Source organism: Roseofilum sp. Guam, from assembly GCF_017746735.1.
In the GTDB taxonomy this organism is placed as follows: domain Bacteria; phylum Cyanobacteriota; class Cyanobacteriia; order Cyanobacteriales; family Desertifilaceae; genus Roseofilum; species Roseofilum reptotaenium.
Window position 1 is genome coordinate 1 of sequence record NZ_JAGHZN010000069.1, and the last position, 48,848, is coordinate 48,848.

Annotated in this window: 36 protein-coding genes, 1 tRNA gene and 1 pseudogene; 20 read left to right on the plus strand and 18 right to left on the minus strand. The window is 45.2% G+C overall.

The features are described 5' to 3' along the window. The first annotated feature begins 481 nt into the window (after positions 1-481). The 8 genes from J7529_RS21900 (at position 482) to xdhA (ending at position 9,387) form a co-directional block, all read left to right on the plus strand. Positions 482-892 (plus strand): hypothetical protein, encoded by a 411-nt coding sequence (locus tag J7529_RS21900; RefSeq protein WP_318730736.1) that lies wholly within the window; start codon positions 482-484, stop codon positions 890-892. A gap of 111 nt (positions 893-1,003) precedes the next feature. After that, positions 1,004-1,456, plus strand: coding sequence for an SRPBCC family protein (locus J7529_RS21905; RefSeq protein WP_318730737.1), 453 nt, complete (start codon positions 1,004-1,006; stop codon positions 1,454-1,456). A gap of 94 nt (positions 1,457-1,550) precedes the next feature. After that, positions 1,551-2,441 carry an alpha/beta fold hydrolase gene (locus J7529_RS21910; RefSeq protein WP_413038961.1) on the plus strand — a complete coding sequence of 297 codons (891 nt, stop codon included), beginning with the start codon at positions 1,551-1,553 and terminating at the stop codon, positions 2,439-2,441. 158 nt (positions 2,442-2,599) lie between these two features. Further along, positions 2,600-5,518 carry a FlgD immunoglobulin-like domain containing protein gene (locus J7529_RS21915; RefSeq protein WP_318730739.1) on the plus strand — a complete coding sequence of 973 codons (2,919 nt, stop codon included), beginning with the start codon at positions 2,600-2,602 and terminating at the stop codon, positions 5,516-5,518. A gap of 59 nt (positions 5,519-5,577) precedes the next feature. Continuing rightward, positions 5,578-6,153, plus strand: a complete 576-nt coding sequence (locus tag J7529_RS21920) for a Uma2 family endonuclease (protein WP_318730740.1) — start codon at positions 5,578-5,580, stop codon at positions 6,151-6,153. 15 nt (positions 6,154-6,168) lie between these two features. Further along, on the plus strand, positions 6,169-6,966 hold the full coding sequence (locus J7529_RS21925; RefSeq protein ID WP_318730741.1) for an SAM-dependent methyltransferase: 798 nt from the start codon (positions 6,169-6,171) through the stop codon (positions 6,964-6,966). Between the two features lie 4 nt (positions 6,967-6,970). Continuing rightward, positions 6,971-7,618: a class I SAM-dependent methyltransferase gene (locus J7529_RS21930; RefSeq protein WP_318730742.1), complete on the plus strand. Its 648-nt coding sequence runs from the start codon at positions 6,971-6,973 to the stop codon at positions 7,616-7,618. A 371-nt stretch (positions 7,619-7,989) separates the two neighbouring features. After that, positions 7,990-9,387, plus strand: a complete 1,398-nt coding sequence (gene xdhA / locus J7529_RS21935; protein WP_318730743.1) for a xanthine dehydrogenase small subunit — start codon at positions 7,990-7,992, stop codon at positions 9,385-9,387. Between the two features lie 84 nt (positions 9,388-9,471). Here the strand turns inward: xdhA and J7529_RS21940 are convergent, their stop codons facing one another. Next, positions 9,472-10,101 carry a hypothetical protein gene (locus J7529_RS21940; RefSeq protein ID WP_318730744.1) on the minus strand — a complete coding sequence of 210 codons (630 nt, stop codon included), beginning with the start codon at positions 10,099-10,101 and terminating at the stop codon, positions 9,472-9,474. 60 nt (positions 10,102-10,161) lie between these two features. Continuing rightward, positions 10,162-10,785 carry a class I SAM-dependent methyltransferase gene (locus tag J7529_RS21945; protein WP_318730769.1) on the minus strand — a complete coding sequence of 208 codons (624 nt, stop codon included), beginning with the start codon at positions 10,783-10,785 and terminating at the stop codon, positions 10,162-10,164. Positions 10,786-10,944: 159 nt separating this feature from the next. On the opposite strand from J7529_RS21945, the gene xdhB reads away from it, so the two are divergent. Next, positions 10,945-13,245, plus strand: a complete 2,301-nt coding sequence (gene xdhB, locus J7529_RS21950; RefSeq protein ID WP_318730745.1) for a xanthine dehydrogenase molybdopterin binding subunit — start codon at positions 10,945-10,947, stop codon at positions 13,243-13,245. Between the two features lie 92 nt (positions 13,246-13,337). Here the strand turns inward: xdhB and J7529_RS21955 are convergent, their stop codons facing one another. From J7529_RS21955 to J7529_RS21980, 6 genes are all read right to left on the minus strand, one after another. Next, positions 13,338-13,757 carry a peptidylprolyl isomerase gene (locus tag J7529_RS21955; protein ID WP_271936022.1) on the minus strand — a complete coding sequence of 140 codons (420 nt, stop codon included), beginning with the start codon at positions 13,755-13,757 and terminating at the stop codon, positions 13,338-13,340. A 118-nt stretch (positions 13,758-13,875) separates the two neighbouring features. Further along, positions 13,876-13,952 (minus strand) — tRNA-Met (locus J7529_RS21960). A 58-nt stretch (positions 13,953-14,010) separates the two neighbouring features. After that, positions 14,011-14,958 (minus strand): asparaginase, encoded by a 948-nt coding sequence (locus tag J7529_RS21965; RefSeq protein ID WP_318730746.1) that lies wholly within the window; start codon positions 14,956-14,958, stop codon positions 14,011-14,013. 37 nt (positions 14,959-14,995) lie between these two features. After that, on the minus strand, positions 14,996-15,496 hold the full coding sequence (locus J7529_RS21970; RefSeq protein ID WP_271936020.1) for a CGLD27 family protein: 501 nt from the start codon (positions 15,494-15,496) through the stop codon (positions 14,996-14,998). Positions 15,497-15,511: 15 nt separating this feature from the next. Next, on the minus strand, positions 15,512-15,943 hold the full coding sequence (gene rsfS, locus J7529_RS21975; RefSeq protein WP_413038962.1) for a ribosome silencing factor: 432 nt from the start codon (positions 15,941-15,943) through the stop codon (positions 15,512-15,514). Between the two features lie 177 nt (positions 15,944-16,120). Further along, positions 16,121-17,362 carry a glycosyltransferase family 4 protein gene (locus tag J7529_RS21980; protein ID WP_318730748.1) on the minus strand — a complete coding sequence of 414 codons (1,242 nt, stop codon included), beginning with the start codon at positions 17,360-17,362 and terminating at the stop codon, positions 16,121-16,123. A 531-nt stretch (positions 17,363-17,893) separates the two neighbouring features. Here J7529_RS21980 and J7529_RS21985 point away from each other — a divergent pair. After that, on the plus strand, positions 17,894-19,975 hold the full coding sequence (locus J7529_RS21985; RefSeq protein ID WP_318730749.1) for a DUF4347 domain-containing protein: 2,082 nt from the start codon (positions 17,894-17,896) through the stop codon (positions 19,973-19,975). Next, entirely contained in the window at positions 19,975-23,973 is a 3,999-nt protein-coding gene (locus J7529_RS21990) for an Ig-like domain-containing protein (RefSeq protein ID WP_318730750.1), read from the plus strand. Before J7529_RS21985 ends, J7529_RS21990 begins: the two co-directional genes overlap by 1 nt. A gap of 37 nt (positions 23,974-24,010) precedes the next feature. On the opposite strand, the gene J7529_RS21995 is transcribed toward J7529_RS21990, so the two are convergent. From J7529_RS21995 to ltaE, 7 genes and pseudogenes are all read right to left on the minus strand, one after another. Then, the gene (locus J7529_RS21995; protein WP_318730751.1) at positions 24,011-24,727 is read right to left on the minus strand and encodes a rhomboid family intramembrane serine protease; all 717 of its coding nucleotides are present in this window, start codon (positions 24,725-24,727) and stop codon (positions 24,011-24,013) included. A gap of 75 nt (positions 24,728-24,802) precedes the next feature. Further along, on the minus strand, positions 24,803-26,107 hold the full coding sequence (locus tag J7529_RS22000) for a hypothetical protein (RefSeq protein WP_318730752.1): 1,305 nt from the start codon (positions 26,105-26,107) through the stop codon (positions 24,803-24,805). 59 nt (positions 26,108-26,166) lie between these two features. Then, positions 26,167-26,859: a hypothetical protein gene (locus tag J7529_RS22005; RefSeq protein WP_318730753.1), complete on the minus strand. Its 693-nt coding sequence runs from the start codon at positions 26,857-26,859 to the stop codon at positions 26,167-26,169. 98 nt (positions 26,860-26,957) lie between these two features. Continuing rightward, a pseudogene (locus J7529_RS22010) lies at positions 26,958-27,354 on the minus strand (type II toxin-antitoxin system VapC family toxin). Positions 27,355-27,416: 62 nt separating this feature from the next. Continuing rightward, positions 27,417-28,235, minus strand: coding sequence for a tetratricopeptide repeat protein (locus J7529_RS22015; protein WP_318730755.1), 819 nt, complete (start codon positions 28,233-28,235; stop codon positions 27,417-27,419). Positions 28,236-28,383: 148 nt separating this feature from the next. Beyond that, the gene (locus J7529_RS22020; RefSeq protein ID WP_271936848.1) at positions 28,384-28,749 is read right to left on the minus strand and encodes a cupin domain-containing protein; all 366 of its coding nucleotides are present in this window, start codon (positions 28,747-28,749) and stop codon (positions 28,384-28,386) included. A gap of 66 nt (positions 28,750-28,815) precedes the next feature. Beyond that, on the minus strand, positions 28,816-29,844 hold the full coding sequence (ltaE, locus tag J7529_RS22025; protein ID WP_318730756.1) for a low-specificity L-threonine aldolase: 1,029 nt from the start codon (positions 29,842-29,844) through the stop codon (positions 28,816-28,818). 400 nt (positions 29,845-30,244) lie between these two features. Here ltaE and J7529_RS22030 point away from each other — a divergent pair, with 400 nt between their 5' ends. Beyond that, complete coding sequence (locus J7529_RS22030; RefSeq protein WP_318730757.1) at positions 30,245-33,286, plus strand: SMC family ATPase; 3,042 nt, start codon at positions 30,245-30,247, stop codon at positions 33,284-33,286. 451 nt (positions 33,287-33,737) lie between these two features. Here J7529_RS22030 and gltX read toward each other — a convergent pair whose 3' ends face one another. Then, entirely contained in the window at positions 33,738-35,201 is a 1,464-nt protein-coding gene (gene gltX, locus J7529_RS22035) for a glutamate--tRNA ligase (protein WP_318730758.1), read from the minus strand. Positions 35,202-35,278: 77 nt separating this feature from the next. Beyond that, positions 35,279-35,431: a hypothetical protein gene (locus tag J7529_RS22040; protein ID WP_318730759.1), complete on the minus strand. Its 153-nt coding sequence runs from the start codon at positions 35,429-35,431 to the stop codon at positions 35,279-35,281. A gap of 391 nt (positions 35,432-35,822) precedes the next feature. On the opposite strand from J7529_RS22040, the gene pds reads away from it, so the two are divergent. Beyond that, on the plus strand, positions 35,823-37,247 hold the full coding sequence (gene pds, locus J7529_RS22045) for a 15-cis-phytoene desaturase (RefSeq protein ID WP_318730760.1): 1,425 nt from the start codon (positions 35,823-35,825) through the stop codon (positions 37,245-37,247). Positions 37,248-37,277: 30 nt separating this feature from the next. Beyond that, a complete protein-coding gene (gene crtB / locus J7529_RS22050; protein ID WP_318730761.1) occupies positions 37,278-38,201 on the plus strand; it encodes a 15-cis-phytoene synthase CrtB in 924 nt (307 codons plus the stop codon). Between the two features lie 240 nt (positions 38,202-38,441). On the opposite strand, the gene J7529_RS22055 is transcribed toward crtB, so the two are convergent. After that, positions 38,442-39,104 (minus strand): PEP-CTERM sorting domain-containing protein, encoded by a 663-nt coding sequence (locus J7529_RS22055; protein WP_318730762.1) that lies wholly within the window; start codon positions 39,102-39,104, stop codon positions 38,442-38,444. Positions 39,105-39,642: 538 nt separating this feature from the next. On the opposite strand from J7529_RS22055, the gene J7529_RS22060 reads away from it, so the two are divergent. The 6 genes from J7529_RS22060 to J7529_RS22085 all read left to right on the plus strand — a co-directional run. Then, positions 39,643-41,121 (plus strand): CoA-acylating methylmalonate-semialdehyde dehydrogenase, encoded by a 1,479-nt coding sequence (locus J7529_RS22060; RefSeq protein ID WP_318730763.1) that lies wholly within the window; start codon positions 39,643-39,645, stop codon positions 41,119-41,121. 69 nt (positions 41,122-41,190) lie between these two features. After that, on the plus strand, positions 41,191-42,453 hold the full coding sequence (locus tag J7529_RS22065) for a sensor histidine kinase (RefSeq protein ID WP_318730764.1): 1,263 nt from the start codon (positions 41,191-41,193) through the stop codon (positions 42,451-42,453). Between the two features lie 69 nt (positions 42,454-42,522). Next, complete coding sequence (locus J7529_RS22070) at positions 42,523-43,641, plus strand: TRAP transporter substrate-binding protein DctP (RefSeq protein ID WP_318730765.1); 1,119 nt, start codon at positions 42,523-42,525, stop codon at positions 43,639-43,641. Between the two features lie 20 nt (positions 43,642-43,661). Beyond that, complete coding sequence (locus J7529_RS22075; RefSeq protein WP_318730766.1) at positions 43,662-46,385, plus strand: ATP-binding protein; 2,724 nt, start codon at positions 43,662-43,664, stop codon at positions 46,383-46,385. Positions 46,386-46,864: 479 nt separating this feature from the next. Further along, positions 46,865-48,034, plus strand: coding sequence for a sigma-70 family RNA polymerase sigma factor (locus J7529_RS22080; RefSeq protein WP_318730767.1), 1,170 nt, complete (start codon positions 46,865-46,867; stop codon positions 48,032-48,034). Positions 48,035-48,120: 86 nt separating this feature from the next. Further along, on the plus strand, positions 48,121-48,848 hold a 728-nt coding region (locus J7529_RS22085; protein WP_318730768.1), incomplete at its 3' end, for a C1 family peptidase.

The following is a 48,848-nucleotide window of genomic DNA, read 5'->3' on the forward strand; positions in this document are numbered from 1 at the left end:
CATTGACTTGGTACTCCAATTGATCGTCACTTAAATTGAACAATTTTTGTAGGATAACTCACTTGAACATTAAGATAACATCTAGGGGTTTACGACCGGCATTACTTGAAAGTTCACGGTCATGAATTTGTTTGAGGATTGGACGAAACTCCTCCCAAGGTACTAATTCATTCAGTTGAGAGAGTAGCGTTTTTTTATTCTTTAGCTTTTTCTGACGGTTCTCTAGGTCCCAAAAACTTATTTGACCCATATTTTTTTCTTTCTTAATTATCTCATAGATTCACGGTATAGTCAATTAATAGAAGTGCCCTATAGATTTCCCACTCTAAGGTGAGCTAGCAACTTTCAGCCGATGATACCAGAGTTAGACTCAAACATCATTAGATGAGCTTAACCTGGAATCGGTAGCAGAATGGCATTAGGGGAATAGACTTGCTATGATAAGGTCATTTGAATTAATAAGGAAACTGTTCTACACAATATGAAAAATCTAGTCTTAGTCCGTAAAAGTCTCACTCTCAGTGTCTCTATTCTCCTCGGTTTACTGGTAAGTGTGATGCCATTGCGTCAAGTGCGGGGCCAAACTCGTATTGCTGAATTACAGGATTATTGTTATCAAAGCGAAAGCACTTATTTTTTAGCAGAAACTAGGAATTTTTGGGTGAGTATTTGTGGCGGTGACGCACCTTACACTTATGTTGGCGTAGATAAAGAAACGGGGGATGATATTCGACTGGACTTGAGCGATTATGATTCTAGCGGTGAGTATTTTGAAGCGGTCAATGGTGACTATACTTATTACGTGATTTTAAACACTGCCAGGGGATCGTTTTTAGTCGTTGAACAAGATGGGAAGGAAATTTTGAGAGAACCTCTTCAGGATTGGGAGTAGGACTGAAATATATCTATCGCCATTCATCCTAGCAGACAAGTGAATATAATCCCCTTGCGTTTTTATCTGTAAACAGTCGATTCACTACCTGTTATCAGTAGTATCCAAACTATGCTAAATTTTGAAAAATCCATCTTAATTGATGCACCAGTCGAAAGGGTCTGGGAATTCCATGAGCGGGCTGATATTTTAAGTGTGTTAACTCCTCCTGGGCAACCGGTGAAAGTGTTGCGCAGAGAGGGAGGTTTAGGAGCGGGAGCTATTACAGAGTTTGAAATTCAATTGGGATTAATCCCGATTAAATGGTTAGCCCATCATACGGATTGTGTGCCCTATGAATATTTTGTCGATCGCCAAATCGAAGGCCCTTGTCAGAGTTGGGTGCATCGCCATGAGTTCACCCGCGAAGGGAATCAAACCCGGTTAACGGATACGATTCGCTTAGAATTATTTGGGGGAGAGATCGCAGAATTTCTGTTCGGTGGCTTTGTGATTGACCGACTGGAGGATATGTTTACCTATCGTCACCAAGTGACTCAACGGTATTGCCGGGATAATTACTAATTACTAATTAACAATTTAATGATGATTTAGGGTAGGTTAATTCTAAAATTGATTACAATGGGAGCGGAATCGTTGAGAACAGAGCAAGGCCTACATGATTATCCCTCCTGGTTTTGAACAAAACTCCGTGGTAACTAGCTTAGGCCGCATGGTCTACTACCACCCCAGCGAGTCCTTCTGGGATTCTCAGGTCAAATTACAGCCCAAATTAGTATTTTTACATGGGTTTGGAGGAGGGTCATCGGCCTATGAGTGGTCTCAGGTTTATCCCGCATTTGCTGCCGAGTATTATACCCTCGCTCCCGATTTAATTGGCTGGGGTTGTTCCGATCATCCAGAGCGCAACTATCAAATTGAGGATTATCTGACCACCATTCGGGAATTTTTAGAACTCACCTGTGAGGAACCCTGCACGGTGATTGCCTCTTCGTTAACCGCAGCGTTAGTGATTCGGGTGGCAATTGACTATCCCCAGTTATTTCAGTCTTTAATTTTAACCACTCCGGCTGGATTATCAGATTTTGGTCAAGATTATAGCGCCAGTTTATTTGCCCAGTTGATTAAATTTCCTGTTTTGGATAAATTCGTTTATAGCACGGCGATCGCCACGGAAGCTGGAATTGCCTCTTTTCTGCAAAATCGCCAATTTGCCCAAAGCGAGCGCATCTACTCAGAAATTATCGAAGCCTATCTAGAATCCGCTACACAACCCAATGCTGAATATGCTGCACTCTCCTTTGTTCGGGGCGATTTATGTTTTGATTTAGCAAAATACATGCCCCGTTTAACAACTCCAACCGCTATTTTGTGGGGTAAAAAATCCCAATTTACTGGCCCAGAAATTGGTCAACGCCTAGCGGGTTTAAATCCAGAATATGTGAAACGGTTTATAACTCTAGAAAATGTGGGACTTACCCCCCAGTTAGAAATGCCGGGATTAACCATTGGTCTAATTCGTCAACTCTGGAAACAATTGCGGACTTAAGATTAAGTACTTTGCGCAGTAATGGGGAATAGGCAATAGGCAATAGGATAAATCCAGTTTTATGCTTTCCTTGAATATTCCATAAATGGTGTTCTCTAATTCTCCTTACTCAGCGCTGGAGTTGGTAAGTCTGGAAAAGCGCTACTTTAAAAACAAGAATGATTTACTTATTACTTATTACTTTACAGCGCTTTGCGCTGTATCTCCCCTTACTCATTCTAGGATTAACCACAGGAACAGTCCTTTCTGGGTGTCAAACCTCACAAACGGCTGAACCGTTAATCACGCAAGCAGTTGTTCCCTCTGGACGCACTCTAGAATTTACGCTCACGGAAAAAAGCCGGGTCTCTTTAGGTATTTTTAATGATCAAGGGGTTTTGGTCAGGGAAGTGTTAAGGGGTGAACCCTATGAAATGGGGACTCATCAGGTGAGGTGGGATGGTTTAGATGGGGAAGGGAATCCTGCTCCTGCGGGTGAGTATACTTGGAAACGGGTAAGTCATCCGGGATTTACCTCCCGCTATATTACCCATATCGGGGTCAATCCGCCTTCAGAGCCGTATCATTTATGGCCAGGAGATCATACCGGGGTGGGAACGGTGGCGGTAGATGATTCTGGGGTTTATTTTGGTGCAAGGGTGACGGAAGTTCCGCCTATGGTGGTGAAGCATTCCCCTGATGGTCAAGAGCAAATCTGGACTAAAGAACAGTATTATCAGGGCGGCCGTCTCAAACGGTTAGCAGCCGCAGGGGGTAAGGTATATTTGCTCAAGGATGAGGGAGCAGGAGACACGGAAACCCATTGGATTAGGAAAGTAACAACAGACACTGGAAAACCGGCGGGAGACTGGCAAATTACGGAGGGCGGAATTCAGGTTAGCGATATCGATCTTGAGGGTAATAATTTAGTTGTCGTTTTGCCAGAATTAGGGGAAATCCGTTGGCTTGATGTTGAGAATCCGACGAGAGTGTTGGCGACGGTGAAGGGGTTAGAAGGGGTAAATGCAGTTACGGCAGTAAGCGGCGATCGCCAGGGTTCTGTCCTGGTTCATACCCAAGGTCAGGTCATCTTTGTCGATCCAGTGCAAAGTATCCAGGAGACTAAAATCACCGGGTTACAGGGTGTGGTTGCCCTAGATCTCGACCATACCACTGGGGATTTGTATCTGAATGAAACTAGCCAAGGGTCTCAGATTTGGCGCTATGACCGCGAGTTGCGCAAGGTACAGGAGTATGGCGGAGCGCGGCGACCTTTTGGGGTTTATCAACAGGAATTGTTCGGGGATCTGGCGGATGTGACAGCGGATCAAAAGGGTGGATTTTATACGACAGAGCCGGGAGCTTATCCTCGGCAAACCTCCCATATTCGCAGTGCGGATGGCTCGGTTTTAAATACTTGGTTTGGGGGATTAAGTTATTATTTAGTGCCGACAGTTGACCCTAAAGATCCCAGCATTATTTGGTTAACCGGTCATGCTCCAGAGGTAGTCAAATTACGGTTGAATGTAGACCAAGGAACCTGGGAGGTGTTAGAGGTCTATTCCTTTGCCGAACCGGGGGATAAATTATTTGTCGAAAATCGGGCGATCGGCTCCCGTTGGCAACCGGTTTATTGGCAAGATGAACTTTATTTATTCGCCACCAAAAGACCGGCTATTTTAAGAGTTGATCGCCAGCAAGGGAAATTATGGCCCGTTTCCTTAACCACAACGGTAGTTCACGACCCCAATAGTGACCTGTGGAGGGGATCTGGAGAAGATGGTTTTCCTGCGCCTTGGGTGGAAGCGGTGAGGGGACAAGGGTTTCAGGACTATCGTCAAGCACCGAGAAGCTTTTCTTGGGGCGATCGCAATCAAAATGGCATCATGGAACCCGACGAATTCCTATTCTATCCCCAAGATTTTCGCTGGAATTTTGCCGGTGAAGGCGTTTGGGATGACCAATTTAACTATTATTTACCCACCCAAAACTTTGGCAGCTCCGATCCCACCTTCGCTTGGTATACAGTACCGGTAGCCGAATGGCTTGGAAATGATCCCCAAATCCCCTTTTATAATCTGCAAAACATCGAACCGGGCCCCCCCATTCCTGAATCAGTCAACAATGCCTATTGGGGCCGAGAATTAGAGCGAGATGCCAATGGAAATATCTATCTTGTTAGTCAATCCCATCTCACGGTTCATGAAAGCTTAGGGGGACGCTGGCCCAGTAGCCAAAACCGCGTCAATCGTCTGATTAAATGGAATGACAATCAAGAACTCTTAGGTCTGATTTCCCGTAAAGTCTTCGATCATCGGGAAAAAAATAGCGGCAAACTTTATTATCCCATGCATGTGCGCTCTGGCCCTGATAATACGGTAATTGTCGTCGATCAAGACTATACTCCAGCCGCCGTTTATACTGAAGATGGATTATATATTGGCCCTCTCTTAGACCAACGAACCTTAGATGATTATCCTGATTCCGTTTATCAAGCTTCTAATCATCAGGATTTTCAAGGATTTGCCTTAATGGAATTGGCTGATAGTCGTCGTTTTTGGATTGGCCCCCAACCGGGAGGTCTACCCGTTTATGAAACTCTGGGATGGGATAAAATTAAACAATCAACGGGTAAGTTGAAGTTAGATGAACCCGTGAAAATGCTGGAATTATCTGGAACTGGATTAACGGGAACGCTCTATCAAGATATCCAGGAAAACTCAGCTATTGGCGAGTTTAACTTTCCCAAAATTGACATCGAACCCTACTATAGCAATTCCCCAATTTCTGGGGTTGCCCCCGATAATTTTAAGATGGTGTGGGAAGGTGAGGTGCAAGCCAGATTTAGCGAAGATCATCAATTTTATCTGTACTTGAAAAAACCTCAAGATTCTGGTAAAATATGGATTGATAATCAATTAGTATTTGATTCCTCTGATTTGCAGAATCCTGTTCCTAAAATTGCTTTGCAAAGAGGAGAAAAATACCCAATAAAAGTTGAATGGATTAATCAAGGGGGAAATCCAACCATTCGAGCGATCTGGACAAGTACCACTCTCGATCCGGAAGTGATTCCCCAAGAAATTTTATATCCTTAGATAGTTAAAATCCCTAGTCCTTCCACCCCCTATTTCCTAGCGCGAAGCGCTGTAAATCCATGCTAACGACTCACCCCCGATTTGAAACCTTTGAAGACTACCTCAGCTACGATGAAAACTCCGATAAACTCTATGAACTCTTCAACGGAGAACTGATAGAAATGCCTCCAGAATCTGGTTTTGACTTTGAAATCGCCACATTTCTACTGATTAAATTTTCATCATTAGTTGGATATCGTAGAGTCCGAGGACATGGACTAGAACTAGAAGTCAGAGGAGAACCCAAAAACCGCTATCCCGATTTAACGATTATTAGAGAAGAACATATTCAACAACTCTCCCAACGCAATACTCTCCGTCTTTCGATGTCTCCCCCTCTATTAGTGGTTGAAGTGGTCAGTCCTGGTGACATCCAAAGAGAAAGAGACTACAGTGCCAAAAGAAGTCAATATCAAGATTGTGGCATTCCTGAATACTGGATTGTTGACCCCCAAACTCAAACGATCTTAATTTTAGAACTGACTAACAAAACCTATAGAGAGCTAGGTACATTTAAAAATAATGACGTACTCCCTTCTCCGAACTTTCCAGAACTCAACTTAACCGTTAACTCAATCCTAAATCCAGTACCGTAGTGGAGCGATCGATTAATGACTTCTGAATCCAATAAAGGAACTCCTTTTGTTCCTTTTACTGCACGAGTAATGGCTGCTATTCGAGCGGCAGAAAGCGATCGCCCAGATCGCCTCTTTGATGATCCCTATGCCCAACAATTTGTCACCCCAGAGGCGATCGCATTCAAAGACGAACAACTGCAACTGAGCGATCGTCAATATGTCGCCGTCCGCGCTCGGTTTCTCGACGATCTGATCGCCTCTTATGTCCCTCCCCTAACTCAAATTGTGATCCTCGGTGCAGGAATGGATGCGCGTGCCTTTCGTCTTCCTTTACCAGATAAGACAACCCTCTATGAACTCGATCAAGCTGAAGTCATTGAGGCCAAACAGAGCTATTTTCAGCATATCGAACCTCAGATTAACCGTCAGGCGATCGCCGCTGACCTCACCCAACCCTGGAAAGCCCTATTATTAGAGCAAGGATATCAACCCGAAAACCCCACGGTTTGGATTATGGAAGGATTGCTGATGTATCTGACAGAAACAGAAGTTCATCAACTCCTCCAGACCTTATCTGACTTAAGCGCTCCTGAAAGTATCTTGGGTTGCGATATGCTCGGAAAAGCTGGAATTGACTATGCACCCTATCGAGGATACTTTAAATCTGGCTTTGATAACCCCATGGCACTATTTTCATCCTATGGTTGGCAAGCGAGTATAACCGAATCGTCCAATTGTAGCGTGTCCCTAGGTCGCCCTCCCTTTGAACCAACTCCTGGTGTTCCCGTTGAAGGTAGAGCCAGGTTTTTTAGTGCTACTAAACTCCCTTAAACTTATGGAAGATCGTCAGCGACTTGAAGAAATGGTAGATCGTGCCATCGATAATAATACCCCCTATGCCTGGTTTGAAACCCTGTATGAATCTGCTAACCAGGAGGAAGGCAAAATTCCCTGGGCTAAATTACAACCCCATCCCCTGCTGGCAAGTTGGTTACAAAAATATCCCAGAGAAGAAACTGGAAAAACGGCTCTTGTGGTGGGTTGTGGTTTAGGCGACGATGCCGAAGCCTTAGCTGCTCAGGGATTTACGGTAACCGCGTTTGATGTTTCAGAAACAGCGATCGCCTGGTGCAAGCAGCGATTTCCCCAATCCAAGGTAACCTATCAAGTGGCCGATCTCTTCGCACCCCCTGAAAATTGGCATCAGGGTTTTGATCGGGTGATTGAGACGTATACGATTCAAGCCTTACCTTTAGCCCTGAGAGAGCAAACCATGGAGGCGATCGCCAATTTAGTCGCTCCAGACGGTACACTTTTGATCATCACCCAAATTCGAGCCACAGAAGCCGAACCGGATGGCCCCCCTTGGCCCCTTTCTCTGTCAGAATTAGTACACTTTCAGAACATCGGGCTGCAGGAAATTCAGCGAGAATCGTTAGGTGAGGAAAATAGTGCTCTTGTAGCGATCGAATATCGTGCCTGACTATGATTTCAACCCTATTCCTATGAGAATCGTTTCCCTAAAAATTACAAATTATATTGGGGAGCCAGTTCACCAATAACCTTGGTGAGAAATGGGGGATATTAGATGAACCTATCCCTACTTATATAGCAGTAGAGACATTGTGGGGGAGGGCGGGTTTACTTGCAATAGTGGTCAGTCTACAAGATTTGGGTATAACCCGCCCCTACAGATCTCTGTAGCGTAAATAAATAGATTTGATATAACTGTTCTAACCAATTCTTTCTCTGCTATACGGCACTTTGTGCTGTTATGGAGTACACTGTTGAATCCCCGAAGCCATGTACCACAATCCTATTCCCTAGCGCAAAGCGCTATATTACTCCTTACCCATGACTCAACCCTACCTGATTGTTAACAACAAAACCCTCTTTCTCAAAGATACTTCTCCCCATTCCACCCTGTTGGAATATCTGCGCCAAAGTGGATTTGTGGGAACGAAAGAAGGGTGTGGTGATGGGGACTGTGGTGCTTGCACCGTCGCCATTATTGCCCAAAATCAGGAGGGAAAACCCTACTATCAAGCTATCAATAGTTGCATCGTTCCCCTGGGTGCAGTTATTGGGCGAGAAATTATTACGGTAGAAGGTATTGCTGGGGATACTCTGCATCCCGTGCAACAAGCTATGGTAGAGACGGGGGGTTCTCAATGTGGCTATTGCACTCCAGGATTTATCATGAGCATGTTTTGTGCTTATTACCAGGGAACGGTGAATGATATTTGCATTGAGGGAAATCTTTGTCGCTGTACCGGCTATCTGCCCATCCGTCGCGCTGCTCAACAAGTGAGTGGAGCAAGGGATATTCAAGACCCATTTACCGAAAAACTAGAACAAGCCTCTACCATAATGACAGAGTGCGAGTATGGGGGAGAGGGCGATCGCTTCCATCGTCCCATCAACCTCAACCAACTCTTCCATCTCCTCCAGCAACATCCCAACGCCACCCTCATCGCTGGAGCAACCGACATCGGACTCCACCTCAGTCACCATACTCAACACTTTCCTCTGCTCATTTCCCTCGAAGCCATTCCCGAACTGCAAACCCTCCACATCGCCCCCGAAAGCGTCGAAATAGGTGCAGCCCTTCCCCTTTCCCACATTCAAACCCATCTTCCAGGCATCTTTCCCAGTCTCGACACCATGCTCACCTGGTTCGCCGCCCGCCAAACCCGCAATCGCGCTACCCTTGGTGGTAACTTAGGCACAGCTTCACCTATTGGCGATCTTTCCCCCGTCCTCCTCTCTCTCGACGCAACCCTGAGCCTCGCCAGTCTACAAGGTGAAAGAACTCTCCCCTTATGCAACTTTTTTCAAAACTATCGCCAAACTGCCCTACAAGCGGCAGAAATTATCCGCTCCATCTCCATTCCCAGAACCCTAACACCTAAAGCCATTCGCCGTCTCAGTCAATCCTATAAAGTCGGCAAACGAGGAACCGATGACATTAGCATTGTTGCGGCTGCATTCACCATCGACTTAGACGAAAACTACCATATTATTCACGCCAGACTCGCCTATGGAGGAGTTGCTCCCATCCCCATCCGCGCTACCCAAGTCGAGGACATGCTCATCGGCAAACTGTGGCACTTAGAGACTATCCGAGACATCAAACCGATTTTACAACAAACGTTTAGCCCCCTAACCGACCTCCGTGCCAGCGCCGAATATCGTCAACTCCTAGTTGCCAACCTCTTCGAGAAATTTTTCCATGAGATCGAGTGTGATTAAACTGTTATGATTACCAATTATTGTAGGGTGGGCAGGGAAAAAGCGATAGAAATTGAGTTTTTCCTGTCCACCTTACCCGCTTAATTATTGTAATGCAACTGAGAACATTTTTTCAGGAGTATCAGATTGTATAAATTCCGAATCTTCCTGACGAAAGTTATCCAAGCAACCTGCATTCTTAAATAATCGCGTTAGTCGTTTGACTCGACGCTGATCGCATGAGAAGCAGAATCTAGAGAAGTTATTCACAATTGCCTTTTTTCTGATTGCACTAAGAAGAAGAGTCATCACAGTAAGTGAATCAGCACCTTGGTTTGAACAAGCTGCAAGTTGCCAAATAAACAACCTCTCATAGTCGGCAGAGCAAAGCGCTAGCACATATCCAAGGGTGTCAAATGTAGATTTCCTGATAGCGACACGACAAAAATCTGCTTGAGTCTCAGTAAGCATCCAAATTAAGTAATCAGAAGGGATCGTAAATCCACGAGTATTTTGGGATATTACTTGGATTACTTTCCTATCTCTAATGTCTAATTTTCGATGTGCGAAGTCTTGATACAGTAAGGCTGAATATTCAGATTCTTCCTCAAATAAATTGATTTCAGTGTGTCCTTGAACTGGGTTAATACAAAAATTCTTCATTATCAATCTATTTCTTTTGATAAACTGCAAAATATCCAGCGCTAGGAGAAACTTGCAACTCAAATCCTGCATCCCTTAGTAGCTTATGGGAAAGTTCCGGATTGAAACAAGTCACTAGAATCTCTTCAGTGGTCAATATTTTATCTTCTTTCTTGAAAAAATAAGTTTTTTAAAGCTATGATACTCTGGAGTTTCTTCCTGGGTTTTAATGACTTGTGAATAGACAATTTCTCCCGGCAGTTGTTGTTCAAAATTTTGGTGTGGTTTTTGCAAATGTAATAATAGCAATCCTCCAGTTCGCAAATGGCGAGCAACATTATCTAATCTTTGACGGTTTGCTTCAATACCTGGAACATGGCCTCCAAATTCCCAGCGATCGCCTAAATCGAGAATTCCCCACACTCCTCCATTGGAAATTGCGGCATCAAATGTTTCATCTAAATCCATAGTTACCACATCTGCTTCAACCAATTTAGCGCGATCGCCCAATCGTTTTTTCCCAATCTCCAGCATTGAAGCAGTAAAATCAACCCCCGTAAACTGACAAGTGGGATCAACCTTAAGATATTCTTCTACCAGCAGTCCTGTTCCTACACCCAACTCGATAATATCGCGACCCTTACCTACAATTGAGTAAGCTTCTTCTGCCAGACTTTTGAAGTTATAATACCCAAAAGTGATCCACAGATCGTAATATTCAGTAATCTTTGTATAGCGTTTCTCTCTTCTATGAGGTACAGCTTGAAGCCTTAGAATCTAAGCCATACAAGCTATTGCAAAGCAAGACTATTGCCTATTACCTAGCGCGAAGCGCTATATACTGGTTATCCATTTTTTCATCAATATCATACTGTCATCAGTCCCGGTCAGACTAGCATAATTTCTTTATTAATGTCCAATTAAAAATTATCAATCATGAAATTCAACAAACACAAAACCCATGAAAGCGCACCCCATCACGTTACTGGAACCGCCACGTACACTGATGACCTGCGCCCCCCCATAGATCTTCTACATTTATATCCAGTTCTCTCCTCTCATGCTAGGGCAAAAATTAATCAGATTGACTATTCCCGTGCCCAACAAGTCCCTGGAGTTGTCACTGTAATCACCCCTGAAGATATTACCGGTATCAACAATACTGGCATGGTTAGTTTAGATGAAATCCTCCTACCTACTGATGAAATTTATTACCACAGTCAACCCATCATTTGGATAGTCGCAGAAACGGAGGCTGCCGCACGAGAAGGAGCAAAAGAAGTTACTATTGACTATACTCCCCTAGAACCAATTTTAACGATACAACAGGCTATTGAAGCCAATAGTTTCCAAGGAGAACCCCAAGTTATTCAACGCGGCAATGCTCATTTAGCCTTAGACAAAGCCGAATATACCCTAGAAGGAGAACTGGAAATTGGCGGACAAGATCACTTTTATTTGGAAACCCATGTCAGTTGGGTAACCCCCGATACTGAAGGTAATTATCAAGTTTATTCCTCTACTCAACATCCCACAGAAACCCAAATTATGGTGGCACGAGTTTTAGGGATTTCCCGCTCTCAAGTGGTGGTCACTTGTTTACGCATGGGAGGTGCATTTGGAGGTAAAGAAAGTCAATCTAATCCTATCGCTGCCATTGCTGCACTTGCTGCTCAGAAAACAGGTCAATCGGTACGTGTTCGCCTCAAACGGAACCATGATATGATCGTGACTGGCAAACGTCATGGTTTCTTAGGCAAATATCGCGTAGGCTTTGATTTAGAGGGAAAAATTTCCGCCCTAGATGTTGATTTATATTCCCATGGGGGATGGAGTTTAGATTTATCGCTTCCAATTATGGGACGCGCTCTTTTTCATATCGATAATTGCTATTATATTCCCAATTTAGCAGTGCGAGGAAATGTTGCTAAAACCCATACCGTTTCTAATACGGCTTTTCGGGGATTTGGCGGACCGCAAGCTATGGTGATTATTGAAGAGGTTATCGATCGCATCAGTCGTTTTCTCAAATCCACTCCTCTAGAAATCCGTGAAAAAAATTTCTACCATGGAACGGGAGAAACCAATACGACTCACTATGGACAAGAATTATTTGACAATCGCCTACACCAGATTTGGAGTCAATTAAAACAAGAAGCCCAGCTTGAGCAAAGAATGGCTCAAGTGAGGGAGTTTAACCAAAGTCATGCGTATGAAAAATGGGGATTAGCCATTACGCCAGTTAAGTTCGGAATTTCCTTTACTAAAAGTGAATATAATCAAGCGGGTGCATTGATTTTAATTTATCTCGATGGCAGTATTCAACTCAACCATGGCGGGACGGAAATGGGCCAAGGATTACACAGTAAAATGTTGCAAGTGGCAGCCAAGTCTCTGGGCGTAAACCTTGACCGTTTTCGAGTCATGCCGACTAGCACGGATAAAGTGCCCAATACTTCGGCAACGGCTGCTTCTAGTGGTTCTGACTTAAATGGACAAGCGATTAAAAATGCCTGCGAAACGCTCAAGGAAAGATTAGCCCCTGTAGCAGCTAAGTTGCTCAATCTTTATGCTCCTGAAGATTTAGTTTTTGGCCAAGATTGGATTTATTCTGCCACGAATCCTAACCTGAAAGTGAGCTTTGATGAAGTGATTGGTCAAGCGTATTTAGAGCGGATTAGTTTATCGGCAACTGGCTATTATCGTACGCCCAATATTTCTTGGAATCCGCAAACTGGCAAAGGTCGCCCTTTCCATTATTATGCCTATGGCGCAGCCGTTAGTGAAGTGCAAGTGGATCGCTTTACGGGTACGTTTAAGCTACGAAAAGTGGATATTGTTCATGATGTGGGAAATTCACTCCATCTATTGGTCGATCGCGGACAAATTGAAGGGGGGTTTGTCCAGGGAATGGGATGGTTGACAATAGAAGAGTTGGTATGGGATAATGAAGGTAGACTCTGTACTCACTCTCCAAGTACCTATAAAATTCCCACGATCGCCGATATTCCAGAAAATTTCCACATCAGCTTACTGGAAAAAGCCGAACAACCCGGCGTAATTTACGGCTCAAAAGCAGTGGGAGAGCCACCGTTTATGTTAGCTATTTCAGTGCGCGAAGCCATCCGGGAAGCAATAGCCGCTTTTGGGGATACCCAGCAGGTTAAGTTAGCCTCTCCAGCTACCCCAGAAGCGATTTTAAGAGCGATCGAAAGTCTAGACTGCTTACAGAAGTGAGGACATAGAAAATAGGGAGTGAGCCATAGAAAAAGCCAGTTTTGCCATTTCCTTATTGTCCTATCCCCGTACAAAGCGAAGAAAACCCTCGATTACTCTTCAATTTTCACCGAAATAATCTTATCGCCTTTACGAATGGCATTCACTACATCCATATTTTCGGTTTGACCAAAAGTGGTATGGACACCATCTAAATGGGGTTGGGGGGAATGGCAAATAAAAAACTGACTGCCTCCTGTATTCGGTCCTGCATGGGCCATGGATAAGGTTCCAGCTAAATGCTTATTGTCATTAATTTCGCACTTAATTTTGTAGCCTGGGCCGCCCGTTCCAGTTCCCAAGGGACAGCCTCCTTGAACCATAAAGTTATCAATCACCCGATGGAAGGTCAGTCCATCATAAAATCCCTTCTTGGATAATTCAACAAAATTTTTGACTGTATTGGGGGCATCTTGGTCGAATAATTCCAAGTTGATTGTCCCTTTTTCTGTTTCCATAATGGCGCGGGTCATGGCTTCTCCTTAAGGGGGATTTGACAACTCTTTTACCGTACCATAAGTTAGGGGGTTATACTCAAATAAGAAACCCTATTGAATAGTCAATAGGGTTCTTAAAGTATTGTTTGGAATTTGGTGGCGGGGAGCGGATTTGAACCACTGACCTTCGGGTTATGAGCCCGACGAGCTACCAGACTGCTCTACCCCGCGTCACTTTATCTAGTATAGATCAGCGATTTAAATTATGCAACCTTTTTTCCAAATTTTTCTAAATTAGGGACAATTCGCCGCTCACCTCTAGTCGTTTATAGTCTCCAAGGGTCGTGAACTGCTCTCCGAGGGTATCGGCAGCCATGGGGCTGATCCAGCCTAATTCTTTAAGGACGTGAATGGCAGCGGCATATTTGGCCCGTTTACTGCCGTCGATAACTTTAATGGCTAAACCGACCCTTTCGCCAATGCGACTAATACATTGGATGCCTTCGGCTCCAGACTTACTGACCAGTTCCCCTTGAGTGACTCGCATTAATTCGGTGTCAAACTTCTCTTCCCCTGCAACAAATTCAGGATAGTGGGTCATGGCTCGTACGACTCGCTCTAAGTCTAGATGATCGCCAGAGGCTAACTGAGCATATAAGGTGGCCATTTGTCCCAGTTGCATGTAGTAGGTGGGTGCGCCACAGTCATCATGGACACCGATGAGTTCATCGGGAGGAAGTCTGAGCAGTTCGGCGACTCTGGATAAAATGAGTTGTTGAATGGGATGATTGCGGCGTAAATAGTTTTCTTTCATCCAATGGCGTTGCTGACAAACGGCTAACATACCGGCATGTTTGCCCGAACAATTGTGTTGAAGGGCGCTTTGAGCGCCAGGGGGAATGGGACATTGGAGGGCTGTGGGTTCAATTTCGCAACGCCAGAGAATGTTAAAGACTTGCCTGGCTTGAGCTGTTGTACCTTGATGGGAACTGCAAATGATGGCTAAATCGCGATCGCTCAGATCGTAGCGTTCTAGGGTTCCACTGCTGGTTACGGCTGAGGCTTGAAAGGGTTTGAGGGCAGACCGAATGAAGGTGGCAGTTTCTGGATCTCCAGCAGCAGAAAGGACTCGCCCTTTGTCGTCGCAAACAACAGCTTGGGTGCAGTGGGTGGATTCAGTAATGCCTTCCCGGAGAAGACTGACTTGTAAGGTGGCGGTACGTTTTCCCCTGGTCATGAGTTTATGAATAAGATGAATAGAACATCACGAATGATTAGAAATAAATCCAACTAATGGCTTCTGTTCCCAGTAGTGTCCCTAGTCCTGCAAATGTCCAATGAAGGCGTTTGAGGATGGGTTTGACTTGGTAGGTAACAATCAGTTGGTCTTTGGTTAGGATCTCTGGGGATTTTTCCCAGATTTGACCATCATACCAGCCGGATTCTTCGTAGGAGACGGTGGGGCTGTTGAGGCGATCGCCAATATATTTCCACCCTAAGTATAAGCGCACCAGGAGTAATATCAGAATTAGACTTGCTCCAGCACTAGCACAGAGGGTAAAGTGAAAGGGGTCTTTGCTGACTGGGAAACTTGCCGCAGCGACTGGCCCGGTAATGACCCAGCTTAATCCCCAAATCCAGATCGCCTTCAACCAATACTGGTGAGGGTCTAGGGTTCCCCAACGAAAAAATCCTGATTCTTTTAGTGCTCGAAATTCGTTGAGAGGTTGTTGCTCATCCGGGACAGGACAGGCCCAGGTATTGTTTTCTGTCATAGGGCTTTGTGTTCTCTATGAGTCCTTGGGTTTAAATTCGATCACTTCTGCATGACTCCAGAAGGCATCGAGGTTATAAAATTGTCTCTCTTCGGGGAGAAAAATATGGACAATGACTTCTCCAAAGTCTTGCAAAATCCAGCTTCCTTCAGCTTTTCCCTCGGTTCTGAGGGGAAAGTGCTGGAAGTTCTCTTCTACACTATCTTCGATCGCCCTGGCGATCGCCCGCACTTGCACGGTGGAAAATCCGGTGACCAATATAAAGAAATCGGCTAAGTAGGAGACTTCATCGACTTTGAGGATCAGGATATCTCCCCCCTTACGGTCATCGGCCGCTTCAGCTATAGTTCGGGCCATATGCTGGCTACTCTCTATCGATAGAGGACTAGAGGGAGCTGAAGAGGGAATTGAGGTAGGAGAAAGAGGGGTTTGGCCAAAGTTGGACATGCAAACAAGATTAAAAATTTAGGACAAGTTCTAGCGATCTCAAGAATCTTCATCTTAACTGAAGATCTGAGCAGTGGGCAGTCAGGAATGGGGACGGGGGGACCTTTCAAGGGAATGATTTTAAGATTCGAGTCAGGAAGACACGGAGAAACCGGGACACGGGGATGCGGAGATTACCTATTCCCTATTACCCATTACCTCCTCAAATAGGGTCTCATAACGATTGAGGGCTTGTTCAAGGGAAAAATTTTGCAGGGCATAGTCTCGCCCTTGTTTTCCTAGCCGTTCAACTTCTATGGGATTATGGTAAAGCTTGGCAATTTGATCAGCTAAAGCTGTACTGTCTTCTGGGGGAACCACGACTCCGCCTCCACTCTCACGAACGGCTTTAGCTGCGGTTCCATCATCGGGAACAGAGGCGACAATGGCTCGACCACTGGATAAAATTAAGGGAATTTTGGAGGGCAGGTTAAAGGTGGTGACGCGCTGTTTTTGGACAACTAATCCGATATTGGCAGCCGCATACATTTGGGGCAGGGTTTCACGCGGTTGGAAGGGAAGAAGTTTAACATTGGTGGCTTTTAGGCGATCGCATTCCGTTTGCAGAGCGCCCAATGCTTTTTCTTCTCCCACAATTACAAATTGAATCACTTCCAAGTGTTGGAGTTCGGCAGCCGCTTGAATGACGGTACTTAGACCTTGGGTAAGGGCTATATTACCGGCATAGAGAATGATAAACTTACCCTTAAGTTGATGTTCGCTGCGAAACGGATTGGGTTCCTGAGGTAAGGGACGAATAAAGTTTACATCTACCCAGTTGGGAATACAGGTGATTTTGCGATCGCTAATTCCTTGCGACAATAATTTGTCTCGAAATCCTTCAGCAATAACGCTAATCTGTTTCGAGGTAGAATAGGCAAGAGTCTCCAAACTTTCTGCCATTTTAAATAATACAGACTCACGCTTGAGTAAGCCCACTCGCACCGCCGCTTCTGAGACAATATCTTGTAAATTAAGCACTACTGGAGAGCGTCGAGAAGCCGAAAAAATACCCACAGGAACCGCGATCGGTAAAGGGGGAATAGTGGCAAAAACAATATCTGGTTTCCATCCTCGATAGGCTTGAATGACACTGCTAAAAATAAAACTGCCATCAAGTAAGAGACGATCCAATAATCCCGGTTTTGGGCCCTTTATGTAAACATAACTGCGCTGAATCGTAACATTGTTTTTTACTTCTGTTAAATAAATTTTACCGCGATACCCCTCATAAACTTGCCGTTCCGGATAGTTCGGCATTCCTGTCACCACGCGCACCTGATGCCCTCGCTTCGCTAGACCTTCGGCTAACTCAGTCATCAATGGAGCAATCCCAATAGGCTCTGGAGCATAGTTATAAGAATAAATTAGAATTCGCATTGCATAAGACCTTAAGCAGATAGGATGTTCAAAGGTAATAGCATCAAGCTTACAAAAAAAGTTTACATTATCGTAACCTAGTTTGAGGGAGATCAGAGTATACTGGTGTTTTTTGTTTGGAGTAGCGATCTATTTGTCCGCAAAAGCACCAATTATTAATATTCTAATATTTCGCCCCCCATCAATTGCCATTTTTTTTTGCTTAGATGTATAATATACTTATTCAGGGTGTAAAGAATCTCTTTAAATTTAAAAGAGTGATAAATATTTGATTTTATCTAACTTAGAGTCAAATATCAAAATTAAATAAACCAGTTCTTGATTTGAGTAATGAGCTAGGCTTAAATATTAAATGATAGAGGCTCTCACCACTAAGGTTTGCTAAAAAACAAGCTTTTTATGATAGAGAAACGCATCTACAGAATCCGTAGATCAGACTCTAAAACAGATAGTTAACATTAATTCATTAACTCAGATTAGATCATTCCATAAATTCTGTTCTAGGTTACTCAGCTTACATCTACCACGACCATGTCTAACTTATTCAATATTCCTGCGTTTACAAAACAGATTGCGTTTATTGATCCCCAGGTTGAAGATTATGCCAGTTTAGTTAAAGGGATCAAGTCAGATGTAGCTGTTGTGATCTTGGAAAAAGATCAAGATGGAATTGAGCAAATTAACAACTATCTGGTTGCCCATCAGGGAAACGCCATTGAATCACTGCACTTAATTTCTCACGGAAACTGGGGACAGTTACAGCTTGGTTCAACCCAACTCAGTCTAGAAACACTAGCCTGTTATAGCAAAACTCTACAAAACTGGTCACATCTGCTGAGTAAAACGGCAGAAATATTACTCTATGGTTGTCGAGTTGCGGGAAATGCGATCGGTGAGTTCTTTGTGGAGCAACTCAGTCAGTTAACCCAAAGGGCGATCGCCGCTTCCACCACCTTAACCGGCAGTGCAGCTCTCGGTGGAACCTGGGATTTAGCCTATCATACAGGAGAGATACACTCAGAATTAGCACTAGAGAAGGGAGCGATCGCCACCTACCCCCACACCCTAGGAATCATCGTCGCCAACCCCTTCTACTCCGTAGGCCGAGATCTCCCCATTAATGCCAGCGATCCATTCACACAACTCTACATTGTTGACATTGAAGATGGAACCTCTACCAAAGTAGGAACCATCGCCTTTGATAGCTTTGCGATCGCTCGGCAGAGCGACACTGGACGAATTTACTATGTAGAACGAACAACAGGACCAACTGCCCGAGTCGGATTTTGGGACCCATTAACAGGAATGAATACTGAAGTTGGGACAGTAGGTTCGGCCGTTCCTAGTGGTATTCAGTTTTTTAAATTAGCTCAAGCTGATAACGGAACCATATATGGTTTAAGTAATGGATCGAACCAATTATTTTCCATCGATCCCAATACAGGTACAGCAACCGACTTAGGCGCAATTTCAGGATTACCTGCAAATGGGGGCGATATAGCATTCGATCCCAACAATCCTAACACCCTTTTTATTACTACTACAGGCAATACTGGCCAGCCATTTGAACTCTATACAGTAGATGTTACAGATGTTTCACCAGTAACAGGTACTCTAACGGCAACACGAATTGGAGAAGCGAGTCTAAGTCTAGATAGAACTGGTTCTTTAGGATTTGGAAATGATGGCAACCTGTATGCCAGTAGTGGCGATCAATTAGTCATCCTCGATTATCCCAATGTCAGTGGAGGAATCATACCTACCATAGATAGGGGCGCTTTAAGCTTTGCTGCCGCAGATTTTGGAACTCTACCCACTCCAGCCTCTCAAGCTGATTTAACCATCCAAAAAACAGACAATCTCAATAACGTTGCTGCTGGTAGCACCATTACCTATACCATCTCAGTTACCAATAATGAGCCATTAGACCGCATTATTGGCATGATCATTCAAGATACTATTCCCAGCGAGTTTGTTACCAGCAGCATCAGTTGGACAGCAACCCTCACTGATAATAATATACCAAGTGATAGTAATATCGTCAGTGGCGCAACTGGAAGTAACACCAACGACTTAGTGGTTCAACTCGCTCTAGGCCCGCAAGATACAATCACGATACTGGCTACTGGAACCCTCGATCCAAGCTTCACTAGTGGAAACATTACCAACGAAGTTGAAGTTCCCGGTATCGAAGACACCTCAGACACCAATGATAGCCCTCAAGATACTACCACTGTAGTCACGGCTCCGAGTGCAGACCTGAGCATCACCAAAGACGATGGTCTCACCAGTGTCACTCAAGGAGGACAACTGACCATCGTCGCCTCCAATAATGGTCCCAATGATGTCACCGATGGAGTAGTAACCGATACGCTCCCTAGCGAACTCGAGAGCGTCACCTGGAGTGCAAGTGGCAGTACGGGAGCTAGTGGGTTTGATACAACAGGTAGCGGCAATATCAACGACAGTGGCATTACTCTGCCCTCAGGAGGGTCGATCACCTACACCGTCCAAGGCACAGTAAACGCCTCAACAGCGAGCGGTACGACCTTAAAGGTGTTACCGACCCGACTCCAGGAAACAACAGTGCCACAGACAACAATACAGTGGTAGTGGTCAGTAACAATAACCCACCAGATACGCAAGATAAGCTGTCTGAAACCATTCCTAATGATGAACCTGCTCCAGTTCCTACTCTGACAGCAACTGATCCGGATGGAGATGAGATCGCCTCTTTTACAATCACGACTCTACCTCCACCAGAGCAAGGAACTCTCTTACTTGATGGAAATCCCGTTTCTCAAAATCAAGTTCTGACTCCTGAACAAGCCAGTCGGTTAGTGTTTAACCCCAACCCGACGTTCACCGGGAATGCCACATTTAACTACACTGCGACAGATAGTCAGGGTAATACGGACACAACGCCAGCCATGGTAACGTTACCGGTAGAAGCTCCAGTAAGCACTTCTCCACCAGAGGCACAAAATAAAACTGGAGAAACCCGTCCCAATGATGAACCGAGTCCAGTGCCAACGTTGACAGCAACTGATCCGGATAATGACGTGTCTTTCTACACAGTAACGACGCTGCCGCCTTCGTCTCAAGGAACACTCTTATACAATGGTGTCCCTGTACAAGCGGGACAAAAGTTTACTCCAGAACAGGCGGGTCAGTTGGTGTTTGACCCCAATCCTAGCTTTACGGGGAATGCTACATTTGAATATACAGCTACCGATGAAGCAGGTAATACCGATCAAACTCCAGCGATAGTAACTCTACCTTTAGTCGCACCAACAACAACTAACCCACCAGAGGCACAAAATAAAACGGCAGACCCCCGTCCCAATGACGAACCCAGTCCGGTTCCCACGCTGACGGCAACTGATCCAGATAACGATGTCTCATTCTTCACAGTAACTACCCTACCCCCAGCCAATCAGGGGACTCTATTCTATAATGGGGAACCCGTAGAAGAAGGCCAAACCTTTACCCCAGAACAAGCAGCGCAACTCGTATTTGAGCCTAATCCTAACTTTACGGGAGATGCCACATTTGAATACACAGCTACAGATGAGGCGGGTAATACTGACCAAACTCCAGCAACAGTGACCCTGCCTTTGGTCTCACCAACAACGACTAACCCACCAGAAGCAATAGATAGGAGCGGCCCTATACGTCCCAATGATGAGCCGAGTCCGGTTCCAACTTTGATCGGGACTGACCCAGATGGTGATGTATCTTTCTTTACGGTCACTACTTTACCGAGTCCAGAAGAAGGGACTTTGTTCTATAATGGCGAGCCGGTACAACCCGGGCAAAGGTTTACCCCAGAGCAAGCTGGACAGTTGATTTTTGACCCGACTTCTGGGTTTACAGGAGATGCGACGTTTGAGTATACGGTGACGGATACTCAGGGCAATACAGACCTGACTCCAGCGACAGTTACTTTACCAATTCAAGCAGCAACCGATGGACTTCCACCGATCGCCACGTCTAATCCGAATAATCCTGTTCCTAATAATACTCCGAGTCCAGTCACCAGCCTCCTCGGCAATGACCCAGATGGAGAGTTGTCCTTCCTCAGAGTCAACACTACTATTCCACCAGAGCAAGGAACTCTATTGTACAGAGGAGAACCGGTTCAACCGGGTGATACCTTTACCCCAGAACAAGCGGCGCAACTGGTATTTGATCCCAATCCTAACTACACTGGAGATGCTGAATTTACATTCACTGCGATTGATGATGATGGTAACGAGAGTTCACCCGCTACCGTCACCATCCCCATTATCGGGGCAACCCCTACAGCTCCTCCTGTAGCTAATCCAGCGACTAGCGAACCCATCACTCAAGGCAGTAGCGAACCCGGATCTGTACCAACTCTGACGGGTTCAGATCCGGATGGGATTGTTTCGTTCTTTACGATTCAAGATCCACCAACTCCAGAACAGGGAACGTTATTCCTCAATGGAGAACCTGTAGTAGCGGGACAACTGCTGACTCCAGGGCAGGCGAGTCAATTAACATTTGTTCCGAATCCTAATTTTACAGGGAATGCAACATTTACATTTATTGCAACCGATGAAACGGGGAATGTGAGTGGGGTTCCTGGAGTCGTCACCTTACCAGTGGTGGGACAAACACCGGTCGTGACTGCCCAACCCAATACAGGTGCACCTGTGGTTCCTGCTATCTCACCGTCAGATCAGACCCCAACCGTCTCTCAAGTGAATGAGACTCCTTCAACACTATCGTTTTTGGGATTTGACTGGAGTGCAATTTTAGGAATTGGTTCCCATCTGGATTGTCTCGATCCCAATCCGGAGTTTTATGCCCCTTCAGAAGCGCGGGTTAACTTCAATATAGTAGAACGGGACTTTTTTGGAAGCGAGCAGGCGGAACTGTTGCAAGGGGATCATGACAATAACCAGATCTTTGGTAATGGTGGCTATGACTTGATCCTGGCTTACCAAAGTAATGATACGGTCTTTGCGGGAAATGGTAATGATACCGCTTATGGTGGCAGATACCATGATATTCTTCTGGGTCAGGAAGGTGCCGATCTTCTTCTTGGCGACCAAGATAATGATACGGTCTTTGGCGGCCCGGGTGATGATATTCAGTTTGGTGGCCAACAGAATGATTGGCTGTTGGGGGGATTCGGAAATGATACGGCCATAGGCGATCGCGATAATGATTGGGTGTTTGGTCAAGAGGGATTTGATTCCCTGATGGGCCATTTCAACCAGGATATTGTATTTGGCGGTATTAATAGTGATACAATTCACGGCGGTCGGGGTTGGGATATCCTATTTGGCGGCCAACACCCAGATACAGTCTTTGGAGACTTAGGCAATGATACGGTGCATGGAAATTTAGGTAATGATTCCCTGATGGGAGGAATGCACCGAGATTGGATCTATGGTCACCGCCAGCGGGATGTTATTCATGCAGGCCAAGGAGATGATGTGGTGTTCGGTGGCCAGGAAGAAGATACGGTATTTGGAGATCGCCACGATGATACCCTCTCAGGCGATGATGGCAACGATTCCCTCATGGGCAACCTCTGTTATGACATTATGTTTGGCGATCGCGGCAACGATACCATGCATGGGGGACAACAGACCGATCTAATGTTTGGAGGACAACATCAGGACTCCATGTTTGGAGATCGCGGTCAGGATGTGGTATCAGGCGATCGCGGTTCCGATACGCTATATGGTAATCTGGGTGGCGATTTTATATTTGGCGGTACGGAAAACGATACCATCTATGCTGGACAACAGGATGATTGGATCTGGGGTGGACAACATCAGGATTCTATGTATGGAGATCGGGGTCGGGATGTGGTATCAGGCGATCGCGGTAATGATACCCTGTACGGTAACCTGGGTCGGGACTTCATGTTTGGTGGTACAGGACAGGATACCATTTTCGCCGGCCAACAAGATGATTGGGCCTATGGGGGTCAAGATAGCGATTTCGTCAGTGGCGATCGCGGTAATGATATTGTATCGGGAGATCGCGGTAGTGATTATCTCCTCGGCAACCAAGATAATGATACTCTGTACGGGGAGACAGAAGCGGACTGGATACATGGGGGACAACAGAATGATGTCCTTTATGGAGGACAACAGAACGATACCTTAAATGGCGATCGTAACAATGATGTTTTATTCGGTGACCGAGATAACGACTCCCTCCTCGGAAACCAGAATCGAGACATTCTCTCTGGTGGAGCGGGTAATGATATCCTCTTTGGAGGACAAGAAGAAGACACCCTTGATGGAAATCAAGGAGACGATACCCTTAGTGGAGATCTCGGTCAAGATTTCCTCTATGGTGGAGATGGAATTGATGTTTTTGTCCTCCGAACTGGATCGGCAGCCAATAATATTTCGTTAGCCGATATTGTGGCAGATTTCCAAGTAGGGGTAGACTTTATTGGTCTCACAGGAGGATTAACTTTTGTGGATGTAACTTTAGAGGTTTTGAACAATACCACAATTGTCACAATCACCCAAACCAATCAAGTGTTGGGAATTATTAATGGTGTGACACCAGAGGAACTTATTCCAGCAATTATTCCCGTCGATATTGGTTTAGTTTGAATAGGGAGTCGCTAATAGGGAATGGATCGTTTACCCTTTACAGCGCTTTGCGGTGTAAAGAGGCGATCGCCATTCCCCACCCCATAGCCAGTATTTGTTGCAGAACATACCCAGGTGTAAACGGATTAACTTGGAGATCCAAGGAGCCAATAGCGTAGGAAAATTGCTGCACAAACCACCAAAACAGATAAAAAGCGGCAGGGAGTTGAATTGGGATAAAGATAATCAGCAAGGGAAGTAGAGTTTCAATTTTAGCGTTGGGAAACTTGATGACGTACGCGCCTAGGATCGCGGCGATCGCGCCATTGGCACCAACGATCGGTAAAGCAACTTCCGAATCGAGGAAAATACGGACTACACCTGCTACGATACCACTCATCAGATAAAACCCCAGAAAAGGGAAGCGCCCCAGTTGGCTTTCCAGCCGTTTTCCAAACACGTATAAAAAGATTAAATTCCCCAGAATTTGGGCATAGCTGTAATGTAGAAATAGCGCCGGTAAAATGGCAAAACATCGCCAGAGAAATACAACCCATACCGCCGGATTATCGCTGCTGATTGCCTGTTGCCACAATCGAGTAATTTCCCCTGGAATCATGCCCCAATAGCCCACCCAATCAGATAATTCTCCGGTAAAATCTAGATGAATTTCGGCAAAAAATACCATTATAGTCAAGCTGATTAACCCATAACAGATGACTGGAGTTTGGGAAATGGGTTGAGTATCGCGGATGGGAATCATGACAGTAGGCAATGGAGAATGGGGAATAGGGAATTAGGCAATAGGTAGTTGCATATATAGCAATTCACGCTATGGTCAGGGATAAGGTTAAAGTTCCTCTTCCACTTCTGGAGCTGGAATCCAGAGGGCGATCGCTTCCCCGAAGAATAACCCTAAAATCGCAAAGCCTGCACCCATGACTAAAATCGTCAACTCGGCACTATCCCATAAGGCTATCTGGGGGAAAAATAGAGTGATTATCAATATCATCATCGCTGATAAGCTGCCAATTCCCAAAGATAATTGTACGGACAGTTTCGAGAATGCATAAACTTCAAAATGGGTTAATAAGTAGGCAATAAACGGAATCCAAATTGCCGAAACATATGCCGCATAAAACGACGCAATCAATGTGACAATTTCGCCCCCTTTTAGAGCAATGGTTAACGCCAAACTGGCATTGAAGAGGGCAATTAGCCACCGACTCAGGGGAGAAACGGGAAACCAACCTAAATCTAAAATAGTTTTGGTTTGAATCCGCAGAATACTACTCCCGATTCCTAACGCTGGAACAACCAAAGAGAGAAGGAATAAAAAGCCTAAAAGATGATCTTTGCCACCGCCTATGGTCACTAAAATATAGGGAATCACTTCTTTACCAGTGACTTCCATTGGTAAAAGGTCACTTCTTTGGGCGGCTAAAACTAAGGCTGTGGGTAAAAAAGCCAAAACCATAAATCCCAACGCGGCTAATAAACTCCCTCCATATAACGTGGGAATTGTTTTGGCTTGCACAATATACTGTTGATATTTCATATCAATCATGACCAAGCTGACTGTGGAGAGAGAAACGCCTACCACTTGTCCCCAACCGACTTGAGTTAAGGAGGGAAGAAATTGACTGGGAATTGCTGCATATTCGGGTAATCCGTGCAAGGTCAACAAAGCATAAATTAACGAGCCAATATTGAAAACTAATAGGGCTTTAAAAACGACTCCGGCTTTCTCGATGGGAAGTAAGGAAATTAAGAGAAAAATAAACGCTAAACCTACCATACTGGGCAAGATGGGCAGGGATAAAACTTTGAGGATAAATGCACCGGCAATAATTTGGACGGCATCGATGCCAATTAAGGATAACCAAGACATCAGAGCAATCAAGGTTTTGACGAAAGAACCGTAGCGATCGCCTAAAACAGTCCAAATCTGATCGACTTGTTGCCAATAGAACTGAGCCAAACCTAACAGTGCGAAGGTTCCCAGGGCAATACACAAGGGATATAAACTCCCTGCTGCTCCCAAAGTGAGGGCTTTTTCCGCCGTTCCCAGGACAAAACCCAAACCATAATGAGCGGAAATCAGTAGAGCAGCCAGAGAAAAAAGACCAAGATGGCGATCGCTAGATGAATTCACAATCAATATCCATTAACAGCATCTGAGAATGATTGTAAACTCCGATCGCCAATTCCCTATTACCAGCGCCCAGTTCTAGTAGAAATTCTCAAATCCGATCGCAAGCGTAAATCGAGATCCGTATTGGGATCGATCACAAACACATCACTTTTTCCACCGCCCAAAAACACCCCAGTTAGCGCTCCTAAACCCGCACCCCCTAAGATTTCTTCCGTGGCGATCGCGCGATCGCCGGTTATCCCAGCTAAAATAGTTGCTGCCCCCGCGCCGATAGCTGCACCTCGGAGAACTGAAGTAGCTCGCGATCTGCCAATTTGCTCGGTTTCTGTAAACCGTCGTGAAACCGCATCCAATGGCAAACGAGAACCATTTACCAAAATCAACTCCTCAGCCACAAACCGAGTCCCTACCGTATTGCCAGCGATCGGTTGTAAGGCTCCCCTCACCTGAGATCCCTTGGGAATCAACAACTGTCCTTGACGAGAGGTAATATTATCGGGAATTGTCAACACTAACTCAAATGTTTCATCAGGAGCAATGACTACTGTTTCTGTGCGATCGTAAACCATCGGCAGAATAACCCCCTCTGGAATCACCACATCATCGGCATCCGGGAACAACTGACTCACCAGAGGATGGGTTTGGGCGATAACGGGAAGCACTGCCACGGATAAATTCACCGTTAATAAACTGACCAAACTTAGACCTAAGCCTACTGGAGAGTGTCGTAATTTCTCTCTAAAACCGATCATATTCCCATCATCCTTTACTTAACAGCATTACCTCCATGACTGAACACGCTTTCCTCAAGTTCCGGGATTGGGGTTAATGGAAAGTTAAAACTTTCAGATTATGGAATAATTTGGATTAGTCCGGTATTGAATGCCCGATCATAAGTAATGATAGGAATATTTTCCAGTTCCCCTTGAGCCATAATCATACGATCAAAAGGGTCACGATGCTTGATAGGTAAGTTTCCTGCTCTGAGGGCATGGGCTGACGTAATATGCAATTCCCAAAATTGGGCTTGTGCAAGCAGTTGGGCATATTGTGCGATGGATGATCGGTTTAGCCTCTGGAAGTTTACCGAGCCGATATTTAGTAGCAATTTCCCAAGCTGAAGCGCTACTAACCCAGATATCATAGTTGGGATGACCAATTAAATTTCTACAGAAGCTATCGAGTCTCTGGTCATCGAAAAACCACCACAATAAGACATGGGTATCTAGGAGATAGCTTATTCCCATTCTTGCAGTTTAATGCCCTATTCTAGCTGAGACAGTCCACTACTGAATCTCTTTTCTCTCTCTTAATACAAAGACGAAACTAATTTTTTCCGATACTCTTGAGTCAAAGGATGAGTGTTTCCCAAATACTCAAATAATGCTAACATCCCCTTGCGGCCAGCATCCTGCTCATAGGAGCGGTGTTGCTCGACAAAATAGAGTAAGCCTTCGAGCGCTCCTTGATAATCGAGATCTAACACTCGACCACAAGTGTCTACATATTTGCGATCTAATTCTGTTTCTACTGGCAAACTCACTTGGCGTTGGAAATATAATAATCCCTTCATCGACTGGGCTTTGGAAAATAATTCCAGATTCTCTTTACCTACAGTCATCAGCATTTTTTCTGCCTCTTCAAATTGACCCAAATGGGTGAGAAATTCAGCCGCTACTAACACCACTCTTGGATCTTGAGGATAAGTCTCAAACAACCGATCTAAAACGGATTTGATTTGGGGATACTGTTTTTCAGCAATTAACCCTCTAATGCTTTCCAAATCTCGTTCTAAGGAAGATTGCAGATTAAATTTAGACAACATTTCTCGGATTTGCACCTCTGGTAAGGCTCCGACAAAACCGGGAATCACATCTCCCTGATGCACCATGCGAATATCAGGGACTCCTTCCACGTGGTAGCGGTTAGCTAACTCTGGATTTTGATCGATATCAACCTTGGCTAAAATAATCCCATATTCAACGGCCAGCTTCTCTAAAATGGGCTTAATCATTTGACAAGGACCGCACCACGTCGCGAAAAAATCGAGTAATACAGGGTGTTGATAGGAAGCCTCTAAGACTTCTGGGGTAAAGTTATCTGTGTCAATCACCATAGCGTGTTCCATATTTTTGTTCTCCTGGGTAATCGGTTATCGTCTCAGGTGCTGGTTCTCGATCTATAGATCATATAGATCATTAAGTGTCCTGAATCCCGATTTTTAAGAGAGACTTTATACGGGAGGCGATCGCCATACCCCAGAATCTGTACTTGAGCTAGACATGCCCTAGAGCGCTAACCGTTCTTTCGTTTTTAACGTTCCCCGTATTTACCGTCGAAGCAGGCTCAAAGAGCATAACGTGAACTTCTGCTGCGGCAACCGGCTTATGCTCAACGCCTCTGGGAACAATGACAAATTCCCCTGGGTTTACAACAACCTGGCGATCGCGAAACATCATGGTGAACTGTCCCTTGACGACAAAGAACAGCTCATCTTCATTGTCGTGATGGTGCCAGACAAACTCTCCCTGAAACTTAACCAGCTTCACCTGTTGTCCATTGAGTTCTCCTACGATTTTAGGATTCCAATAGTCTGAAAATTGCTCAAATTTCTCAGTTAGATTAATTACTGTGCTATCCATCAATCTACTCCTTGGATGTTCTCCATTAAAATTTTAGGGGTGTGAAGGTGATGGGAAACCCAACCATTAGCCAGCCACTAGAACATCTTTAACGATGTCTGGAACCTGTTGAATCTGTTCTCGGCTCACCATCAAATGGGTGACAGCTCTAATGGAATAGGTTCCAGTAGCCAGTACCAAAACACCTTTCTCTCTGAGCTTTTCAACGAGCATTGAAGCCGGAATCGATAGGGTTTTGAATTGTATGATATTAGTTTGAATTGCTGCTGGATCAATCTCAATACCCGGAACGGTTTGTAGGCTCTCGGCGAGGAGGCGAGCATTGTCGTGATCGTCTTGTAATCGCTCTCGATGATGCTTGAGGGCATACAATGCTCCAGCGGCGAGAATACCTGCTTGACGCATGGCTCCGCCAAACATCTTGCGAAACCGCCGCGATCGTGCAATAAATTCGTTAGAACCTACCAGAGCTGAACCCACAGGTGCGCCTAATCCTTTAGAAAAGCAGACACTGACGGAATCAAATGAGCGAGCATAATCTCCTTCAGAAATGCCCGTAGCAATGCAGGCATTCCACAATCGTGCGCCATCGAGATGTAATTGCAATCCCTGCTCTTGGCATACATGGGCGATCGCCTTAATATCTTCAAGAGGATAAATATGTCCGCCCCCTCGATTGTGAGTATTTTCCAGGCAAACCAGTTTCGTTCTGGGAAAATGATCGTCAATGGGACGCAGTACTGCCTTGAGATCGTCGGCGGTAAATACACCGCGATCTCCATTAATCAGACGACACATCACGCCTGAGAGTGCGGCTGGCGCACCTCCTTCGTAATAATAGAGGTGGGCATTTGCATCAAAAATGACTTCATCACCCGGTTCGGTATGGGCGCGCAGAGCCACCTGGTTAGTCATTGTACCTGAAGGCATGAAGACAGCCGCCTCTTTACCGAGTAACTCTGCCACGCAAGATTCTAGGGCTTGCACTGTTGGATCGTCACCCAACACATCATCACCCACCTGGGCATTGGCGATCACCTGTCGCATTTCAGGGGTGGGCTGGGTTACTGTATCGCTTCTTAAATCAATCATCATAGAAGAGAGAATCGTTATATGTCGGGAAAATGTTTAACCCAATTTTAAAGAATAGTCAAGAATTCAAAACTGGATAGTCATGAGAGGACAACAACTTGAGGATAGATTGGACTAAGGAGGAAAATGAGGTTAGTACAGGACTATTTTTTTCTATCTTTCGGGACAAAGTACCCCATTATATAGCGCTGCGCGCTAGGGAATAGGGAATAGGGAATAGGGAATAGCTTGTATGGCTTAGGTTCTAAGGTTTCAAGCTGTACCTCATAGAAGAGAGAAACGCCTCATCTCTTCATTCTCCCCATCCCTACTTTCTCATAGAGATTGCATCCCTTGCACGAAAAGAATATTATTGATCATGAACTAGCTTGAGACGATAACAGTATAAGGGTGTCCTTTTGGAATGATACCGCTACAATTGACGCTGAAAAACTTTCTGAGTTATCAGGAGGCGACGCTAGATTTTAGTCAACTCCATACCGCTTGCATCTCTGGAGTAAATGGGGCGGGGAAATCGTCTTTACTGGAGGCGATCGCCTGGAGTCTGTGGGGAAAAAGCCGGGTAGGTAGCGAAGATGACCTAATTTACTACGGAGCGGCGGAAGTTCGGGTAATGTTTAGCCTGATTCAGGATCAGCAAACGCTTCGTGTTATTCGTACCCGTCAACGGGGACAAACAACGAGTCTAGAGTTTCAGGTGCAGACAGAAAGTGGGTTTCGTTCGCTGACGAGTCGGAACATGCGCCAAACCCAGCAGCTTATCATTGAGAGTTTGAAACTGGATTACCATACGTTTGTGAATTCGGCTTATTTGCGCCAAGGAAGAGCAGATGAGTTTATGCTCAAAGGGGCGATGGAGCGCAAACAGATTTTGGCGCGGTTGTTGAATTTAGATCAATACGATCGGTTGAGCGATCACGCTAAAGAAATTTCCGTCCAGCATAAAGCGACGGTGGGAGTCCTGCAACCGCAACTTCAGGCAATTGAAAGCCAACTGACGACAGAAGAGGCGATCGCCCAAGAACGGCAAGAGGTAGAGCAACATTTGCAATACCTGCACCAGACGCAAGCGAGAGCCAAACAACAACTGAGCAGTTGGCAAACCCTCCAGCATCAACAACAAACCCTACAGCAACAACTCCAGTGGCATGAAAGTCAACAAGAAAGCTTGGAGCGCGATCGCCAGCGTTTACACCAGGAGCGAGACACGGCTCACACCCAAAAAGAGCAACTGGAAAGCCTTTTAGCTCAAGAAAGTGCAATTACCACGGCTTACCAGAACTTCCAGAGCTTGCAAGTGAAAGAAGCCCAACTTGCTGCCCAATTTAGCAGCTATCAAACCACCCAAGAACAGCTTAATCACTTACGTCAGACGCAAAAAGAGCAACAACAAGCCTTAGAAGATCAACTGCGTCTGATTCAAATTCAACTGGATCATCTACAAACTCAAGAAAGAGAACTGCAAGCCATCCTCGATCGCCAGCCAGAAATTGAAGCGGCTCAAGTTAAACTGCAACAAGCCCGCGATCGCCTCAATTCCCTCGATCAGCTTCAATTGCAAGTCTCTCCCCTGCTCCACCATCGCCAAAATCTGCAACGGAGAATTGACCAAGCCACTGCCCAATGTCGCGCTAAACTAGAAGAATTACAAAGTTCTTGGAAAGAACTACAAACCGAACAAGCCCAAACCCCTTTATTAGAACAAGCGGCTGAAGATGTAGCCGGTGAAATTGCCCAATTGGAGAAAAAACGCATTTATCAACAGCGCGTGTTAGAAAAAGGGCAAGAACGGCGCAATATGATGGAAGGCTTGCAAGCCCAACAGCGCAGCTACGAAAGCCAACTGGATGCCATTAGTCAGAAATTACAGTTGCTCAAACAGCGATCGAGTGCGGAAAATGGCGATGAGCAAATCTATCCACCTTGTCCATTGTGCGATCGTCCCCTGGATGAACACCACTGGCATTTAGTACAAGAAAAACACACTTCCGAACAACAAAAAATTCTCAATCAAATCTGGGTTATTCGGGATCAGCTTGCTACTTCTGAATTGGAAATTAAAGTTTTCCGCCAAGAATATCGCGACTTAGATCGAGAACTGTCTAGGCTCAGTCCCGCTCTGGAAAAGCGAGGACAACTGAAAGCTGTCTTAGATGTCACGGAGCAAAAACTGGAACGCCTCCAACAGTTGCAAACGGAAATTTTGGAGCTAGAGGACGCTTTGCACACTCGCAGCTATGCTCAGGATCTCTATACTGAACTGGAAACAATCGATCGGCGGATTCAGAAACTCAAGTATGATGAAAAAGATCATGTCCTCGCTAGAGGTCAAGTGGAAAAATGGCGCTGGGCAGATATGAAAAAGGGGGAAATTAAATCAGCTCTCAAACAGCAGAAAAAACTCCAAGAAGAGCGTCCCGAATTACAAGCTCAATACCAACAACTGAGCCGCCGTTTAGAGAAGTTACAGACAACCTCTAGCCTACAGCGCCAAATTCAAACGCTAGAAACCCAGTTAGCGGAAATTGGCTACGATCCAGAGAGCCATCAACTCTTGATTAATCAGTTGAGAGAGGCTCAAAGTGCCCAATTTCGTCATCAACAATTGGAACAAGCCCAAGAACAGTATCCGCAAGTTTGTCAGACTTGTCTAGCGTTAGATCGTCGCTTAGACGACCATCAAAATCGGACGCAGGAATTAGGCGAAAGTTTAGCCGAATTGAATAAAGTTCTCCTGCAAAATCCGGATGCTACGCCTCAAGTGAGAGCTTTAGAGCGCCAACTTCAGGATGGGCAAAATCAGCGAGAAGAGTTATTGGCTCGTAAGGGCAGATTGCAACAGCAGCAGCAACATTTAAAAAGCCTTAATCAGCAGTATCAAACGATTAAAAAACAATTGGAAGTTGCTCAGAAAAATTATCGAGTTTACACTGAGTTAACGTATGCTTTTGGTAAAAAAGGGATTCAATCTCTAATGATTGAGAACATTTTACCAGAGTTGGAAGCGCAAACGAATCGGGTGTTAGCGCGGCTGAGTTCTCACCAGTTGCATGTGCAGTTTATCACGCAAAAATCCCAGAAAACGAAGAAAGATAAATGGGTGGAAACCCTAGATATTTTAATTGCCGATTCCCAGGGAACTCGTCCCTATGAAACCTATTCGGGGGGGGAAACCTTTCGGGTAAATTTTGCCATTCGTCTAGCTTTAGCGAAACTCTTGGCGCAACAGTCGGGAACCGCCTTACAAATGCTGATTATCGATGAAGGATTTGGCACACAAGACGAGGAAGGATGCGATCGCCTGATCGCGGCGATCAATGCCATTTCTCCTGAATTTGCCTGCATCCTTACCATTACTCACCTGAATTTCTTTAAGGAAGCGTTTCCGGTACGTATCGAGGTGACGAAAACGGCGAACGGTTCCCAGCTTTCGGTGCAAAGTTGAGGGGATAGAATGTAGGTTGGGTTGAACGGTAGCAAGAGGTAGTGGACTGTTTCACCTAAAATAGGGCATTAGCTGCAATTCGTTGTAGGGCTTTAGCCCTACAATGTTCGGAGCGCTAAAGTGCAACAACGAAGCAAATCTAATGCATCAAATTAGATTTTGTTTGTAGTGAGGGTTTTAACCCTCTCCAGCTAGGCTTTTAAGCACTCTTCGTGCTTACTACAAACAAATTTTAGGTGAAACAATCCACTACTACTAGCTTGGCAAGCGAAAAAATTGTAGGTTGGGTTGAACTAAGCGTGAAACCCAACAAAGTTTTGCTGGTGTTGGGTTTTTGGCTGTCGCCGACATGTTCATGTCGCGAAGCGAAACGTTCCTCAACCCAACCTACGCTCTGCAATCCGTTGTTGCGCTTGAGCGCTAAAATGTTCGGAGCGCTCAAGCGCAACAACTACAGGGTTTTCAGGGATTGTTTGATCCGATCGCCATCTTGTCCTTTCTGATTCCAGAGTAACCAAGATTGGATCAAGTCGGGGCCATGGACTTCACCGGTTAAGGCTGCGCGTAGACTCCGCATGACTAAGCCTTTTTTCACCTTTTTTGCTTTGGTGACGGCTTTAATGGCATCTTTGAGGGTGTCTTCAGTCGCGCTTTGCCCTTCGACTTCGCTCAGGGAACGACCTTCGACTGTGGCTAAAAGGGATTCTAAAATCTCTTTTACGCCTTCTTTTTGCAGTTGTTCCGTTGCTTCTTCGGAAAAGTTAATCTCTTCAGTAAAGAACATTTGCGCCAATTCCACGGCTTCCGGCAAACGGGTTAAACTGGGGCCAATTAAAGCAACAATTTGTTCTAACCAGGAGCGTTCTTCTGAGTCTGTGGCAAAACCAGCTTCTTGCCAAACCGGAAGGATCAGATCGGTTAATTCAGGGATGGGAAGATGATGGAGATATTGGCTATTAATCCAGTTAAGTTTATCCCAATCAAATTTAGCACCAGCTTGATTGACGCGATCGAACGTAAAGGTTTGGGCGGCTTCGTCTAGGGTAAAGATTTCCTGCGTCGCATCGGGAGCTGTCCAACCCAACAGGGTCATATAATTGGCTAAACCAGGAGCAATATAACCCATCTTACGGAAATCGGAAATGGAGGTTACACCATCACGCTTGGAGAGTTTGCGTCCTTCTTGATTTAAGATTAGGGGCGTGTGGGCAAATTCGGGAACCTGTCCCCCCAAGGCTTCGTAGAGTAAAATCTGTTTGGCGGTATTGGCGATATGGTCTTCACCGCGAATGACATGGGTGATGGTCATATCCATATCATCAACGACTACGGCTAAATTATAGAGGGGTTGACCGACTCCTCCGGCTTCAGCAGCACGAGCAACCACCATATCTCCACCTAAGTCGCTGGCTTTCCAACTGACGGTTCCTCGAACTAAATCTTTCCAGATAATGCTACGATCGCCGTCTATCTTAAAGCGAATTACGGGTTTACGACCTTCGGCTTCAAAGGCAGCTTGTTCGTCTGCCGTCAAATTGCGATGGCGGTTATCATAGCGAGGAGCAAGTCCGGCGGCTTTTTGCTTGGCTCGCATGTCGTCGAGTTCTTCGGGAGTGCAATAGCAGCGATAGGCTAATCCTTGGTCGAGTAAGGTTTGCACGGCTTGTTTATAGAGATCGAGCCGTTGGGACTGATAAAATGGCCCTTCATCCCAAGTTAAACCTAGCCAATTGAGGCCTTCGAGGATATTATCGGTGTATTCGGGGCGCGATCGCTCTAAATCCGTATCTTCAATTCTGAGAATAAACTGCCCTCCCAAGTGTCGGGCGAATAACCAGTTAAATACAGCCGTCCGTGCTGTACCAATATGGAGGTTTCCGGTGGGACTCGGTGCGATTCTAACTCTGACGCTCACAAAAGTTTTCTCTTTCGATACAACTTTTTCTCATTTTAACCCTTGAAATGCTCTTAAATCCCTATAAGGATTGAAAACTAACTCGCCAAAAGACACTTCAGGGGCGAAATCAGCCAAGAATATTGACAAAATAAGACCCAACCTTTACCCATGGAAATCAAGGCTTTCCAGAACCAAGGGGTCGTTAACACTTTAGGATTTTGAGTTAAGAAAACGCTAGTTAAATACATAGGTCAGCCGCCACTCCAGATGAGGTGATGAATGAAAAATCATGGGTGGGAAAAACGATCGCGTGAAGTAAGCAGCGCGTTAACTTCCCCTATGCTTTACACCATAAGGAAATGCTCGAACTCGATCTATCCCGGTTGTGCTAGTCCGTAAAGCGCACAAAGCGCTTCCCGCTAGGGAATAGGGAATAGGGAATAGGGAATGGGTAACTTGGTCTCTGCTGCGCTGTCCCTATGCGTCAGACTAGAGACACCTGGGGAAGTGGCAACTTGACTCACCCGTGGTGTTGGCTCCCGGAATCGAGATTTATGGGGATCTTCGATCAAAAAGTGAGAACTCTGGGCAGACTGGTGTAGAATACTAAGAAATGTTACAGAGCGAAAAAGAAACTAAATGCGAGTTGCGATCGCTGGAGCTGGATTAGCAGGACTCTCCTGCGCCAAATACCTCACCGATGCGGGCCACACCCCCATTGTCCTAGAGCGTCGGGATGTCCTAGGAGGAAAAGTAGCCGCCTGGAAAGACGAAGACGGGGACTGGTACGAAACCGGATTGCACATCTTTTTTGGGGCTTATCCCAATATGCTGCAATTATTCAAAGAACTCGACATTGAAGACCGTTTGCAATGGAAACAGCACACGATGATCTTCAACCAGCCGGAAAAACCCGGAACCTACTCCCGGTTTGACTTTCCTGATCTCCCTGCTCCCATTAATGGTCTAATTGCCATTCTCCGCAATAACGACATGCTCACCTGGGGTGAAAAAATTCAATTTGGCATCGGACTGCTTCCAGCTATCCTTAAGGGACAGAGCTATGTAGAGGAAATGGATCAATATTCCTTTAGTGAATGGCTCAAAAAACAAAACGTACCGCCTCGCATTGAAACCGAAGTCTTCATCGCCATGTCCAAAGCGTTGAACTTCATTAACCCCGATGAAATTTCCGCCACCATTATCCTCACAGCTCTGAATCGATTTCTCCAGGAGAAAAACGGCTCGAAAATGGCCTTCCTCGATGGCTCTCCTACAGAAAGACTGTGCCAGCCTTTAGTCGATTATATTAGCGATCGCGGTGGCCAAGTTCGACTCAACGCCCCCATCAAACAATTCCTCCTCAAAGACGACTACAGCGTTGGCAGCTTTTTACTGCGCGGACTCGACGGCCAACCCGATGAAGAGTTAACCGCCGATGTCTACGTTTCTGCCATGCCCGTAGATCCCCTGAAAACCATCCTGCCCCAACCCTGGCGAGCCATGCCCTACTTCCAGCAACTCCAAGGACTAGAAGGGGTTCCCGTCATCAACCTGCACCTGTGGTTTGACCGCAAACTCACCGACATTGACCATCTGCTCTTTTCTCGCTCTCCCCTTCTCAGTGTCTACGCAGACATGAGTAACACCTGCAAAGAGTACGCTAACCCAGACCGCTCCATGCTGGAACTGGTTCTAGCCCCCGCTAAAGACTGGATCTCGAAATCCGATCAAGAAATCATCGCCGCCACTTTAGCGGAACTGAAAACCCTATTTCCCCAACATTTCACGGGTGACAACCCAACCAAATTGCTCAAATCCCACGTCGTCAAAACCCCCCGCTCAGTCTACAAAGCCACCCCCGGACGGCAAAATTACCGCCCTTCCCAAGAAACTCCTATTCCCAACTTCTATCTCACTGGAGATTACACCATGCAGCGCTACCTGGCCAGCATGGAAGGAGCAGTCTTGTCCGGCAAATTAACCGCCCAAGCTATTGTCAGAAGTCAGGAATTAGGAGAAACTCCAATAAAGTCCCCAGCTAAATCTGAGTCCGCACTCTAAATTTCCCACCGCCGAATCCCTCTGTAACCCATGCTGCAATTACCGAAGCCTGCTCGCATGAGACCGCTTGTCTCCCTAGAACAATCCTATGAACTCTGTCGTCAAATTACGGCAACCTACGCTAAAACCTTCTATTTAGGAACCCTATTGATGCCAGAAATCAAGCGCCGCGCCATCTGGGCCATTTATGCTTGGTGTCGGCATACCGATGAATTGGTAGATGGTAAGGAAAGTGAAATTACCACTCCAGAAACCCTTGACCATTGGGAACAACGCCTAGAAGAAGTGTTTGACGGACGTGCCATCACCGATGAAGAAGTTGCCCTAGTGGATGCCCTACACCAGTTTCCCCTAGACATTCAGCCCTTCCGCGATATGATTGCCGGGCAACGAATGGATTTATTCCAAAGTCGGTATCAAACGTTTGACGATCTGTATTTGTACTGTTACCGAGTTGCGGGAACTGTGGGGTTAATGTCTACGTGTGTAATGGGCGTAGACGAGTCCGGTTCCGTTGCTCCTTGGCATCATCGCCCCTATGTACCGATAGAAGAGGCGGTAGCCCTAGGTATTGCCAACCAGTTAACGAATATTCTCCGGGATGTGGGGGAAGATATTCAGCGCGGCAGAATTTATTTACCCTTGGAAGAGTTGGCCCTGTTTGACTATACGGAAGAGGATTTACTGAACGGGGTGATTGACAAGCGTTGGCGAGAGTTTATGCGCTTTCAAATTCAACGAGCAAGGAAGTTCTACAAACAAGCAGAACGGGGGGTACGCTATCTGATTCGGGATGCTCGATGGCCAGTTTGGTCAGCGTTGATGCTCTATCAACAGATTTTAGGAGCGATTGAACGCAATGATTATGATGTATTTAGCAAACGCGCTTATGTGTCTTTACCGAAGAAATTGGTGACTTTGCCCGTGGCTTATATGCGATCGCAAATTTTCTAATCCGATCCGATTACTTTAGACAAGGGGCTGAGGGTCCCTTGTTTAGAAGCACTTCATCCAGTTTTGCCCTATTCTGAGATTATTGGCGATCGTGGTAGGGTGGGCAGTTGATTCAAATAAGATTCAGATATGATTGTAGGGGCAAACAACCATTTGCCCCTACAGATCCCCTTTTTGCAGATAGATCTTAGTGTATCAACCTTAATTGAAATGACTATAACCCTTCTTTTCTTTTACACCTTATCCATTTTGGCGACGACGAGTACCAACTAAGGCTGCACCAACTAGACCAAGACCCAGGAGAGTTGCAGGTTCAGGTACAGCAGTAAATACAGCACCACTTAGAGCCATATCATCAATTGAACCACCAGAATTGAGAATAGCCCAAGCCTCATCAACTGTCATATTGTTCTGTTGGAAAGTCAGGTTACCTGCCCCCTTCGTTGTTTCCCCACCAATGTCAAAGATACCAAAAAGTGCTACATCAATAGCGATATTAGCACCACTTTGCTTAATATCATATTCAGCATTCTCTAAGATGAAGACGTTAGCTCCGTCAGTAATTTCCCCGACATCACCCATGGCCACCTCAAAAGGAGTTTTCGTCCCGAAATCTAGGAAAGGATTTTCATAGATATCACCACTAAAGCTAACGACTTCCTGGATTTGTGCAGTTTGGAATGGAGCAAAAACACCTTCCTGAGTTGTCAGAGCCACAGGAGTGAAGGGTTCATTATTAAAGTCTAGTGCATCTTTAGTTAAGGTAACACTCGTTAGACCGTCGATACCAAAACCACCGCTGAATTGAGTAGAGCTGAAAGCATTGGCAGCACTGGAAGTAGCCATAACACCAGCAACGGTTAAGGGAAGAACAGCGATAGAAGCAACGAGTTGGTTTTTCATGATTTATTAGGACTCCAAATAACTTGAATGAGTGTTTGTTTAGTATTGAGCTTAGACCAATATCTTTTCGAGCTTGTAGAAACAACATTGTGAACACCCTGAGTAAACATGTTCAGTAATTGTTCCTGAGTGTTTTCCTCTCATGAGTCTAAGTTAGCAAGAACTACGGAGTACTTACAAGCATTTTTCCGAAACTTCACGGAAACTTTAAAAAAAATAGGTTCATCATGAAGGATCTGTGAAGTTGATCTGGGATTTCCCGGATCTGGGTCACGAGAGAGCTACCTTTGCCTGGATTGACCTCGTCTAAAGCGATACTGTGTATTCTTCTAGTATAATACCTTTGTCTTTATACTTTATGATCTTAAAAAAATTTTTGAGTTTGTCTTTGATTTTGCCTCGGTTTATTGCGTAAAATTTGGGTTGTGAGTCCATTAACGTGGACTACGTGTGGAAAGATTGCTTACGAGTAGGGAGAGTGGGAAAATACCCTTAAAGTAGGTTGAGTGGGAACTCGTGAGTGGGGTAAGTACAAGTTATGACCGAAACTCGAAGTTTACAAAACTATATCAATGGCCAATGGTGCGTCTCTAGAGCAACAGAATCGATTTCGGTAACAAACCCAGCGACGAGTGAGCAGTTAGGAAAAGTTCCGGTTTCTCCAGCTACTGAGGTCGATCGCGCAGCAACGGCAGCCAGTATCGCCCAGCAGGATTGGCGCAGGGTTCCCCCGCAAGAGAGAATTCAGTATTTGTTTAAGCTAAAGGGGTTGTTAGAGCGAGACTTTGAGAGCCTTGCTCAGACGATTACGATCGAGTGCGGTAAAACGTTGAAGGAGTCCCAAGGGGAATTACGGCGAGCGATTGAGAATGTGGAAGTCGCTTGTGGAATTCCGACTCTGATGCAAGGGATTAATCTGGAAGATATTGCCCAGGGGATTGATGAAATCATGATTCGGCAACCGGTAGGAGTTGCAGCAGTTATTGCACCGTTTAATTTCCCAGCGATGATTCCGTTTTGGTTTATGCCCTATGCTCTCGCTTGTGGCAATACTTATATTGTAAAACCTTCGGAGAAAGTGCCCCTGACGATGGAAAAGGTGTTTCATCTGCTAGAGGAAACAGGACTACCCAACGGAGTAGTCAATTTAGTCCATGGAGCGAAGGAAACCGTAGACGCAATTTTAGAGCACCCCTTGATTCGGGCGATTAGTTTTGTCGGTTCTAGTCCAGTGGCTCGATATATATATAGTCAAGCGGCGGCGCATGGGAAGCGGGTGCAGTGTCAGGGAGGCGCGAAAAACCCAATTATTGTGCTGCCGGATGCGGATCTGGAGATGACGATGCGTATTGTGGCTGATAGTGCGTTTGGCTGTGCGGGACAGCGCTGTTTAGCGGCTTCGATCGCTCTCACCGTCGGTTCTGTACGAGATTCGTTTCGGGAGGCAATCTCCACAACTGCAACGGAGCGTAAGGTCGGGTTTGGTCTGGATGAAGGTATCCAAATGGGGCCAGTCATTACTGAAGGGAGTCAACAGAGAATTGAAGGATTAATCGATCGCGGAACCCAAGAAGGCGCTCAAATTCTTGTAGATGGCAGAAAGGCGAACATTCCCGGTTACGAAAAAGGTTACTTTGTGCGACCGACTATTTTAGATGGAGTTGAGCCAGAAAGTGCGATCGCCGGAACCGAAATTTTCGGCCCAGTTCTGGGTTTAATGCATGTCAACGATTTAGAGGAGGCGATCGCCTTAATCAACCAAAGTCCTTGGGGAAATATGGCCTGTTTATTTACCAGTAATGGCGCAGCCGCCCGTAAATTCCGCTATGAAGTTGAAGCTGGAAATATTGGGATTAATATTGGTGTTGCTGCACCCATGGCCTTCTTCCCCTTTAGTGGTTGGAAAGAGAGCTTTTTTGGGGATTTACACGGTCAAGGCCGTCATGCCGTTGAATTTTTCACTCAAACTAAAGTGGTAATTGAACGCTGGCCCAAGAACTGGTCGCGACAATTTTAACCCCATCCGTCATAAAAAATAGATTATAATCTCGCATAAACAAGATTGCCAAGTTGAGATGCCAATTAGATGCCAAAAAATCAAGATTCTGGGTTTATTCTAATTGTAGATGATAATCCCACTAATCTATCCGTACTCTCAGAAGCCCTTAGTAGTGAGGGATTTCGCTTTCGGGTAGCGATGGATGGAGAAAGTACCCTCACCCTTGTCGAACGGAATCAACCCGAACTCATCTTGCTCGATGTACAAATGCCAGGAATGGATGGTTTTGAAGTCTGTTCTCGACTCAAAGAAAAACCTCTTACCGAAAAAATTCCCATTATTTTTGCTACGGCATTATCTGATACAGGAAGCAAAACGAAAGGCTTTGCTCTAGGTGCAGTCGATTACATTCCAAAACCTTTCGATCGCGAAGAAGTCCTCGCAAGAGTACGGGTGCATCTGCAACTTAAACACTTGAGAGAATCTTTAGAAGACCAAGTGCGCGATCGCACGGCTGCTTTGCAACAAGCTCAGGTTCAGTTAGTTCAACAAGAAAAACTCTCCAGTTTAGGAGAAATGGTCGCGGGGATTGCTCACGAACTCAATAATCCAATTACCTTTCTTTCTAGCAACATTGAACCCTTAAAAGACTATGTCCTAGGTGTAAAAGACATTCTTCATCTCTACGAGCAAGACTGCCCTAAACCCTCAGCAGAATTAGAGAAAGCTATAGATGATTTAGATTTAGATTTTGTGCTGGAGGATATGGAGAAAATCATCGAATCGTTTACTCTTGGTGTCAAACGAATCAAAAATATAACGGAATCTCTACGGATCTTTTCTCGTGCCGATAGCGAAACAAAAATTGAAGCAGACTTACACGCATGTCTAGATAGTACCCTGACTATTTTGCAACATCGTATTAAGGGGAGTGGCGATCGCGACCCCATCGAAATCATTAAAGCCTACAATTGCCTGCCCCCAGTCTTGTGCTATCCCGGGCCGCTAAATCAAGTCTTTATGAATATCTTGGCCAATGGAATTGATGCTCTAGATGAAAGCCTCTTACAAGGTAAATTAGACAACCCAAAACTTGAAATCCAAACGAAATTATTGCCCTCAGACAAAATTGAGATTCAAATTACCGATAATGGTCTCGGTATCCCTGAATCGATCCAAACCCGTTTGTTTGAACCGTTATTTACCACTAAACCGGTGGGAAAAGGAACCGGATTGGGACTGGCGATCGCTCATCAAATTGTGGTAGAAAAACACCAAGGACAACTGAGTGTGGAATCTCATCTAGGGAAAGGAACTACATTTACCATTGAAATTCCGATCGAGAGTTAAGCCAAGTCAGTCGCCCTAAAATCCAGTCATAGAAGAAAAAAGTAATGATAAATTTAAATCCATGAAATTATGAAGCGTCGCCACTTTATCCATACATCAGCAACTGCCTTAACAGGAGCAGCCGCCCTAGGCAGTTGTAGCCAGCCAGACCAGCAAAATGAACCCATTGAAGCAGACTCCAACACCCTTTTTCCCGTTGTGCAATGGAGAATGGCTACGAGTTGGTCTAAAGCACTTAATATTGTATTTGGAAGTGCAGAAACCCTATCGCGCCGTGTCAAAGAGATGACCGGAGGACGATTTGTAATTATTCCCTATGGTGGAGGAGAATTAGTGCCTCCCTTAGAAATCTTAGATGCTGTTGGTAATGGCACTGTAGAGTGTGGTCACTCAGGAGGCGCTTACTATATTGAGAAAAACCGCATCTTTGGCATCGATACATTACCCTTTGGCATGAATTCCCAACAGCTAACTGCCTGGCTATATCGGGGAGGTGGCTTAGACCTTTTACAGGATCTCTATGCTGACTATGGCGTGATTAATTTTCCGGCAGGGCAAACTGGGGTTCAGATGGGAGGATGGTTCAGAGAAAAAGTCTCTATACCAGCCGATTTTAAAGGGCTAAAGATGAGAATACCGGGCGCTGGAGCGCAGGTAATGAGTCGTTTAGGAGTCGAGCCGGTTACTTTATCTTCCACTGAAGTCTTTTCCGCTATGGAGTCAGGAGAGATTGATGCGGCAGAGTTTAGCGGGCCGTTTGATGATGAAAACCTGGGAATTTATCATGTTGCTCCTTACTATTACTATCCCGGTTGGTGGGAAACCAGTTTCGCATTTCAACTCTATGTTAATTTAGAGGCTTGGAATCAACTGCCTAATATATACCAAGAAATTTTTAAAGCGGCAGCTATAGAAACTCATGTGACGACATTGGCTCACTATGACACGGAAAATGGTGCGGCTCTAAAGCGATTAATCAGTCGCGGTACGGAGTTGTTACCCTTCAGCGAAGAGATATTGAATGCGGCTTATGAAGTAGCGATTGAACTCCAGGAAGAAATAGCTGCTCAAGATCCCGGTTTTAAGGCCGTTTACGACCATTGGAGGGCATTTCGCAATAATATTTCGGGGTGGCACGCAGTCAGCGAACTGAGCTATGCCAACTTTGTGTTTAATCGAGATCGCTAATCATACGGGAGTAACTGACAATGACCAAACTCTCCCTAGTTCCCACAATTTCTCAGGTTGGCAAGTCTTTGAGAACTTCATGGAGCGATAAAATTTACCATCTCAATATTAGTCAAAAGCTCAATATCAGCTTTGGCATTCTGGCAGCCCTTACCTTTTTAGTGGCTGGACGCAGCTACCTAGCAGGACTTTGGGTCACCCAAAAAATTCAACAAACTCAGAATATACGAGTTCCTTTGGCGATCGCCTCCGGGAATGCTCAAGAAAACCTGTTAGATATGCTGCTTAATGTTCGCGGGTATAACATCACGGGAGAATCGCGATTTCGGACTCAGTACGAACAATCGAGGCTGGCATTCGAGGCCAATCTTGCTCAATTGGAGATACTATTGGGCCAGGAGCCGATCGCCGATGACATCGATCTTCAATCCCTAGAGAAATTGAAAGCTGCCTATCAGCAATGGTCTACCCTACCGGATCAACTCTTTCTACTCAAAGATAGCCCCCGCGAGAATCAACCCGCTCTCAAGCACTTTATTGACCAGGCAGAAGCGCCTGCTGAGAGGCTCAGAGCAGAGATCGACCAGATTTCCAATTGGCAGGAAGACAACGCTTCATCCATCGCAGATTTATCCTTGTTCAAGGAAATCTTGAGGTTTCAGGGGTCATTTGACCGCATGTTAGGGGAGCTAAAAGGATATATTGCGACCCAAAATATGTCCCTGCGACTAGAATATGGGAGCGCTCTGAAGAAAAATGATGCGGCTTGGGAAGCGCTCCAAGAGCAGAAGTCCCTATTGCCCGTAGAACAGCGTCAAGCCCTAGAGAAGGTAGAAGGGTGGCGATCGCAGTTTTTAGCAGAAACGGCTGCCCTCTTTACCCTCGTGGAAGGGGAACGTTATCGCGAAGATATTTTCCTGTTTAAAACAGAAGCTGCACCAGTAACCCGCGAAATGGTGGCCCTATTAGAATCGATTGTTACCCACCAACAGGAACAATTATCCCAAGATTTACAGGCAGGAAGTCAAAGTTTAAGTCAAGCCCAGTGGCAAGGACTACTAGCCGGTTTCATCGCTTTATCCATGGCTATTATTTTAGCCATTGCCCTACGACGACAAATTGCCCAACCCATTATTCGGTTAACCGACGTAACCAACCGGCTGATGTCAGGCAATTTAGACGCTCAAGCAGTTGTAGAATCGGGCGATGAAGTTGGAACTCTGGCTCAAACGTTCAATAACATGACGGCCTCCTTGCAAGCATCTCGTGCAGAAATGGAACGTTATAATGAAGCCCTAGAAGAACGGGCGGAAGAACTCAAACGCTCAAAAGAGCAAGCCGAAGTTGCCAACCAAGCCAAAAGTGATTTTTTGGCCAATATGAGTCACGAACTACGAACGCCCTTGAATGGCATTCTCGGTTATGCTCAAATTTTAGTCCGCTCTAAAGTCCTTGCAGATAAAGAGCGTCATGGAATAAATGTCATTTACCAATGTGGTTCCCATCTACTCACCCTAATCAATGATATTTTAGACCTCTCTAAAATTGAGGCACGCAAACTCGAACTGAATCCCCAGGCTGTACATTTACCGTCGTTGCTGCAAAGTGTGGTGGAAATGTGCAAAATTAAAGCTCAACAAAAGGGGATTGAGTTTATCTATCAACCCAGTTCTAGCTTACCGGATGGCGTAGAAACCGATGAAAAACGCCTACGACAGGTGTTGATTAATTTGTTGGGTAATGCGATTAAATTTACTGATTCTGGTTCGGTAACCCTAGGGATTGAAGTTCTCGCTCTCTCCGAAACCACTGCTTCCATTCTATTTAAGGCCATTGATACCGGCGTTGGTATTGCCGAAGCCGATCGCATTAAGTTGTTTGAAGCGTTTGAACAGGTGGGCGATCGCCAAAAACAATCGGAAGGAACCGGGCTAGGACTAGCCATTAGCCAACGGATTGTACAACTGATGGGGGGCAAGATTCAAGTTAAAAGTCAACGGGGAGTCGGCAGTGAATTCTTCTTCACCACTGAACTCCCCATTGCTGAAGATTGGGTGCAGCAAGTTAAGGACGATCGCAGTCATAATATCATTGGATATGAAGGCGATCGTCGTACCATTCTGGCGATCGACGATCGTTGGGAAAACCTCGCTGTTGTGCGAAACCTGTTAGAATCCGTTGATTTCAAAGTCATTGAAGCAGAAAATGGTCAACAAGGATTAGAACAACTCCGTTCAGTCCAACCCGATCTAGTGATTACCGATCTAGTCATGCCTGTAATGGATGGATTTGAATTTTTAACGCAGGTTTATTCATCCAAAGATCTCCAACACACTATTGTCATTGTTTCATCCGCTTCTGTATCTGAACTCGATCGCCAACGTGCCCTAGATACCGGCGGGCATGACTTTTTGCCTAAACCCGTAGATGCCAAATTACTCTTTCAGTTACTCTCGGCTCATTTAAATTTAGAGTGGGTTTATCAAGACCCTCCTCCAGATTCATCTTCACCTCAAGGAGCCGATGGAGGCCAATCGGAGCGGATGATTGTGCCGGATCGCGAAATCTTAGAGCAATTACTCGTTTTTATACAAGACGGGGATATTCAAGCGATTACCGAAGTGGCAGAAGATCTAGTCGCCAGCGATCGCACCTTAACTTCTTTTACCCAACAGATCTTGCAGTTAGCCAACCGTTTCCAACTCAAACGCTTACAAACCTTCATCAATGAGTTCGTTAGTTAACTCATAAGTTGATCGAATCTGCCTTACGTCATATAGCAGTCAATAGGATAGTTAAGACATTTTCTATTGCTAGAGTGCCTCAAACAATACCCTAACTGTCCTAATATTAGCACTTGCCCAAAGTTACTTTTCACCTCGTGACCCCTAAAAAATCCGGATTTTTATTAAAAATATTATAAAGACAAGAGAAGATGATAATCTCTACTTATCTTCGGCGAATGAGTTTTTTATTCGTCTAGGTATTATGTCTAGTTTAACTCGATTTATGTTGAAGAAAAAGAGGTAAAAAGTAACCCATGTAGATTTGGGGACGATAGCTGAAACAGTAGCGATTAGCAAGTTATTTTCCTAAGTGGTGCGCCCCATACCGGTTAATGAACTCACGAATGATTAGTGATTTTAAGCCCTTACTTTTTGCATCTTGACCGACAAAAGAAATCCAGCGAAAATCAACAAAATCCTAAAAAAGGAAAAGTTATATGTATGCCAAAGTCAGTAAAATTGGCTGGGATAACCCTGTGCAACCGAGAAGACAAAAGTGTGATTTAGCTGAGAAAAGGTTGTGCCAAGATCGCGGTGCTGTGGCGGATTCAGATGCGATCGTCTCCCAGTTTTGGCAGCTCTGGCAAGAAATGCACGACCAACTGTATTGTTGCTGTCTGAAGTTGATGAATTGTAATTCTACAGATGCGGAAGATGCCTTGAGTCAGGCGATGCTAAAGGCGAGGGAAAAGGTGGTGCAGTATACGGGAAAAATCCGCAATTTGAAGGCTTGGCTGATGCAGGTAACTCGCAATTTATGTATCGATCTTATTAGTCAACGGTCTAAGGAAGCAGCGGGCGTAGATAGTCTCGAATGGGTGGGGGAAACCGAGAAGGTAGGTACGATGAGTGCGATTGATCCCCCGGAAAAGGTTTTGGAGAGCGAAGAGAAAGTAATTGTGATTCGGGAGGCGATCGCTACTCTACCAGAACCCTTGTACGAGACATTTAATTTACATTTTTATCGACAACTCAGCCATAAGGAAATAGCCTCAGAACAAAGTATATCCTACGAGAATGTTTGCAAACGCATATCTTTGTCACGCAAACACTTGAAACAGCAATTGAGTCGCTATTTCCGAGGGACAGATGGAGAAATCAGAGGGATAAGAGAGCAGAGAGAAAAGATAAAAGAGATAAGGACAGAAATTGAAGTCCAAGAGAATCCAGTTGTGGAGACAATAGAAGCAGCAATACCTACGACCGTAGAAAGTATTATCGAGTATAAAGTGGTCGCGAATCTGGCGATTCAGGAAACGGGAGTTTTAGGGGTAGAAGGAGTAGATTTTAAAAGTGTTGAGATAAAAAAAACGGAGGCACACGAGAATTCTATCGAGCCTGGGAAGAAGAGTAGTCATGAAGCTAGGGTTAGTGGCGATCATAGGCTCTTGTCTTTGACTCCCGTGTTGTTGTCGAGAGAGATAGAACAATTGAAAGAAAGTCAAACGAAACAAGAGTTTGCGCAGTCTTCGAGTTGGGAAAGGGTGGTTTTATGGTTAATGAAATCTCCCTCTGTACTCGAACCATTACGCAAGATATTCAAATGGTATTTTTATCAAGTCATGTGGAGAATTTGCATAGAGAAAACGGTAAGAAAAAGAGAATAAAAACAGTCATATAGACAGAGTGCATTCAGCGCTTGACGCAGTTCAAACGCTAGTTGAAAAAACAACACACTTAAGAGTTGATTTCTATGTTGATTTTCAATGGTAGAGAATGGATTGGTACAGGTTGGGTACCCGACTTACCCGATCGCAACGACAATTACTTAGATACACACAAAGTCCAACTGTTTACACAGACATTAGAGATAGCAAAACTTCGCAAGAAAGTTGATTTGCGCCGATGGTTTCCCCCCGTGTATGACCAAGGTCAGATCGATGCTTGTCAGTCTAATAGTTGTGTGGCTCTGGTCGAGTATTTTCAGCAGAGGGCTTTCGGTCAAACTATAGATGGTTCCCGACTGTTCATTTATAAAATCGCCCGACAATTAGTCGGTCAATATGCAGATAAGGGAGCCTATAACCGCAAAGCGATGGAAGCCTTGACCTTCTTTGGTTTACCGCCAGAAAAGTATTGGCCTTACAACCCAGCGATAGTTAATGCCGATCCTCCGAGTTTCTGCTACGCCTTTGCCGAAAATTTCAAGGCAACTGAAAGTTATCGTTATGACCGACCGGGTATCGATCCTGAAGAACTGCTGAATACCATCAAAAAGCAACTTGCCAAGGGTTTGCCCGCAATGTTTGGTTTTCCCTTGTTCCCCTCCATTGCACAAGCCCAAATCACGGGTAAAATTCCAACTCCCGACCCCACAGAAAAACCAGTGGGTCTTCATACAGTGTTATCTAAGCTAAAAGGTCACCCTTTTAACTCGACTTCAGAACGGAACGTGAAAGTTTCCCTTCATTCCGCTCCTGG

Excerpts from the sequence above, each read along its gene's own strand:
- J7529_RS22060 (WP_318730763.1), top strand. The coding sequence starts at position 39,643 with ATGACCGAAACTCGAAGTTTACAAAACTATATCAATGGCCAATGGTGC.
- J7529_RS21940 (WP_318730744.1), bottom strand. The coding sequence starts at position 10,101 with ATGCAGGATTTGAGTTGCAAGTTTCTCCTAGCGCTGGATATTTTGCAG.
- J7529_RS21970 (WP_271936020.1), bottom strand. The coding sequence starts at position 15,496 with ATGACAGAAAACAATACCTGGGCCTGTCCTGTCCCGGATGAGCAACAA.
- xdhB (WP_318730745.1), top strand. The coding sequence starts at position 10,945 with ATGAAATTCAACAAACACAAAACCCATGAAAGCGCACCCCATCACGTT.
- J7529_RS22070 (WP_318730765.1), top strand. The coding sequence starts at position 42,523 with ATGAAGCGTCGCCACTTTATCCATACATCAGCAACTGCCTTAACAGGA.
- xdhA (WP_318730743.1), top strand. The coding sequence starts at position 7,990 with ATGACTCAACCCTACCTGATTGTTAACAACAAAACCCTCTTTCTCAAA.
- J7529_RS21900 (WP_318730736.1), top strand. The coding sequence starts at position 482 with ATGAAAAATCTAGTCTTAGTCCGTAAAAGTCTCACTCTCAGTGTCTCT.
- J7529_RS22005 (WP_318730753.1), bottom strand. The coding sequence starts at position 26,859 with ATGATCGGTTTTAGAGAGAAATTACGACACTCTCCAGTAGGCTTAGGT.
- J7529_RS21980 (WP_318730748.1), bottom strand. The coding sequence starts at position 17,362 with ATGCGAATTCTAATTTATTCTTATAACTATGCTCCAGAGCCTATTGGG.
- J7529_RS22020 (WP_271936848.1), bottom strand. The coding sequence starts at position 28,749 with ATGGATAGCACAGTAATTAATCTAACTGAGAAATTTGAGCAATTTTCA.
- J7529_RS21955 (WP_271936022.1), bottom strand. The coding sequence starts at position 13,757 with ATGACCCGCGCCATTATGGAAACAGAAAAAGGGACAATCAACTTGGAA.
- crtB (WP_318730761.1), top strand. The coding sequence starts at position 37,278 with ATGCTGCAATTACCGAAGCCTGCTCGCATGAGACCGCTTGTCTCCCTA.
- J7529_RS21930 (WP_318730742.1), top strand. The coding sequence starts at position 6,971 with ATGGAAGATCGTCAGCGACTTGAAGAAATGGTAGATCGTGCCATCGAT.
- J7529_RS22055 (WP_318730762.1), bottom strand. The coding sequence starts at position 39,104 with ATGAAAAACCAACTCGTTGCTTCTATCGCTGTTCTTCCCTTAACCGTT.
- J7529_RS22080 (WP_318730767.1), top strand. The coding sequence starts at position 46,865 with ATGTATGCCAAAGTCAGTAAAATTGGCTGGGATAACCCTGTGCAACCG.
- ltaE (WP_318730756.1), bottom strand. The coding sequence starts at position 29,844 with ATGATGATTGATTTAAGAAGCGATACAGTAACCCAGCCCACCCCTGAA.
- J7529_RS21915 (WP_318730739.1), top strand. The coding sequence starts at position 2,600 with ATGATTTACTTATTACTTATTACTTTACAGCGCTTTGCGCTGTATCTC.
- J7529_RS22040 (WP_318730759.1), bottom strand. The coding sequence starts at position 35,431 with ATGTATTTAACTAGCGTTTTCTTAACTCAAAATCCTAAAGTGTTAACG.
- J7529_RS21905 (WP_318730737.1), top strand. The coding sequence starts at position 1,004 with ATGCTAAATTTTGAAAAATCCATCTTAATTGATGCACCAGTCGAAAGG.
- J7529_RS22075 (WP_318730766.1), top strand. The coding sequence starts at position 43,662 with ATGACCAAACTCTCCCTAGTTCCCACAATTTCTCAGGTTGGCAAGTCT.
- J7529_RS21985 (WP_318730749.1), top strand. The coding sequence starts at position 17,894 with ATGTCTAACTTATTCAATATTCCTGCGTTTACAAAACAGATTGCGTTT.
- rsfS (WP_413038962.1), bottom strand. The coding sequence starts at position 15,943 with ATGTCCAACTTTGGCCAAACCCCTCTTTCTCCTACCTCAATTCCCTCT.
- pds (WP_318730760.1), top strand. The coding sequence starts at position 35,823 with ATGCGAGTTGCGATCGCTGGAGCTGGATTAGCAGGACTCTCCTGCGCC.
- J7529_RS21920 (WP_318730740.1), top strand. The coding sequence starts at position 5,578 with ATGCTAACGACTCACCCCCGATTTGAAACCTTTGAAGACTACCTCAGC.
- J7529_RS22030 (WP_318730757.1), top strand. The coding sequence starts at position 30,245 with ATGATACCGCTACAATTGACGCTGAAAAACTTTCTGAGTTATCAGGAG.
- J7529_RS21910 (WP_413038961.1), top strand. The coding sequence starts at position 1,551 with ATGATTATCCCTCCTGGTTTTGAACAAAACTCCGTGGTAACTAGCTTA.
- J7529_RS22015 (WP_318730755.1), bottom strand. The coding sequence starts at position 28,235 with ATGGAACACGCTATGGTGATTGACACAGATAACTTTACCCCAGAAGTC.
- J7529_RS21925 (WP_318730741.1), top strand. The coding sequence starts at position 6,169 with ATGACTTCTGAATCCAATAAAGGAACTCCTTTTGTTCCTTTTACTGCA.
- J7529_RS22065 (WP_318730764.1), top strand. The coding sequence starts at position 41,191 with ATGCCAAAAAATCAAGATTCTGGGTTTATTCTAATTGTAGATGATAAT.
- J7529_RS21965 (WP_318730746.1), bottom strand. The coding sequence starts at position 14,958 with ATGACCAGGGGAAAACGTACCGCCACCTTACAAGTCAGTCTTCTCCGG.